The following is a 57,039-nucleotide window of genomic DNA, read 5'->3' as shown; positions in this document are numbered from 1 at the left end:
GCGTTGCGCGAAGCACGCTGCGGTTATGTTCGCTGCAACAGCAGATCCTGTTGTCTCCTCAAGTGGCGCCTCAAGACCCAGTCCGGGAACACCGCGGAACCGGCTGTGCCGCGGCCGCCCGTGTTGCCCCGCAGGGGGTGGCGACTCCACGAGGTGGGCAAGCCTGGGGGTGTGCCTAGTACCCTCGCGCACGATCGACCAGGCCGACCATCGACTCACCGGCTTCGAAGCGGCGCAGGTTGTCCAGCACCACCTGCGCAGCACTCAGCGGCTGCGTCATGCTCGCGATGTGGGGCGTCAACTGAATGCGTGGATGGCGCCAGAAGACATGTTCCGGCGGAAGCGGCTCGGGATCAGTCACGTCGAGCACGGCATCGCCGACCTGTCCGCTTGCGAGCGCGGCCAGCAGGTCGCCTTCGACGAGGTGCGGCCCGCGACCCACATGCACGAGGCCGGCGCCGGACGGCAGCATCGAAAACAGTCGCGCGTCGAGGAAACCGCGCGTCGAATCGGTGAGCGGCAACAGGCACACGAGGATGTCGGTACGCGCGAGGAACGCGGCCAGCTCGTCCTCGCCCGCATGGCATTGCACGCCGTCGACCGCGTGCCGCGACCGGCTCCATCCCGCGCAATCGAAGCCCATGCCGACGAGCTGGGCCAGTACGGCCTGCCCCAGCGAACCGAGCCCGAGAATGCCGACGCGTCGTTCGCCTGCGGGTCGTACTGGCAAGGGGCGCCACTGGCCTTCCTGCTGCAGGCGTCGGTATTGCGGCATATCGCGATGCAGGTCGAGCACGGCGTGCGTGACGTACTCGACCATGCCGCGCACGATGCCGGGCTCCACCATGCGCACCACCGGCAGTTCGACCGGCAGCGCTGCGAAATCGAACTGGTCGACGCCGGCGCCCGAGGAGAACAGCACCTCGAGATTCGGAAACCGTGTCGCGAGATCGTCCGGGGGCTCCCAGGCCGCGAGGAAGCGCACGCGCAGCGGATCACCAACGTCGGGCCAGATCCGAAAGTCGATCTCGGGCGCGCGGTGCCGGAACACCTCGGCCCACTGGCGGCCTCGCACCGGGTCGGATTTGTAGAGGAAGGTGGACGCGCCCATCGCCGACTTCAACCGACGGCCTGGGTCACGATGGCGAACAGCGCCGGTCCGCCGAGCGGCGTGGCGAGTGGCGCGCCGCGCACCATCGTGGTCGGCGCGTCCACGCGCGGCAGGCCGATGTCTTCGAGCCAGTCGACCAGCCCGCTGTCGACGTCGATGTCGATGCGCGTGAAGTGGCCGGCGTTCAGGCTCACAAGGTGAGCGATCAGTGCCTTCGCGCCCTCCGCGTCGGGTGCGACGACGGGACCAATGGCGTGCCCACGTCCGAAGCGGCGCAGCATCGCGAAGCCGCGCGGCTCGTTGTCCTGGTCGAGCACCACGCAGGCATCGGCAGTGGCCAGCAGGTCGGCGATCAGCGCATCGCGCGGCATGCCGCGCGCCGCGGCATCGAGCGCCTGCAGCGCCTGGACTTCATGCAGGCCGGCCGGCCGCAGCCGCCAGCCCGGCCGCAGCGCGACCAGCGGCGCCGGCTGCGCGACGCTCTGATGCTGCCGCAGTTCGCCGGTGCGCACGAAGCCCAGCCGCTCGTACAGGCCCCGCCCTTCGGTGGTCGCGTGCAGCAGCACGGTGTGGTCGTCCAGTCCGTTGAGCAGCGCGCTCATCAGCCGGTGCCCGATGCGGCGGCCCCGGCAGGCCGGTGTCACGATCACGAGGCCGATGGTGGCGTGGCGCTCGCCCCAGCGCCAGCGCAGGCCCGTGGCGATGATTTCGCCGTCGCGCTCGGCGACGATGCCTTCGGCATGCGCAAACACCTGCGCCCAGTCAGCCGGGCGGTGCGGCCAGCGCAACTCGGCCGACAGCGCGTGCGCGAGCGGAAGGTCGGCCGGGGTCATCGGTCTCAGCGCCACGCCATCCACGGCGGGTGCATTCAGGGTGTGCTCGGGCATCGGAAAGGTCTCTCTGCGAAGGGAATGGCGCGTCAATCTTGGACGACATCGGCGCGCTGCACCAGACCGAAATCGAGGTTCACCGCAACTTGCAAGCTTCACCTGCGAAGGCGCCGGGTTTTGCAATTCAATGCGTTGAGGCGCTTGCTTACGCACACAAATGCTGCGCCATCCTGCCTAGCATCGACCGGCATTCCTGCGACTTTCCAACGCCTCTGCCAACATGCAAGTCTTCGACCCCCGACAGATCCACGTGCCCTCGGGCCATTTCATCGGCGGACGCCTCGTTCCCGACGCCGGCCGCATGGTCGTTCAGCGGCCCTCCGACGCGCAGCCGCATGCCGAGCTCCCGCTGGGTGATGCCGACACGGTGGACGCCGCCGTGCGCGACGCATGGACCGCCTGGCGCCGCAGCGACTGGGCGCGCGGTGCGCCGCGCGAGCGCGCACGCGTGCTGCGCCGCTGGGCCGACCTGATCGAAGCCGACGCGACGCGGCTCGGGCCGCTGGAGGCCGTGTGCTCCACGCGCCCAGTGCGCGATGCCGTCGCTTGGGACGTCCCCTTCACGGCCGAGGGATTGCGCTTCTTCGCCGAGTACGCGGACAAGCTCGGCGGCGAGGTCGCAGCGACGCGCCACGACCACCTCGGCATGGTGGTGGCCGAGCCTTATGGCGTGGTCGGTGCCATCACACCGTGGAACTTCCCGCTGGTCATGATGTCGTGGAAGGTCGGTGCCGCGCTCGCCGCCGGCAATGCGGTGGTGCTCAAGCCGTCGGAACTGACACCCTTCTCGGCGCTGCGGCTGGCCGAGCTGGCCATCGAGGCCGGCGTCCCGCCGGGCCTGTTCAATATCGTGCAGGGCGATGGACGCACGACGGGCGACGCGCTCTCGCGGCATCCTCTGATCTCGAAGATGACCTTCACCGGCTCCACGCGAACGGGTGCTGCGATCATGTCCGCCTGTGCCTTGCATGGCCCCAAGCCGGTCACACTGGAGCTGGGCGGCAAGAGCCCGCAACTCGTGTTCGACGACGCGCCCGACGCCGACCGCCTCGCCGGCATGATCGCAGGCGCGATCGCGGGCAATGCGGGCCAGGTGTGCGTGGCCGGTTCGCGGCTGATCGTGCAGCGCGGCATCGCGGAGGCACTGGTCGAGCGCATCGCCGCCCGCTTCGAGGCGCTGCGCCCGGGCGCGACCTGGGACGACGCGGCCACGCTGCCGCCCATCATCTCGGCGCCGCAAGCCGGGCGCATCCTCGACATCGTCGATCGTGCGCGCGACGCGGGCGGCCGCATCCGCTGCGGCGGTGGCTTGTTCGACGCCGGCCTTGGCGGCGCCTACTTCCGCCCCACGCTGATCGAGGGCGTGGACGCGGCGAATCCCGCCGTGCGGGAAGAGATCTTCGGGCCCGTACTCACGGTCCAGACCTTCGACGACGAAGAAGAAGGATTGGCGTTGGCCTCCCACGAACACTACGGCCTTGCCGCCGGTGTGCACACCGCGGACATTGGCCGCGCGCTGCGCGCGATGCGAGGCATCTCGGCTGGCACCGTCTGGATCAACCGCTACGGACGCAGCGCGGACTTCGTCATTCCCACCGGCGGCTACCACCAGTCGGGCATCGGCAAGGACTTGGGGCGCCAGGCGGTCGAGGCCAACCTGCGCTTCAAAAGCGTGCTGATCGACTTCGCGGCGACGCACTGAGGTGCATGGCCGCACGCATCGAGGGCAGACCGCATGGCATGCCGCCGCACCCCCCGCAAACCGCAGCTTTCGTGCGGCGAGGGCCGCATTTCCCTACATCCCCAGTGCAACAGCGTGCTGCAATCACTTCGTAATGAGTTTGTCGCAATTGCCGCATAAGGCAGGCGACCCGCCCCGGTCGGCAACCGGTTTGACACAGGATCAGCAACCATGACCTTCCGTCCCAAGTACGTGACTTTCGACTGCTACGGCACCCTCACGCGCTTTCGCATGGGCGAGATGACCCGCGACATCTTTGCCGACCGCGTGCCGGTCGAACGCATGGAACAGTTCATCGCGGATTTCTCCAGCTATCGCTTTGACGAAGTGCTGGGCGACTGGCAGCCTTACGAGGTAGTGCTGAAGAACGCTGTGCGCCGGCTTTGCAGGAAGTGGAAGCTGCAGTACCTGGACAGCGACGCGCAGAAGTACTACGACGCCGTACCGACCTGGGGTCCGCATGAGGACGTGCCCGCGGGGCTGGCCAAAGTCGCGAAGGAGATTCCGCTGGTGATCCTGTCGAACGCGTCGGACGACCAGATCCAGAAGAACGTCGCGATGCTCGGTGCACCCTTCCACCGCGTCTACACCGCGCAGCAGGCCCAGGCCTACAAGCCGCGGCTGAAGGCCTTCGAATACATGCTCGACTCGCTCGGATGCAACCCCGAGGATGTGCTGCACGTGTCCTCCAGTCTGCGCTACGACCTGATGTCGGCGGACGACATCGGCATCGTCAACAAGGTGTTCGTCAATCGCGGCCATGGGCCGGGCAACCCGGCCTACCGCTATGTCGAGATCGCCGACATCGGCGGCCTGCCCGGCGTCGTCGGCCTCTGATTTCCTTCACTCGACCCGCCCGCCCGACGCCATGAAGCTCGACTCCTATTGGACCGATTCGGCACCCGCGTTCGTCCCCGAGCGGCACGATCTGCCGGCGCAGGTCGACGTCGCGATCGTGGGCGGCGGCTTCACCGGCCTGTCGGCGGCCCTGGCGCTGGCCCGGCGCGGCGCCCGTGTCGTCGTGCTCGAAGCTGGCGAGCGCGTGGCGGCCGAGGCCTCGGGCCGCAATGGCGGGCACGTCAACAACGGGCTCGCGGTCGACTATGCCGACGTTGCCGCCAAGGTCGGCGTCGAGCGGGCGCGGGCCTGGTATCGCGCCTACGACGACGCGGTGGACACGGTGGCGCGGCTGGTGCGTGACGAAGCCATCGACTGCGACTTCCTGCGCCACGGCAAGCTCAAGCTCGCCACGCGGGCGAACCAGATGGCCACGCTCGAACGCAGTGCGCAGCGCCTGGTCGACGATGGCGTGGACACCGACGTCGAGATCCTCGACGCGGCACGCGTGCGCGCCGAAGTTCAGAGCGACCGCTTCCATGGCGGCCTGCTCTACAAGCGCAGCGGCCAGATGCACATGGGCCGCTTCGCCCAGGGCCTGGCGGCAGCGGGGCAGCGCAACGGCGCGCAGGTCCACACCGGCACCGGCGTGCGCCGCATGGAGCGCCTGGGCCAGGGCCACGCGCACAGGCTGCACACCGAACGCGGCACCGTCACCGCGCAACAGGTGCTGTTGGCCACAGGTGCGACACGCCATGGCGGCTACGGCAGCTTCGGCTGGCTGCGCCGGCGCATCGTGCCGATCGGCAGCTTCATCGTGGTCACCGAGCCGCTCGGCGCGGAACGCGCGAACGCCCTGCTCGCGGCCCGGCGCACCTACGTGACGGTGGCCAACATCCACCACTACTTCCGTCTCACTGCCGACCACCGGCTGGTGTTCGGCGGGCGCGCGCGCTTCGCGGTCTCCAGCCCGCAGATGGATGCCGCGAGCGGCGAGATCCTGCGCGCCGGCCTGGCCGAGACCTTCCCGCAACTGCGCGACGTACGACTCGACTACTGCTGGGGCGGCCTGGTCGACATGACGCAGGACCGCCTGCCCCACGCCGGCGAGCGCGAGGGCCTGTATTACGCGATGGGCTACAGCGGCCACGGTACGCAGATGTCGGTCCACATGGGCGAGTGCATGGCCGCCGTGATGGGCGGCGATGCGAGTGCCAACCCCTGGCGAGGCCGCGACTGGCCCGCCATCCCCGGTCACTTCGGTCCGCCCTGGTTCCTGCCGGCGGTGGGCCTGTACTACACGCTCAAGGACAGGATGGCCTGACCGTCCCCTGGAGCCCGCGTCTTCGTTTCGTGTACCTGAACCTTTGCCACCGACCCACAAGGAGTACCCCACCATGAGCGACAGCAGCAACAAGAGGTTCGAAAGCCTCGTCGGTCCCGGCGAAAGCCTTCGCGTGATGGAGTCGCTCAAGCGCGGCGCCACGCGGCGCGACATCCTGACGATGCTGATGGCCGGCGGCATGCAGGCCACCCTTGCCGGAGGCCTCGCGGGCATGGCGGTCACCGCCCATGCGCAGACGCCACGACGCGGCGGCCGCATCCGGGTCGCGGGCGCGACCGCCGCCGCGACCGACACGCTCGATCCGGCCAAGCAGTCGAACCAGACCGACTACTCGCGCTGCAACATGATCTACAACGGCCTCACTTCGCTGGACGGCAGCCTGACGCCGCAGCCCTCGCTGGCCGATTCGTTCACCACCAAGGATGCGAAGACCTGGGTCTTCACACTGCGAAAGGGCGTGGTGTTCCATGACGGCAAGGCGCTGTCGCCGGCCGACGTCGTGTACTCCGTGATGCGCCACAAGGACCCGGCCACCGCCTCCAAGGCCAAGGTGCTGGCCGATCAGATCGACAGCGCCAAGGCCACCGGCCCCAACGAGGTGACCTTCGTGCTCAGCGCACCGAATGCCGATCTGCCGGTGATCCTGGGCACCTTCCACTTCCACATCGTCAAGGAAGGCACCACCGACTTCAACGCCGGCATCGGCACCGGCCCCTACAAGCTCAAGGAATTCAAGCCCGGCGTGCGCTCGCTGGTGGTGCGCAATGACGCCTACTGGAAGCCCGGCAAGCCCTACCTCGACGAGATCGAGTTCGTGGGCATCGGCGACGAGAGCGCGCGCGTCAATGCGCTGCTGTCCGGGGGCATGGATCTGGTGGGCTCGGTCAATCCACGCTCGGTCGAGCGCGTGAAGGGCACGCCCGGCTATGCGATCTTCGCCACGCAGTCGGGCCAGTATTCCGACCTGGTGATGCGCAAGGACATGGGTCCCGGCGCCAACCCGGACTTCGCCCTCGCGATGAAGTACCTGTTCGACCGCGAGCAGATGAAGAAGACCATCGCGCTCGACTATGCGGTGGTCGCCAACGACCAGCCGATCGATCCGACCAACCGCTTCTATTTCGCGGGCCTGCCCCAGAGGCCCTTCGACCTCGACAAGGCCAAGTTCCACCTGCAGAAATCCGGCATCACCGGCAAGGTGCCCGTGGTGGCCTCGCCGGCGGCCCTGTACTCGGTGGAGATCGCGCTCATGCTGCAGCAGACCGCGCAGCGCGCCGGCCTCGAGCTGGACATCAAGCGCATGCCGGCCGATGGCTACTGGTCGAACCATTGGCTCAACAGCCCGGTCGGCTTCGGCAACGTGAATCCGCGCCCGAGCGCCGACGTGCTGCTGACGCAGTTCTTCCAGTCGGGCGCGGCCTGGAACGAGTCACGCTGGAAGAACGAGAAGTTCGACCAGTTGCTGCTGGCCTCGCGCGCCGAAACCGACCTGGCCAAGCGCAAGCAGATGTACGCCGACATGCAGACGATGATCCACCAGGATGCCGGCATCGGCATCCCGCTGTTCCTTGCGAGCATCGACGGCCACACGTCCAAGCTCAAGGGGCTGTCGCCAGTTCCGCTCGGCGGCCTGATGGGCTACGCGTTCGCCGAGAACGTGTGGCTCGAAGCCTGAGCCGCGCGCGCCGGACCGCATTGGAAGACCTTCCATGAACCTCGTGATCCTCAAGCTCCTCGGCCAGCGGATCGCGCTGGCGCTGCTGTCGCTGCTGGCGGTGTCGGTGATCGTCTTCTCGATCACCGCAGTGCTGCCCGGCGATGCCGCGCAGGAGCAGCTCGGCCAGGACGCCACGCCCGAGGCCCTTGCCGCGCTGCGCGCGCAGATGGGCCTGGACGTGCCTGCGCCCGAGCGCTACCTCAACTGGCTGCTGGGCATGGCGAAGGGCGACCTCGGCCGCTCGGCCACGACGCAGATGCCGGTGGCTGAGCTGGTCGCCAGCCGCCTGCCCAACTCGCTGCTGCTTGCGGCGGTGACGGCGCTGTTCTCCGTGCCCATCGCGCTGGCGCTCGGCATCGCCTCGGCGGTGTGGCGCGGCTCCTGGTTCGATCGCGCGGCCTCGACCTCGGCCGTGGCGGTGGTCTCGGTGCCGGAGTTCCTGGTCGCGACGCTGGCGGTGCTGGTGTTCGCGGTCAAGCTGCGCTGGCTGCCGGCGCTTTCTTTCGTCAATGACATCGAGTCGCTGGGCCAGCTGCTGCGCGCCTTCGCGATGCCGGTCCTCGTGCTGTGCTGCGTGATCGTCGCGCAGATGATGCGCATGACGCGCGCCGCGGTGATCGACCAGCTCGAAGCGCCCTACATCGAGATGGTGCGGCTCAAGGGCGCCTCGCCAATGCGCATGGTGCTGGCGCACGCGCTGCCCAATGCGGTGGGCCCGATCGCCAATGCCGTGGCGCTGAGCCTGTCGTACCTGCTCGGCGGCGTGATCATTGTCGAGACCATCTTCAACTATCCGGGTATCGCCAAGCTGATGGTCGACGGCGTCTCGCAGCGTGACATGCCGCTGGTGCAGACCTGCGCCATGATCTTCTGCTGCGCCTACCTGATCCTGGTGACGACGGCCGACATCTGCGGCATCGTCGCCAACCCGCGGCTGCGTCACCGCTGAACAAGAGGCAGCCAAATGGAATCATCTACCTCTACCTCGGGCGTGAGCGCGACGCCCCCCGTCTCGGCCTCGCTACCCGAGCGGGAGCGCGGCCCGCTGCGCTGGCTCGCCGGCTTCGGCCCGTCCGGCCTGCTCGGCCTCGCGGTGCTGCTGTTCTGGCTGCTCGCGGCACTGCTCGGCCCCTGGCTCGTCTCGCACACATCGGGCGCCATGGGCGGCAACAACGTCTTCGCGCCCGTCAGCGCGGCGCACTGGCTGGGCACCGACTACCTTGGGCGCGACATGCTGGCGCGCGTCATCGAGGGCGCACGCTACACGGTCGGCGTCGCGCTCCTCGCCACGCTGCTGGCCAGCGGCATCGGCACCACGCTGGCACTGCTGGCCGCCGCCAGCGGCCGCTGGATCGACGCGGTGCTGAGCCGCGGCCTGGACACGCTGACCGCCATCCCGAGCAAGATGTTCGCGCTCATCATGGTGGCGGGCTTCGGCTCCTCGGTGCCCATGCTGGTGGGCACCGCCGCCATCATCTATGTGCCGGGCGCCTACCGCATCGCGCGCTCACTGGCTGTCAACATCAATGCGCTCGACTACGTGACCGTGGCGCGCGCGCGCGGCGAAGGCACGCTCTACGTCATGCTGCGCGAGATCCTGCCCAACATCGTGGGGCCGATGCTGGCCGACCTGGGCCTGCGCTTCGTCTATGTCGTGCTGCTGCTGGCGAGCCTGAGCTTCCTGGGCCTGGGCATCCAGCCGCCAGCGGCCGACTGGGGTTCGCTGGTGCGCGAGAACATCGGCGCGCTGGCCATGGGCGGCGCCTCGGTGATCGTGCCGGCAATGGCCATCGCGAGCCTCACCATCGCGGTCAACCTCGTCATCGACAACCTGCCGGGCCGCACCGCCCGCGAAAGAGGAGCACGCTGATGGGCGCACCACTCACTGTCCAGGGCCTCAGCATCTGCGCCGGCGCGAACACGCTGGTCGACAGCCTGAACTTTTCCGTGCAACCCGGCGAGGTGCTGGCGCTGATCGGCGAGTCGGGTTCCGGCAAGACCACCACCGCGCTGGCGCTGATGGGCTATGCGCGCCACGGTTGCCGCATCTCGGCGGGCCGGGTGCAGATCGGCGGCACCGACGTGCTGGCGCTGGATGCGGCGCAGCAGCGCGCTTTGCGTGGCCGCACGGTCGCCTACATCGCGCAGAGCGCAGCCGCCTCCTTCAACCCCTCGCGCACGATCATGGACCAGGTGGTCGAGCCGACAGTCATCCACGGGCTGTGCAAGCGTGCCGAGGCCGAGGCGAAAGCCGTGCAGCTGTTTCGCGAGCTGGCGCTGCCCGACCCGGAAACCATCGGCGCACGCTATCCGCACCAGGTCTCCGGGGGGCAGCTGCAGCGGTTGATGGCGGCCATGGCGCTGATCGGCGACCCCGAGCTCGTGATCTTGGACGAGCCGACCACTGCGCTCGACGTGACCACGCAGATCGAGGTGCTGCGCGCCTTCCGCCGCGTGGTGCGCGAGCGTCGCGCCACTGCGGTGTACGTGAGCCACGACCTGGCCGTGGTGGCGCAGATGGCGGACCACATCCTGGTGCTGCGCAACGGCCGCATGCGCGAGCTGAACGCGACCGGCGCCATCCTCGCCGGGCCGGCCGACGAGTACACCAAGAGCCTGCTGGCCGCCGCCCGACCGGTGGCGCACGAATCGGGCAAGGCTGCGAACGACGACCCCGAGCTGCTGCTCCATGTGCAACAGCTCTCGGCCGGCTACGGGCCTGTGGATGCGCAGGGGCGTCCGGCCAAGCCGATCCTCCAGGACATTGACCTGAAGCTCCACCGCGGCCAGGCCATCGGCGTGATCGGCGAATCGGGCTCGGGCAAGACCACGCTGGCGCGGGCCGTGGCCGGCCTGATCAAGCCCAGCCACGGCAGCGTGCTGTTCCGCGGCCGCGAACTCAAGCCGACGCTGCAACAGCGCGACCGGGACGAGCTGCGTCGCATCCAGATCGTGTTCCAGATGGCCGACACCGCCCTCAATCCCTCGCAAACCATCGAGCGCATCCTGGCGCGCCCGCTCGAGTTCTACAAGGGGCTGCACGGCGAGCCGCTCAAACGCCGCATCCGCGAACTGCTGGATCTCGTGAAACTGCCGCACTCGGTGGCCGGGCGCCTGCCGGGCGGCCTCTCGGGCGGGCAGAAGCAGCGCGTCAACCTGGCACGCGCGCTCGCGGCCGATCCCGACCTGATCCTCTGCGACGAAGTGACGTCCGCGCTCGACACCGTGGTCGGTGCGGCGGTACTCGACCTGATGGCCGAACTGCGGCGCGAGCTCGGCGTGTCCTACCTGTTCATCAGCCACGACCTGCACACGGTGCGTGCGGTGTGCGATGAGATCGTCGTGATGCAGCACGGCCGCAAGCTCGCGCAGGTGGCACGCTGCGACTACGAGCGCGGACCGCACCACCCCTACTACGAACTGTTGGCCCGTTCGGTGCCCGAGCTGCGCCAAGGCTGGCTGGACGACATGGACCGCAAGGCAGCGGCGGCGACATGAGGAAAACAGAAATGACACCCACCTTCCGAATCGCACTGATCGCCGGCGACGGCATCGGCAAGGAAGTGATGCCCGAGGGCCTTCGCGTGGTGCAGGCCGCCGCGGCGCGCTTCGGCTTCGAGCTCGACTGCCGCATCATCGACTGGGCCAGCTGCGACTACTACGCCGCGCACGGCCAGATGATGCCGGACGACTGGAAGGAGCAGCTGAAGGGCGTCGACGCGCTGTACTTCGGCGCCGTCGGCTGGCCGCAGACAGTGCCAGACCACGTGTCGCTGTGGGGATCGCTGCTGAAGTTCCGACGCGAGTTCGACCAGTACATCAACCTGCGGCCGGTGCGGCTGTTCGAAGGCGTGCCCTGCCCGCTCGCGGGTCGGCAGCCTGGCGACATCGACTATCTCGTGGTGCGCGAAAACACCGAGGGCGAGTACACCGCGCTTGGCGGGGTGATGTACGAAGGCACCGAGCGCGAGATCGTGATCCAGGAGTCGGTCTTCTCGCGTCATGGCGCCGACCGCGTCCTGAAATACGCGTTCGAGACCGCGAACGCCCGCGAGCGCAAGCACCTGACGGTGGCCACCAAGAGCAACGGCATCGCGATCAGCATGCCCTGGTGGGATGGCCGTGCCGACGCGGTCGGTCGGGACTACCCGGGCGTAAAGGTCGACAAGCAGCACATCGACATCCTGTCGGCGCGCTTCGTGCTGCAGCCCACGCGCTTCGACGTGGTGGTGGCAAGCAACCTGTTTGGCGACATCCTCTCGGACCTCGGCCCCGCGACCACCGGCACCATCGGACTCGCGCCGTCGGCCAACCTCAACCCCGAGCGCAAGTTCCCGTCGCTGTTCGAGCCCGTGCACGGCTCGGCCCCGGACATCTACGGGCAGAACATCGCCAACCCCATCGCCATGATCTGGTCGGGTGCGCTGATGCTGGACTTTCTGACCCAGGGTCAGGGCGCCGGGCGCGCTGCCCACGACGCGATCCTCGGCGCAATCGAGGCGGTGCTGCGCGAGGGCCCGCGCACGCGCGACCTCGGCGGCTCCGCGTCCACCACCGAGTTGGGCATCGCCATCGCCGAGCGCGTCGCGGAGGCCTGATGCCCTCATGGCGAGTTCAACCGAGACCGTTTCCACCATGACACTGACCCTCCAGCGCCAGGACCTGATGCCTGGCGCCCACCTCATCGGCGGCGAATGGCGCGCAGCTGGCGATGGCCGCCGCCTCGACGTGGCCGACCCCGCCACCGACGGCATCTTTGCGAGCGTGCCCGACGGCACGGCCGCCGACGCAAGCGCCGCGGTCGATGCCGCGCATGCCGCCTTTCCCGCCTGGCGCGCGGTGCCGGCCAAGCAGCGCGCGCACATCCTCAAGCGCTGGAACGACCTCATGCTCGAACACCAGGAAGACTTGGGTCGCCTCGTCTCGCGCGAGCAGGGCAAGCCGCTGGCCGAGGGGCGCGGCGAGGTGGCCTATGCGGCCAGCTACGTCGAATGGTTCGCCGAGGAGGCCACCCGCGCCAACGGCGACGTGATCCCCGCGCCGGTGAGCGGCCGCCGCATGCTCGCCTTGAAGGAGCCCGTGGGCGTGGTCGCGGCGATCACGCCGTGGAACTTTCCGGCCGCCATGATCGCCCGCAAGATCGCCCCGGCGCTCGCGGCCGGCTGCACCGTGGTGTGCAAGCCGGCCGAAGACACACCGCTCACCTCGCTCGCGCTCGTCAAGCTCGCGCAGGAGGCGGGCGTGCCGGCGGGCGTGCTCAACATCGTCACCGCCTCGCGCGAACGCACGCCCGAGGTGGTGAATGTCTGGCTGGCCGACGCGCGCGTTCGCAAGATCAGCTTCACGGGCTCCACGCCCGTGGGCAAGCACCTCGCACGCGCCTCGGCCGACACGCTGAAGAAGCTTTCGCTCGAACTCGGTGGCAATGCGCCCTTCATCGTGTTCGAAGACGCGGACATCGACGCTGCCGTCGAAGGCCTGATGGCCGCCAAGTTCCGCAACGGCGGCCAGACCTGCGTGTGCCCGAACCGCGTGTTCGTCCAGGCCCGGGTGCACGACGCATTCGTCGACAAGCTGGCCGCTCGGGTCGGCGCATTGAAGGTGGGGCCGGCCACCGAGGCCGATTCGCAGATCGGCCCGATGATCAACGCGCGCGCGGTCGAGAAGATCGAGCGCCATGTGCGCGACGCCGTGGCCAGGGGCGCGCGCATCGTGATCGGTGGCGAGCGCGTGCGCTCCGCGCGCTGCGACGGTCCCAACTATTTTGCGCCGACGGTGCTGGTGAATGCCGACGCTTCCATGGAATGCAGTTGCGAAGAGACCTTCGGACCGGTGGTGGCGGTCACGCGGTTCGACAGCGAGGTCGAGGTGATCGCCGCCGCCAACGACACGCCCTTCGGGCTCGCGGCGTACTTCTATTCGACCGACATGCGCCGCATCTGGCGCGTGGCCGAGGCGCTCGAGTCGGGCATCGTCGGCATCAACGAGGGCGCCCTGGCCGCCGAGGCGGCGCCCTTCGGCGGCGTGAAGGAGTCGGGCTATGGCCGCGAGGGATCGGTGCATGGCCTGGACGACTTCATGCACATCAAGTACCTCTGCCAGGGGCAACTCTAGCCGCGGCGCCGTCCCGCGCAACAGCAGGCAACTCCAACGAAGTTCCTGCCGGGTTTGCGCGCCGTCTGGGTGCAATCGACGCTCGAACCAACGAGTTCCATCGCCTACCCCACGCCTTTTTGTTGCTCTCGGTGCGCAGCGCGTGCGATTTTCCGCACCTGGCACGCCAAGTAAGGGTACCAAAGTACTACAAATGGTTGAAAATCCAGTCTATGAAGGATGACAACGAGACGCGCTTTGGTTGGTGAGACCGCCTCGGCGCACCTCCGGTTGAAGTCCGCGATTCTTGATGCCCTTATGGTCGCACTAGGACGGTCGCTTCTTCGGCTGGCAGCCTGCCGCGGATAAGGCCGGACGCAACGCAACACATTTATGTCCATAGACAACTTCGAATATCGCCACCTGCTTGCCAAGTGCCGGGACGCCCGCGCCGGAGGGATCAGCGCGCTCTCCACCGGTGAGCAGATCGCGGCGGCCCTGGTGTTGAACCGGCCCGAATGGCTCACCCAGATGGGCTACACCATGGCCGAGGCGGTGGACCGGATCGGGCTGATCTGGTGCTCGATGCTTTTGCAGGTGCAGCGCGATCTGGGCGACTAGCTCGTCAAGATTCGAGGGCTTGCGCGACGGGCAGTCCGTCACCCGCTTGGCGGTCGCTTGTGGATCGATGGCCAAGGGCTGCTTGAGAGGAACTCACCTTTTCACCGCGGTGATCAGCAAGGCCGGCATCGCGAACGAGACCATGCCGCCGGCATCGACGAATGGCAGCAACGCGCCTTGCGCTTCTTCCCGCAGAAGCTCGAACTGCGTTGCGTCCAACTGACCTCCAAGCGTCCACACGCAGGCGCGTTCGGTCGACACCAGCAGGTCGATCGATGCGAAGCGAACGGTGCCATGGCATTGAACGACAGTCGCGTCCGCGATATCCGCGGCTACGCACAGTGCGCGAAGTGCAGCCGCATCGCCGAGCACGAATGGTGCACGGAAGGCATCGGCAACGGTCTTGCCGAATAGCCGCTCAAGCAGCGCGGCGAGCGCCGCGTAGCCGGGCGAGCGCTCGAGCGCATCGCATACTGCGACGACAAGGCGGCCGCCCGGCCGCAGCACGCGCTGCATCTCACGCAACGCGGCAACACGATCGTCGAAGAACATCAAGCCGAACTGACTCACGACGGCATCGAATTCCGCGTCGGCGAAGGGCAGCGATTCGGCGCAGCCGCGATGCCATTCGATGTCCGGATGCTTTCGCTGAGCCACCGCCAGCATCTCGGGGTTTGCATCGAGCCCGAGCGCCGCGCCGCCCGGCCAGACGCGCCCGGCCACCGCGACGGTCAGGGCGCCGGTGCCGCAGGCGACGTCGAGCACACGTTGGCCCGCGGTGATCTTCGCGGCGTCGCAGACCACAGGGCCCCAGTGCCTGAACAGGGCCGGGACGAACTGGTCGTCATACACGTCGGCCGGAGACCGCACGGCCCCTTCGATTCGCGCACTCATGGCATGCTCCTTTCGTGAAGCGCAGCAGCCATAGCATCAAGGCAGCCATGAACGTCGACCATGACCCAAAGTCCGGATCGCATGCTGCGGCGTCCGGCTCTGATGTCATGTCCGACGTGCTGCGGTGCGTGCGGCTGACCGGCTCGATGCTGTTTCTGGTCGATGCGCATCCCCCATGGATGTCCTGGGCGCCGCAGACCGAAGTGTTTCGCCGGATCGTGCTACCGGCTTCTCAGCACCTGATCTCATACCACATCGTCACGCATGGTGGCTGCTGGGCCGGACTTCGCGATGCGCCTCCCGAGCGCTTCGAAACGGGCGACGTGCTGGTCGTGCCGCATGGCGAGGCCTACTACCTTGCCGATCCGCCCGGCACTGAAGCTCCCTATGGACCCGAGGAGGCCGTCGCGTTCTTCCGGAGCATGGCTTCCGGCGAACTGCCTTCGATCGTCAGCGAAGGTGGCAACGGAGCCGACGGCACACAGTTCATCTGTGGCTTCCTCGGTTGCGACCTGAGGCCCTGCAACCCGGTGCTCGACGCGTTGCCCGCCATGATCCATTTGCGGCCCGCAACCCAGTCGAACGATCGCATGCATCACCTGGTTGAGTTCGCTCTGTGCGTGTTGCGCGAGCCATCGTCCGGCTGCCAGGGGGTGCTGCTGCGCCTGGCCGAACTGATGTTTGTCGAGGTGATTCGGCATCACCTGGAAACAATTGACGATGCGCAGACCGGTTGGCTAGCCGGTCTGCACGATCCGCTGGTCGCGCGCACTCTGTCGCTACTGCACGGCGCACCAGCCAAGCGCTGGACGTTGAAGGAACTCGCGGCCCAGGCCGGTGCATCACGTTCGGTGTTGGTCGAACGCTTTGCGCAATTCGTCGGGCAGCCTCCGATGCAGTACCTGACCCACTGGCGCATGCAACTCGCGACCCTCATGCTGGCCGAGCCTGGCGCGAAGAAGGTCGCTGCGGTGGCCGAAGCAGTCGGGTACGAGTCGGAGGCGGCCTTCAGCCGCGCATTCAAGAAGTGCGTCGGCATGGCCCCTGCCGCATGGCGACTTCGCGAAGCGGCCTGATCCACGAGATCGAATTGCCAAGGTCGTCTGCTTGATTGGCATGAATCAAGCCAGAGCCCGTGGACTTGTCGCCGTCGTTCACCTTGGGGAAAACCCTGAATTGCATACGAATGCATAAAAGAGATGCTGCATACGTATGCACAACCAGCCCAGAAAGTTTCCATGATTCGCTATCTCAAACGCGGCCGCGACACTCAGGCCCGCGCCGACGACGACAGCAAGGTCCGCAGCACGGTCGAAAGCATCATTCGCGACATCGAATCGCGCGGTGATGCGGCCGTCCGCGAATACAGCAAGAAGTTCGACAACTGGGACCCGGCCGACTTCCGACTGTCGCAGGCGAACATCGAAAAAGCCATCAAGAGCCTGTCGGCCCGCGAGCAGGAGGACATCCGCTTCGCGCAGGCGCAGGTCCGCAACTTCGCCCAGATCCAGCGGGACTCGATGCTGGACGTCGAGGTCGAGACCCGTCCCGGCGTGTTCCTGGGACACCGGCACATTCCCATCAACGCGGTCGGTTGCTACATCCCAGGCGGCAAGTATCCGCTGCTGGCATCGGCGCACATGAGTGTGTTGACCGCCAAGGTCGCAGGCGTGAAGCGTGTGGTGGCAACAGCGCCTCCCTTTCACGGCGAGCCGCATCCTGCGATCGTCGCCGCGATGCACCTGGCGGGCGCAGACGAAATTCTGGTCCTGGGCGGCGTGCAGGCTGTCGTGGCGATGGCGGTCGGCACGTCCAGCATCGCGCCGGTGGACATGCTCGTCGGACCCGGCAACATGTTCGTGGCCGAGGCCAAGCGCCAGCTCTTCGGCCGCGTCGGCATCGACCTTTTCGCAGGGCCGACCGAAACCCTCGTCATCGCCGACGACTCGGTGGACGGCGAACTCTGCGCAGTCGACCTGCTCGGCCAGGCCGAACATGGCCTGACTTCCCCCGCCGTGCTCCTGACGACCAGCGAGGACTTGGCCAGGGCCACCATGGTGGAAGTGGAGCGGCAGCTGAAGATCCTGCCGACTGCGGAGATCGCCGCGCGCAGCTGGGCCGACTTCGGCGAAGTCATCGTCTGCGACACCCAGGAGGAAATGCTGCAGAAGGCCGACGAGCTCGCGTCGGAGCATGTGCAGGTCATGACCCGCGATCCGGACTACTTCCTGAACAACATGACCAACTACGGCGCCTTGTTCCTCGGGCCGCGCACCAACGTGGCATTCGGCGACAAGGTGATCGGCACCAACCACACGCTGCCCACCAACAAGGCGGCGCGCTACACCGGCGGCCTGTGGGTCGGCAAGTTCCTGAAGACCTGCACTTTCCAGCGGGTGGCGAGTGACGCGGCCAGTGCCGAGATCGGCGAATACTGCTCGCGCCTCTGCCACATGGAGAACTTCGCCGGACACGGCGAGCAGGCCAATATCCGGGTGCGCCGTTATGGCACGCGGCCGGAAGTGCCGTGGTACGAACCCGTGCCGGCGCTGCAGGAATGATGTCTGCGACCACGCCGCCTGCGTTCGGCGGCTTCCGGCTCGAGGGCAAGCGGGCGCTGGTCACCGGCGCGGGCCGGGGACTGGGGCTGGCGGCCGCTGCCGCACTGGCCCAGGCGGGCGCCGAGGTCACGCTGGCGGCGCGCTCTGTTGTGGAACTGGAGAATGCCTGCACGGCGATACGCGAGCGGGGCGGCAGTGCCGATCCTCTCGTCCTCGACGTGACCGACTCCGCCGCGGTGAGCCGCGAGATCCGGTCCCGGCCCCCGTTCCAGATCCTCGTCAACAACGCGGGCATGAACCGGCCCAAGCTCCTCACCGACACGCTCGATGACGACATCGATGCGGTGTTTGCCCTGAACGTGAAGGCGGCGCTCTACGTGACCCGGGAAGTCGCGCGAAGCCTGCAATCCGCGGGCCAGCCTGGCTCGATCATCACCATGTCCTCGCAGATGGGGCACGTGGGCAGCCCGCGCCGCACGCTCTACTGCGCCAGCAAGCACGCCATCGAGGGCATGAGCAAGGCACTGGCCTGGGAGCTGGGTCCGGCGGGCATCCGGGTCAACACGCTGTGCCCGACCTTCATCGAGACGGCTCTTACCGCCCCGATGTTCGAGGACCCGGTGTTTCGCCAGTTCGTGATCGACAAGATCGCGCTGGGTCGTCTGGGCAGGCTCGAAGAGGTCATGGGGCCGGTCGTGTTCCTGGCCAGCGATGCCTCCAGCCTGATGACCGGCAGCGCGTTGATGCTGGATGGCGGTTGGACCGCAGCATGAAGGCCAAGCTCACCGCCCACGACGTTGCACGCCTGGCTCACGTGTCGCAGTCGGCCGTCAGTCGCGCCTTCACGCCCGGCGCCAGCGTGGCGCCGGAAACGCGCGAACGAATCCATGCTGCCGCCCGCAAACTTGGCTACCGGCCCAATGCCATCGCCCGCAGCCTGATCACCCGGCGCAGCCGCATCATCGGGCTGGTCATGGGTTGCCTGGAGAACCAGTTCTACCCGCTGGTCATCGAACGCCTGTGCCAGGCGCTGCAGCAGGACGGTTACCACGTACTGCTCTTCATCAGCCCGACGGTCGATGCCGACGACGTGCTTGCGGACATCCTGCAGTACCAGGTCGATGGCATCGTCATGGCGTCCACCACGCTGTCGTCGGCCCTGGCGAACGACTGCACCAGTGCCGGCATACCCGTGGTGCTGTTCAACCGCGTGGCGCAGATGGGCGCCATGGGCCGCTACTCGACCAGTTCGGTGACTTCGCAGAACCACGACGGCGGCCGGCTCGTGGGCGAGATGCTGGTGCGCACCGGCCATCGCCGCATTGCCTGGCTGGCCGGGCAGGAGAACGCATCCACCAGCTTGGACCGCGAGGCCGGGCTGTGCGAGGCCCTGTCCGCGGCCGGCCTCGACCTTCACGCCAGGGCCGTCGGCCGTTACGACTTCGTCGAAGCACGGCGCGCGGTGCTGGCGCTGTTCGGCGACCCGGCCACGCGCCCCGATGCGCTGTTCGCCGCCAATGACCACATGGCCATCGCGGCGCTGGAGACCCTGCGCGGAGAACTCGGCCTGCAGGTGCCGCACGATGTGTCGGTGGTGGGCTTCGACAACGTTCCGCAGGCCGCCTGGCCGTCGTTCGACCTGACGACCGTGCAGCAGGACGTGGATCGCATGGTCGACGCCACCCGCACCCTGCTGCTCGAGCAGATCGGCGGCCAGATCCTGGCGCGCAGTGTGGCCGTGCCCTGCGTGCTGGTCGAGCGCGGCACCGTGCGCGTTCGCGAATCCCAGCGCGCCGCGGCGCCACGGGCTGGGCGCCGACTGCCCCGTCCAGAAAACAAGAGGAACAAGACAAGATGATCGATATCCACGGCATTGAGAAACTCTGCGGCGGTCGCCCGGTTGCGATCGTCGGCGCCGGCCTGGTGGGCGCCGGATGGGCTGTGGTCTACGCCCGTGCCGGCCTGAACGTGAAGATGTTCGACGCCAACCCGGAGATCACGCGCAAGGCGATTCCGCTGATCGCAGAACAGCTGGCCGGCCTGCGGCGGCACGGACTGATCGACGAGGCTCCCGCCGACGTGCTGGCGCGCATCACGCCGGCTGCCACGCTGGTCGAGGCGGTCGATGGCGTGGCCTATGTCCAGGAGTCGGTGCTGGAACGTGTCGATGTGAAGCGGCAGCTGATGGTCGACCTCGATGCCATCGCCTCGCCTGACTTGATCGTGGGCAGCTCGACCTCCGGGATCCCTGGATCGGCGTTCGCGATGGGGCTGTCGATCTCGCCGCGGGTTCTGATCGCGCATCCTGTCAACCCGCCCTACCTGGTGCCGGTGGTCGAGCTGGTCCCCTCGCCCGAGACGTCGGCGACCACTGTCGACTTCGCCGAAGCGTTGATGCGGGCCGTGGGCCAGACCGTGGTACATGTGCGCAAGGAGGTCGAAGGTTTCGTGCTGAACCGGCTGCAGGCGGTGCTGCTGCGCGAAGCCTGGGCGCTGGTGCAGGAAGGTGTCGCCAGTTGCGAGGACATCGACAAGACCGTGCGCGATGGCCTGGGTTGGCGGTGGTCCTTCATGGGACCCTTCGAGACCATCGACCTGAATGCACCGGGCGGCGTGGCCGACTACGCCGCGCGCCTGGGTCCGCTCTACCAGCGAATCGCCGATTCACGCAGCCACAAACAGCCCTGGGATGCAGCCCTGATCAGGCAGGTGGAGGCACATCGCCGCGAGCACCTGCCGCACGCAGATCTGGAGTCGCGCCGCGCCTGGCGCGATGAACGCCTGATGGAATTCGCCGCCGCCCAACGGCGGCAGTGACTCCGATCCCCTCCCCGGTCGCCCGGCCCCTGCTCCCTTCAGCCCAATCAACAGGAAACGACATCGTGAATCCGTACCCCACACTGCCCGCCCAAGCCCGCCGTCGACTGCTAGGCGCCGCCATGGCCCTGGCCGCCTGCGGCCTGCCCGCTGCCCATGCGCAGAGCGACTATCCCAGCAAGCCGATCCGCCTGATCGTGCCCTTCGCCACCGCCGGCGTGACCGATACCAGCGCCCGCATCGTGGCCGAGAAGCTCAGCCAGGAACTCGGCCAGCAGGTGGTGGTGGACAACAAACCCGGCGCCGCCGGCAACATCGGCACCCAAATGGCCGCGCGGGCCGAACCCGACGGTTACACCCTGCTGCTCGGCTATGACGGCACGCTCGTCATCAATCCCAACGTGTATGCCAAGGTGCCGTTCGATCCCGTCAAGGACTTCGCACCCATCGGCAAGATCGGCGACGCCATCCTGCTGGTGGCGACCAACGCCAAGCTGGGCCTCAACACCATGGCCGAACTGCAGAACTACGCCAAGACCGTTCCCGGCGGCATGTCCTACGGCAGCGCAGGCGCCGGCAGCACCACCCATCTGGCTGGTGAAATGCTGCACCAACGCACCGGCATCCCGATGACCCACGTGCCCTACAAGGGCGGTGGCCAGGCCCTGGCCGACGTGGTGGGCGGCACCCTGCCGGTGACCTTCGCCGCCGTGACGGGCGCCATGCCCTTCGTCAAGGGCGGTCAGGTCAAGGCCGTGGCCGTCACCTCGCGCCAGCGCGCTCCTTCGCTGCCGGACGTGCCGACCTTCATCGAAGCCGGCCTGAAAGACTTCGAGATCAACTCCTGGGTGGGCCTGCTGGCTCCCGCGCGCACGCCGGAGCCGGTGATCCGGAAGCTGAGCGCGGCGCTGCAAAAGGTGCTGAACGCGCCCGAGATGCGCGACCGTCTCGCCTCGCTGGGCATCGTGGCCATGCCGGGCACGCCCGAGGCCTATGGCCGCGAGATCGTGCGCGACCTGGAGAAGAACAAGGCGATCGTCAAGACCGCCGACATCAAGCTTGATTGACGAAATTCCCCCCACCCCATGACAACCCTGTTCGACAAAATCTGGGCGGCGCACGCAGTTGCCCGCAACGATGCCGGCGAGGACCTGGTCTACATCGACCGGCACCTGGTGCAGGAGGTGTCCAGCCCGCAGGCCTTCGCCAGCATGGCCGAGGCCGGCCACACGCTGCGCTCGTCGGCGCGCCACATCGCGGTGCAGGACCACAATGTGCCGACCACGGCCGACCGCCTGTCCCACATCCCCAATGCCGAAAGCCGGGAGCAGATCGCCACCCTGCGGCGCAACACGCAGGCCACCGGCATGCGCCTGTTCGACCTGGACCATCCGCTGCAAGGCATCGTCCACGTCATCGCGCCGGAACTGGGCTACGTGCTGCCCGGCAGTACGGTGGTCTGCGGTGACTCGCACAGCGCCACGCTCGGTGCCATGGGCGCACTGGCCTGGGGCATTGGCACCTCCGAAGTTGCCCATGTGATGAGCACCCAGAGCCTGTGGATGCGCAAGCCCCGTACCATGGGCGTCGCCATCTCGGGCGCGCTGGCCGCGGGCGTCTATTCCAAGGACTTGGCGCTGGCCCTCATCCACCACATCGGTACCAGCGGCGGCACCGGCCACGGCATCGAATACTTCGGCCCCACCGTGCAGGCGCTCTCGATGGAAGCGCGGCTCACACTGTGCAACATGACCATCGAGGCCGGCTCGCGCTTCGGCCTGATCGCGCCCGACGCCACCACCCTCGCCTACTTGCGCGATCGTGTGCAGGGCGCTGCGCGCGAGCATTTCGAGCAGGCTGCGAAGGCCTGGAGCGCTTTGCGCACCGATGCCCCGGCCGACTACGACCGTTGCGTACAGCTCGATGCCGCCACCGTCGCCCCGCGAGTGACCTGGGGCACAACGCCGGCGGACAGCGCCGCCTTTTCCGGCCGCGTGGGCGACGGTGCGGCGCCGAGGGACGAGACCGAGCGCGACCGTCTGAACGAAAGCCTGGCCTACATGGGCCTCACGTTCGGCCAGCCGCTGTCTTCGGTGGCCATCGATGTGGCCTTCATCGGTTCGTGCACCAACGGCCGCCTGGAAGACCTGCGCGCGGCTGCCGACGTGGTGCGCGGTCGCCGCTTGGCCGCGGGCGTGCGCGCCCTGGTGGTGCCGGGCTCGGGCAGCGTCAAGCGCGCGGCCGAGGCCGAAGGCCTGGCGCAGATCTTCGTCGACGCGGGATTCGAGTGGCGTGAATCGGGCTGCTCCATGTGCATCGGCATGAACGGCGACAGCCTGGCGCCAGGCGAACGCTGCGCCTCCACCTCCAACCGCAACTTCGAAAACCGGCAGGGACAGGGTGGCCGCACTCACCTGATGAGCCCTGCCGCCGTCGCGGCATCCGCCCTGCAGGGCCGGTTGACGGATCCCCGGGAGTACCTCGCATGAAAACCGTCATCGCAGAAGCCCATGGCCGCTGCGTCGTGATGCAGCGCGACGACATCGACACCGATGCAATCTTTCCGGGCCGCTTCCTGCGCCTGGTGCAACGAAGCGGCCTGGGCGTGCACCTGTTTGCCGATTGGCTGGCCGAAGGCCGGCCCGAAGTGAGTTTCATGGCGCAGCCCTCGCCGGCCCGCGTGCTGGTGGCGCCGCACAACTTCGGTTGCGGCTCGTCGCGCGAACATGCCGTCTGGGCTCTGTCGGACTACGGGGTGCAGGCTGTCGTGGCGCTTTCGTTCGGCGACATCTTCCGCAACAACTGCGTGAAGAACGGCGTGGTGGCGGCCACCTTGACGCCGGCCGATCACGAGCGTCTGGTGCGGGCACTGGCCGTGGCCGGCGGCGATGCAGTGCTGCACCTGCGGGTCGCCGAGCGCAGCCTGCACCTGCCCGACGGCAGCGTGATGTCCATCACCCTCGCCGACGGTCACGCGGAGCAACTGCTCTCGTCCGAGGACGAGGTGGACCGCACCCTGCGACACGATGCGGCGCTGCGTGCCTATGAGGAGCGCGTGCAGCACGACCAGCCCTGGCTGGCGTCAATGGGCTGAGCCACCTTTCTTTTTCTTCTTGCCTTACGGAACCACCATGGCCAACCCCATCCTTCGACAAAAACTCTCTGCGGGCGAATTCATCGTCATCCCCGGCGTGCAGGACATGATCGCCACCGTCATGACCAACAAGGTCGGCTTCGACATCATCTACGGCACGGGCTACTGGCTCACCGCCTCCAGCCTGGGGCTGCCGGATGCCGGTATCGCGACCTATACCCAGATGGTGGACCGCATGCGCACCATCACGCGCACCAGCAAGGCGGCCCTGATCGCCGACGCTGACACCGGCTACGGCGGCCTGCTCAACGTGCACCATACCGTGCGCGGCTACGAGGAAGCTGGCGTTACGGCCATCCAGATCGAAGACCAGGAATTCCCCAAGAAGTGCGGCCACACGCCGTACAAGCGCTGCGTGCCGATCGAGGACATGGTCGAGAAGATCAAGGTCGCGTCCGAGGCCCGCCAGGACAAGGAGAACTTCCTCATCATCGCGCGCACCGATGCACGCGCTAGCCTGGGCGTGGACGATGCCATGCGCCGTATGGAGGCGTATGCGAAGGCCGGGGCCGACGTCCTGTTCTTCGAAGCTCCCCAGTCCGAGGAAGAGATGCGCCGCGCCTGCGCGGCCTTCGACCTGCCCATGATGGCCAACATGGCCGATGGGGGGAAGACACCCATCCTGCCGGCCCATGTGCTCAAGGAAATCGGCTATTCGCTGGCCATCTTCCCGGCCATGACCAGCCTGGTCGCCGCCGCCGCGATGGAGAAGTCTCTGCGCCATCTCAAGGAAGCGGGCACCAGCCTGTCGCCTGACATTCCGATGGCCGATTTCAACGAGTTCTGCAAGCTGATCGGCTTCGAAGAAGTCTGGGACTTCGAGAAGCGCTGGGCGCGTTGAGGCAAGCGGCGCGACCCGGGCGGCGTGCCATGCCCCCTGCCGCAGTCCATGCGCGGCCCTGCACACAACATTGCAAACCCCACATAAGGAAGACAGCATGCCGATCACCCAACAGCTCAAGAGCCGCCATCCGCACAAGGGCGCACTGCTGCGCTGCACCGCCCTGGCGGCAGCGGCCACACTGGGCGCAGCAGCGCCTGCGCTGGCCCAGACGACATGGAAACCCACCCGCCCCGTCACCATCGTCGTCCCCTATGTACCCGGCGGGGGCACCGATGCCACGGCACGCGCCACGGCCAAGCTGCTGGCCGAACAGTGGGGCCAGCCGGTGCTGGTGGAGAACGTGCCCGGCGCAGACGGCCTGATCGGCACGCGCCGCGTGACCGAGTCCAAGCCAGACGGCTATACCCTCCTGCTGCAGACGCCGGCCATCGTCCTGACCAAGCACACGCCGGCCTTCAAGGGCATCGACCCGCTGGCTCGCCTGGTGCCGGTCACCAACATCGCGGAATCGCCGGGCGTGATCGTGGCCAATGCCAAGTTCCCCGCCAGTACGCTGCCCGAGCTGATCAGCTACTGCAAGACTGCCACCACGCCCTGCTCGATGGGTACCGGCGAGAACGTCGCCAAGCTCTTCGGCCGACAGATGCAGGCGGAGGCGCTGCCCAACCTGATCGTCGCCAACTACAAGGGCACGGCGGCCATCATCACGGACATGATCGCCAACAACGTGAACTTCGCGGTGACGGGTGTGGCCTCGGCCCTGCCGCACCAAAAGGCCGGCACCCTCAAGATCGTTGCCAGCCAGGGCATACACCGCTCCAGCGGTGCGCCCGATGTGCGCACCGTGATAGAGACCGGCCTGCCGCAGTACGAGTACACCACCTGGTTCGGCCTGTTTGCGGCCAAGGACACGCCTCCGGCGGTGACCCAGGGTGTCTACGCCGCTGTGCGCCAAGCCATGCGCAGCCCTGAGCTGCAAAAGGCCATCGCAGCCGCCGGCGCCGAGCCGCTGGTCAACACGCCCGACGAGTTCGCAGCCCAAGTACGCAAGGAAGACGAGCGCTTCACCGCGTTGACAAAGCGCTTTCCGCTGGATTGAGGAGCAGACGCGGGATTCGTCGCACGGGGTACGACCGTGCGTGAAGGCATCCGGCTTGTGCTGCAGCGCTTTCGACTACAGGATCGCGTGGTCTTCCGAAATCGTGATCAGCCCAATATCGGGTAGGAGCTTGTGCACCCGAACCGACCGACGATCACTTTCCCAGTGGGTTCTGGATGGCCCCACGCCACTGGCGGATGAAGTCGCGGTAGTTCTGGTTGTTGAGATATCCGATCAGGCCGGGCCCAACCGTGATGGCTCGAAGGCTGCCGCCCAGTGTTTGAGTCAATCGTGCGGCCGTCGTCTCGCCATTGACGTCGGTACGCACCGAGTAAAGGCCCGCCTGGTTGGCGATCACGGTCTGGCCCCGCCGCGAGAGGATGTAGTCCACCCACAATCGAGCGGCATTCGGATTCGTCGCCTTCTTGTTGATGAGTTGCAGGCGCGACATGACAAGCGTGTAGTCCGACGGAAAGACGTATCCGATGTTCGTGTCCTTGCGCGCCTGCGCAACGGTGTAGGAGCCGAGCACGTTGTAGGCGATCGCCGCCTTGCCTGAAGAGACGTCCTTGAGCATGGCGTCCGTCGTCGACGCGAAGCGCACGTCGACCTTGCCCAACCCTTGCGCGATGTCCCAGAACACGGGTGCGACGCCCACATCCTGCGTGGCCAGGAAGAAGCCGAGGCCCGACTTTTCGATGTTGTAGGTCACGACCTTGCCGTTGAGGCGCGCAGTGGATGCACTCAAGAGTCTTGCCAGGTCGGCATGAGTGCGCGGTACTTCGGATGCGGGCAGGAGGGTCCTGTTGTAGGCGATCACGATCGGCTCAAAGGTGGTTGCCCAGGCCTGCCCCTTCCACTTCGCCCACGCAGGCAGGCCCGCGCTTTCCGGCGACTCGTAGGTCTCCGCATAGCCGTTGCTGACGAGGCTGGCCTGCAGGTCCATCGCCGAACTCCAGAGCACATCGGCCGAGCCGCCCCCCAATTGGGTTTCGGCGACGAAGCGGTGGTGCAGTTCAGTGCTCGTCAGGTCCTCGTACTCGACATTGATGCGCGGGTACATCGCATTGAAATCGGCAATCAGCGGCCGTGCGACGACCGCGTCGGTGGTCGCATAGATCACCAGCCTGCCTTCGTCTTCGGCGGCCCTGACCGTGGCCGCGTACGCTGCTGGATAGCCCGGCGGCACCCGGCCCCTCGGCGCGTAGCTCATGAGCTCTTCCGACTGCTGGGCCAGGCAAAGCGAGGCCAGCAGCGCGAGCCCCAGGCCGATCAGCCGCTTCATGGCTGCGCCCCGGGCTCCGGTTGCCCGTGGATCGGTACCAGCAGCAGGGGAACGGGGCTCTTTCGCATCACCTCGTGAACCACCGAGCCGAACAGAAGGCCGATCAGGATGCCCCCTCCGTGGGAGGCCATCAGGATCAGGTCGGCCGATCCCGTGCGCGCTTCTTCCAGGATCAGTTCGGCAACGTCGTCTCCCTCGTGCACCGTGACCTCTGCGATGGGTCGCTGGGGCGCCCTGTCGGCGCGCACCGCGTAAAAGGCGGCCACCTGGGCCTCGATGTGCTGCTTGACCCGCACGGCGCGCGCGTCGTGATACTGGTCGAGCAATTCCTGGGGCACGTGCGAATCGACTTCGATCAGGGACTTCTCGCGTTGGTCCGGAATGACCGTGAGTACCTGCAGCCTGGCGCCCAGGCGGTTCGCCATGTCGATGGCGTAGGCCAGCACCCGTTCGCAGTCGTCGCTGACGTCGGCAGCGTAGAGAATGGATCTGATCTCGTGGCTCATGGCAGACCTCCGGCTATCGAACGTGACCCACGATGGGAACGACACCCAGGATGATGGTCGCCACCAGCATCACCAGGGCCGCGGACAGGGCCCACAGCAGGGTGTATCGCTGATGGTCGCCGAACTCCACCTCCGCCAGGCCGACGAGAAGGTAGGTCGAGGCTACCAGCGGACTCAGCAGATGCACCTGCTGGCCTATCAACGACGCGCGCCCGATCTCGACGGCGCCGATGCCGTAGACCGCAGCGGCCTTCGCCAGGATGGGAAGGATGCCGAAGTAGAACGCGTCGTTGGAGATGAAGAAGGTGAACGGAATGCTCAGGACCGCCGTCACGATCGCCAGGTAAGGGCCCATCCAGTCCGGCACGGCGCTGATCACGCTGGCGGCGATCGCGTCGACCATCTTGGTGCCCGAGAGGATGCCAACGAAGATGCCCGCGGCGAAGATCAGCGACACCACCGGCACGATGTTGGCGGCATGGGCAGTGAGTCGCTCCTTCTGGTCCTGGAGGCTCGGGTAGTTGATCATGAGTGCGATGGCCGACGCGACCATGAACAACACCTGCAACGGGAAGATGCCGAGGATCAGAAGCACCATCAAGCCGACCGTCAGCAGGAAATTGATCCAGAGCAACTTCGGCCTGGCGATGCTCGGGTCGCCGGCAGTCACCTCCGGCAAAGGCTCGTTCGGCGTGGCCGCCGAAAGCGTGATGCTCCCGAGCCGGTTGCGTTCGCGCCGCCCGAGGATGAACGCGACGAAAGCCCCCCACAGTCCGGTGATGACCATCGGCAGGATCATCGGCACGAAGATCAGGCCCACGTCCACGCCCAGGGCGCTCGCGGCCCGCGCCGTGGGGCCACCCCACGGCAGGATGTTCATGAGACCGCCAGCCATCATGATCACGCACGCCAGCACCAGCCGACTGATGCCCAGTCGCTTGTAGAGCGGGAGCATCGCTGCGCAGGTGATCATGTAGGTGGTCGAGCCGTCCCCGTCGAGCGAGACGAACACGGCCAGGACGAAGGTGCCGACGACGATCTTCATCGGGTCGCCGCCGACCAGCTTGAGGATTGCGCGCACCGCCGGGTCGAACAACCCGGCGTCGATCATCACGCCGAAGTAGAGGATGGCGAACATCAGCATGACGCCCGTCGGCGCCAGCTTCTTGATGCCGTCCAGCATCATGGGGCCCAAGCCCAGCCCGAATCCCCCAAGCAAGCCGAACACGATGGGCACCAGGATCAGTGCGACCATCGCGGACAAGCGCTTGGTCATGATCAGCGCCATGAAGACGATGATCATCAGATAGGCAAGTGCGGTCAGCATGGAACGCCTCGAGGACTGGTCAGGCCACGAACTTGCAGCTGGATGCCACCGTGCGCGTGTCCATGTTGCGGCCTCGGTTCAGGTGGTCGTCGATCTCGGCGGCGCAGCCCAGCATGCGCGGGTACAGGAAGATGGTGAAGGCGGCCGTCTCCAACTCGCGCTCGCCGATCTTGCCGGCCTGCAGCGGCTTCCACAACATCTTGAGCAGCAACGCGGCGATCACCGCATCAATGTTCACGCAGTAGACGTTGCGCGACACGCCGGCCTCGTAGAGCTGCTGCACCAGCGAGCGATAGAACTGGTGGAACACGTTGGTCTCGCCGCGCTCCTCAAACAGCTTTCCGATGAACACCTCGCGCGGGTCGTGGTTGACCGGCTTGTCCTTGAAGACGGGGTGATTCACACCCGGCAGCTTCGCGATGTCCAGGCTGCCGAGCGTCTTCATTTGCGCCTTGTACTGCGCGTACTGCTCCACCGCCTTGGCTGCCAGCGCCGGCAGGTCGATGCCGTGCGTCGCGGCGCTCGGGTCCTGCAGTCCGCTGCCCTTGAATTGCTCGACCAGGTAGGCGATGCCCTCGTAGCCGTTGCCTCCATGGGCGTAGCCGGTGTGCGTGAGAAAGGCGATCAGCGCCTTGTTGAGTTGCACGCGATCGGGCTGTTCCGGACCGTCCGCCGACACCGCACCCTTGGCACCCTGCGCCGAGATCGCGCCAGGGCCGTTGGTCAGCAGCAGGCCCACCAGCGTCTGGAAGGCGAAGAGATCGTCTTCGCCTGGCGTGTGGCCGAGCAGCGCAGCGAAAGCGACCTCCCCCAGGCTCAGCGACCCGAGCAACTGCTGCTGCTCGATGCCGCAGAAGCGACCCGCCTCGTGTTTGCTCGCATCGGCGGAAGCGCCGATCAGCGTGCCGAACAACTGCAGCCACCACGGGAAGCTCTCTGCCGTAGCTCGCGAGATGCGCTTGCGTGACAAAGGTCCCCAGGCCAGCGTCGCCGAGATCGCGGCCAGCGCGGCCGCTTCGGTCGGATGTCCCGGCAGGCTCTTGAGCCAGCGCAGGAACACCGAGCGGCCACCACGCGCATCGACGCCGCCGATCAAGGCCTGTGCCCGAGCGTCCATCGTGTCGGTCGTCAGGCCCGGCTCGCCGCCGGCGTCGACCTTGGTGACGTCGAAATCGTCGCTCAGGGATGCGCCGAACTCCATGCCCAGTCCGGCCGCATGGAAGCGCTCGATCATGAACTTGAGTGCCGTGCGTGCCGCTTCCTGCCGCTTCGGCCCTACGATGGCCGCCGCGGCTGCCAGCACCGCATTGGGCGCATTGCCGGTCTCGCGGCTGGCTTGAGCCGCCGCCAGTTCGGGCTGGCCGTGCAGGTTGATGTAGGCGGCAACGGCCGGTGCGATCAGCTTGCGGTCGTTCTCGCCCCCGGCGTCGTGCACCAGCGCCAGCGCCACGTTCGATTCCAGCGACAAGGTCGCGGCGTTCAGCATGGTGATGCCGTGCAGGCTGCTGACCTGCGTCTTCGGATCCATCTGCGAGGCGCCCGAAGCGTCCTTCATGGCCTGGCGCGGCACCACGCCGCCGATCTGCGTGTTCAGCAGCGCGACCTGTTCGTTGTAGGGCGCCAGCGCCTCGACCACGGGCAGGCGCAACTCGTCGGGCAAGTCGAGTCCTTCGTCCGACCCGAACCACGGCTTCAGCGCCAGGTTCCCCTCGGCCGGGAAGTCCGGCATCGTGGCGTTGGCGCGCATCACCGCCGTCAGCGCGGCCGGGATGTGGGCGATGTTGGTGACCACCGCACCCTTGGCCGAGACCACCGGGTTCTCGGGTGTGAAGAGTGCATCGACGCCGAACTTCTCCATGAACCAGCGTTCCTTGGCCATCGCGTCGTCGTTGCCGCCGGCCATGGCGCCCGCATGGCCCACGGCGCGCGTCAGCTTGCTCTTCCAGCGCCCGACCACGCATGCCACCACCGGCTTCGTGAAGGTTGCGTCGTTCTCGTAGTAGCCGCCAGGTTCGCAGTACAGGACGGCCGCCTTGCTGCGCGCGTCATTGGCGAGGGCGAAAGCGAACTCGGGTGCCGCGTAGTGGATGTAGACATCCTTGCCGCTGGAGATCACGGTGGTGGTGCCCCAGCCTGGCATGCGAAGGTACTGCGCGATGGTGGTGGAGAAGCCACCCGAGTTGGAAAAGATCGCAATGGAGCCCGGCCGCAGCGAGTCGCCTGGCTTGTCGCCGCCCAGTGCACCGCCGATGCGCACCTGGTTCCACGAGTCGGCCACGCCGAGTCCGTTGGCGCCGAAGATGTCGATTCCGTGTTGCTGGCCCATCGCACGGATCTCGCGCGCGTCATGCACCGAGATCTTCTCGGTGATGATGAAGATCTTGCGAAGGTCCGGGTTCACGCGGATCAACTCTGCCACGCCGTCGCGGGCGGCGGAGGGCGGCAGGTACACCACACCGCAGTTGAAGCGGTGGCCGGCGGCCAGCGCCTCGCGCACGTTGTTGTAGACCGGAATGTTGCCGATGCTGGTTTCGAGCACGGCGCCGCCCTTTCCTGGCGCCGTTCCGCACACCACGTTGCCACCGGAGTAGACGTGGCTCACCGGCGTCACGTCGCTCGATTCGCCTCCCAGGATGTTGAGCACGCAGACGCGATCGTCGCGCGAGGCCACCTGCGTGAGCGAGCTGATGCCGACGTGGTACTTGAATCCGCCGACGCTCTGACGTTGGAATGTGCTTTGCATGTCGTGTCTCCTCAGGTCGCGTTGGCGGTGACCGGCGATTCGGTGCCCAGGCCAAGACCCAGACGCTTTGCGATCTGTGCGCGGCCGCCGTCACGCATCCACAAGTCGATCTTCTTGGCGAACTGGATCACCTCGCTCATGTCCGAGTCGAAGCCGAACAGCCGGTACGGCAGGCCCAGCGCATCGCAGGTGTCGCGCAGCGCGCCCATGCCGCGCACGAGGTTCGGACCGCCTCGGCCCACCACCACGTAGAGCGGCGTCGGGCCGTGCGTGCTGAAGTGCTCGCGCAGTGCGTCGGCCATGGCGCGCAGCGTCTCGAAAATGTCGGTGTTGTTGCTCTTGCCGCCGATGATGAACAGCACGTTGGCTTGCCGCAGCCAGTGCTTGAAGCAGATGCGCGCCACCTCCTTCATCTTTTCGTAGGGCGGATTGCCGCCGAAATCGGAGCTGATGATGGCCGCGTCGCCCAGCATTTCGGTGACCAGCGAGTTGGCGCCGCCGCCGAAGGTCGGTGCCAGCACGGTGCCCTTGTCGTTGATCACGTAGACATCGCTCTGGCCCTGGTGGGTTCGCAACGTGTTGATCTCCTGCTCGAAACTGGAGTAGTCGGCCGCGAACAGATGCGCCGGCAGCTTCAGGCGCAGCCAGCGCGGGTCGTCGCGGTCGAAACCACACTTGAAGTCGCACGCCACCGGCGTCAGGCGGCCCTTCTTGTCCTCGCGCATGCGGATCGGATTCAGTTCCAGCGTGGTCATGCCGAAGTTGTGGAACAGCTCCCACAGCTTGGGCAACTGCTGTACGAGCGGCGAGATGATTTCCTTGGGGGCACCGATCTCGGTGAGTGCGTTCGCGACCACGAAGGCTTTCAGGCCGGTCAGCGGATCGAAGGGCACCATGGCGACCTGGCTCTTGTCGAGTTCCTCGATGTCCATGCCGCCCATGTGCGTGAGCGTCATGGTCGGCGCGCGGAACTGAGTCGAATCACTGATCGAGAAATACACCTCGTGCTTGGCTGGCACGCCGGCCTCGAAGGTCACGCCGTTGGCCTTGGCCTTGACATGGCCGACCTGGTGCTCGGCGAAGTAGAGGCGCTCCTTTTCGGCCAACGCGGTTTGTAGATCCCTGGCGCGGCCGAGCAGGCCCGCCTTGCCCTTCTTGCCGATCCCGCCCTTGAACACTGGCTTGATGAAGACCAGCCCGTGCTTGTCGAGCATGGCCTTGATTTCTTCCTCGCTGGCTGCCGGGCCGAGCACCTCGGTCGTGGGAAAACCTGCGAATTCGAGCAGGCGCGCTCCGTGAAGCATTCCGGTGATTTGCATGTCCTTGTCTCCAGGTAGTTGCTGAAGCCTCGCGCCATGGGCGCTACCGACACTTCGATGCTAGGAATCGAAGCTGTCGATCCGCCGTCACCGCACACAGGGTATATCCGGGGGATTGGTGACCGATCAGACGCTGATCTGCCGCGCGTTGTTGTGTGTCGGTCATCGGTGGGGCCAAGCATCAACGTCCGAACCCACAGGGGTTCGGATCGAGCGTGCCGGCATCGAGTTCGAAACCGCTCGCGGCAAAGCCGAGCTGTGGCCTACAGCGGCGGCGTCGACAACCGAGGCGTGGTCGTATGCACGCCGTCGGGCCTCCGGATCAGGGGGAAGGTTGCGCGTCGAGCGCGAGGTTCAGCGCCAGCACGTTCACGCGGGCCTCGCCGAGCAGGCCAAAGAGTCGCCCCTTCGCGTGGTCGTCGATCAATCTTTCGACCTGCTCGACCGGCAGGTTGCGCAGCCGCGCCACGCGCGCCGCCTGGTAGTGGGCGGCCGCCGGGCTGATGTCCGGGTCGAGCCCGCTGGCCGAGGTCGTGACCAGATCGACCGGCACCGGCACGGTGTTGCCCGGGTCTGCCGCGCGCAAGGCCTCGATGCGGCCCTGGACCGCATCCATCAGCGCCGGATTCAGCGGCCCCTGGTTGGCGCCGCCCGACGCGCCGCCGTTGTAGGGCATGAGCGCCGTGGCCGACGGTCGGCCCCAGAAGTGCTTCGGATCCGTGAAGTTCTGGCCGATCAGGGTCGAGCCGATCGTGACACCATCGCGCACGACCAGGCTGCCCGCGGCCTGGGCCGGGAAGACGGATTGCGCGACGCCGGTCACCGCAAAGGGATAGACGATGCCCGTGATCGCGCTGAGCAGCACGAAGAGCACGAGGGCGGGACGAAGAATCGTGTTCATGATGAGAGTCCTCAGACCAGGCCGACTGCAACAAGCAGCCAGTCGATGAGCTTGATGCCGACAAAGGGCACGATGAGTCCGCCAAGTCCGTAGATCGCGAGATTCCGGCGCAGCAGCGAGGCGGCGCCGACGGGCCGGTAGCGCACGCCCTTCAGCGCGAGAGGGATCAGGAACACGATGATCAGCGCATTGAAGATCACCGCCGACAGAATGGCCGACGACGGGCTGGCGAGGCGCATCACGTTGAGTGCGCCGAGTTGCGGATAGGTGGAGATGAAGATCGCCGGAATGATCGCGAAGTACTTCGCTACGTCGTTCGCGATCGAGAAGGTGGTGAGGGAGCCGCGTGTCATCAGCAGCGCCTTGCCGGTCTCGACCACCTCGAGCAGCTTGGTCGGATTCGAGTCGAGGTCGACCATGTTGCCGGCCTCCTTCGCGGCCTGCGTGCCGCTGCCCATCGCGACGGCCACATCGGCCTGCGCCAGCGCGGGGGCGTCGTTGGTGCCGTCGCCGGTCATCGCGACCAGTCGGCCGTCGGCCTGGTAACGCCGGATCAGCGCCAGCTTGTCCTCCGGCGTGGCCTCGGCGAGGAAGTCGTCCACGCCAGCCTCGGCGGCAATAGCGGCCGCCGTGAGCCTGTTGTCGCCTGTGATCATCACGGTCTTGATGCCCATGCGGCGCAGCTCCGCGAAGCGCTCCTTGATGTCGGTCTTGACGATGTCCTTGAGTTCGACGATGCCGAGCACGCGCGGCCCTTCGGCCACCGCGAGCGGCGTGCTGCCGCGACGCGCCACCGCGTCGGCGGCATGGATCACCTCGACCGGTACGGTGCCGCCGAGCGCTTCGACGTGGCGGCGCACGGCGTCGACGGCGCCCTTGCGCAACGCGATCGCGTCGGCATCGAGACTGTTGGCGTCCGGCGGCAGGTTGACCCCGCTCATGCGGGTCTGGGCCGTGAAGGGCACGAAGTGCGCACCTTCGACGCCCTTGTCATCCGTGCCGCCGCGGCGAGCCAGCTCGACGATGCTGCGGCCTTCGGGCGTTTCATCGGGCAACGAGGCGAGCAGCGCCGCACGCGCCAGTCGCTCCTGCGGTACGCCGGGCGCGGTCAGGAAGGACGCCGCCTGCCGATTGCCATGGGTGATGGTGCCGGTCTTGTCGAGCAGCAGCACATCGACGTCGCCCGCCGCCTCGACCGCGCGGCCCGACGTGGCGATCACGTTGGCCTGCATCATGCGGCTCATGCCGGCCACGCCCACGGCGGACAGCAGCCCGCCGATGGTGGTCGGAATCAGGCACACCAGCAGAGCGACCAATGCCGTCAGCGAGACCACCGTACCCGCGCCCGCCGCGCCGACGCTGAATACCGAGTACGGCAGCAGCGTCGCCGTGACGACCAGGAACACGAGCGTCAGTGCGACCAGCAGGATCGTCAGCGCGATCTCGTTCGGCGTCTTCTGGCGCTTGGCCGCCTCCACCATGCCGATCATGCGATCGAGGAAGGATTCGCCCGGATTGACCGTGATGCGCACGACCAGCCAGTCGGACAGCACCCGCGTGCCACCGGTGACGGCCGAGAAGTCACCGCCCGATTCGCGCACCACCGGAGCGGATTCGCCGGTGATCGCGCTTTCGTCGACCGAGGCCACGCCCTCGATCACCTCGCCGTCCAGCGGGATGACGTCATGCGCCTCGACCAGCACCACGTCGCCGCGGCGCAACTCCGGCGCCTGCAACGGAAGCCACCTGCCGCCGTGGAAAGGCTCGACCATTTTCCGGGCCCATGTGTCCTTGCGCAGTCCGCGCAGCGACGCGGCCTGCGCCTTGCTGCGGCCTTCGGCCAGCGCTTCGGCGAAGTTGGCGAAAAGCACGGTGAACCACAGCCAGATCGAGACCGCGAGAACGAAGGGGGCCGGCATGCCGGTGTCGCCGGGGAAGCTCATCGCGTGCACCCACAACGCGGTCGTCAGGATGCTGCCGATGTAGACAATGAACATCACCGGGTTGCGCCACTGCACGCGCGGGCTCAGCTTGGCGAAGGCGCCCCACAGTGCCGGCTTGACCAGCTCGGCATCGAACAGCGAGAGGTGCTTCTTCTGCCTGGCAAGGGCCTTGGCCTCGGCTGCGGCTGCCAATTCGGCAGGCTCACCCACGGCGATAGGAGAAGGATTCTTTTTCATGGTCTGCGGTCTCATTTCCACAGGATCAGGTGCTCGACAACCGGACCGAGGGCCAGCGCGGGCACATAGTTGAGCAAGCCCACCAGCAGCACGGTGCCGATCAGCAGGGTCACAAACAGCGGGCCGTGCGTGGGCATGGTTCCGGCGGTCACCGGAAGGCGCTTCTTGGCGGCCAATGCGCCGGCAATGGCAAGAACCGGCACGATCACGGCGAAGCGACCGAACCACATCGCGACCGCGAGCAGCATGTTGTAGAAGGGCGTGTTGGCCGAGAGCCCGGCGAAGGCGCTGCCGTTGTTGTTGGCGGCGGAGGTCAGCGCGTAGAGGATCTCGGAGAAGCCGTGCGCGCCCGGATTGGCGATACCCGCCCTGCCCGCGTCCGCGATCGCCGCGACCGCCGTGCCGGCCAGTACCAGGATGGGCGTGACCAGGATCGCGATCGAGGTCAGCTTCATCTCGTGCACCTCGATCTTCTTGCCCAGATATTCCGGCGTGCGGCCGATCATCAGCCCCGAGATGAAGACCGCGAGGATCGCGAAGATCAGCATGCTGTAGAGGCCGGTGCCGACACCGCCGAAGACGACTTCGCCGAGTTGCATCAGCACCATCGGCACCATGCCGCCGAGCGGGGTGAAGGCGTCATGCATCGCATTGACGGCACCGCAGGACGCGGCCGTCGTGACCACCGCGAACAGGCTCGAGGCCGCGATGCCGAAGCGCACTTCCTTGCCTTCCATGTTGCCGCCGGACTGCACCGCGCTGGCAGCCTGGTCCACGCCCAGCCCGCCGATCAGCGGATTGCCGACCTGCTCGGCAGGGACGACCACGGCGACCGCCGCCACGAAGATCACTGTCATCGCCGCGAGCACCGCCCAGCCCTGGCGCAGATCACCGACCACACGGCCGAAGGCGAAGCACAGCGCGGCCGGGATCAGGAAGATCGCCAGCATCTGCACGAAGTTCGTGAGCGCGGTGGGGTTCTCGTAGGGATGCGCCGAGTTGGCATTGAAGAAGCCGCCGCCGTTGGTGCCGAGCATCTTGATCGCCTCCTGCGAAGCGACGGGGCCCATGGCCAGCGTCTGAGTAGTGGCCTTGGCGTCCTCGAGCACCGGATTGCCGGATGTGTCCTTGAGGGGCTGGCCTGCTGCGTCGAGCTTCGGCTGCTGGTAGGCCGTGGCCTCGACCGTGGTCACGGTCTTGTAGGCGTCGAAGTTCTGGATGACGCCCTGCCCCGCGAAGAAGATCGAAATCACGAAGGAGATCGGCAGCAGCAGCCACACGGTGATGCGCGTCACGTCGACCCAGAAATTGCCGACGAAGCCCTTGCCATCCGTGCTGCGCGCCGCGAAGCCGCGGGCCAGCGCGAATGCGACCGCGATGCCGGTGGCGCCGGAGAGGAAGTTCTGCACCGTGAGCCCGAGCATCTGCGTGAGATAGCTCATCGTCGATTCGCCGGCATAGCCTTGCCAGTTGGTGTTGGAGACAAAGCTCACGGCGGTGTTGAAGGCCGAATCCGGCGACACCGCCGACATGCCCGAAGGGTTGAGGGGCAGCAGCGATTGCAGTCGTTGCAGGCCGTAGACGACCAGGGCACCGATCGCATTGAATGCGAGCAGCGCCAAGGCATAGCTGCGCCAGTGCATCGAGCTGTTGGGAGCAGCACCCGCGAGCTTGAAGATCGGCGCTTCGACGCGCTGCATCCAACGCGGCAAGCGTCCTTCGCACAACACCGCGATGTAGCGCCCGAGCGGCCAGGCCAGCACGCCCAGCACGACGAGGAACAGGGCCAGCAGGCCCCAGGCTGAGGCGGTCATCTCAGAACTCCTCGGCGCAGATCAGCGCGAACACAAGGTACGCGAAGAGGATCACGGTGAGCAGGCCGCCGAATCCGTAGAGGACTTCGAGGCCGATCACGAACGCTCTCCCTTGGGCGTGGCGAGTTTGAAGAGCCCGACCACCATTTCGGCCATCACGACCCACATCGCCGCAAGGGCGGCAATCCACACGATGTCCATTCTTCACTCCTGCATCGAGAAAACGATGCTGGCAGTCTCTGCGCCGCCGCGTAAAAACAGGAAATAGAGTGCGAAGGGGGGCGTATAAAAGGCGTAAACAGACACTGCCAGAGTGCAAGTGGAAGGCCCAACCCCCTCACACCCCGCGACAGCGGTGCGCCTGGAACACGGCGCCACGAGCGTCTCAGAGCCAGTCAGCGCGACGAAACCGGTAGTACAGGTAGCCGCAGGTGCCCATGATCAACAACATGGCGGCGGGATAGCCGATGCTCCGGCCCGCAGTACCCTTCGTGAACATCCGCTGCTCGATGGGCCTCGAGCTCTCGAATTGCCGCCGCAACAACTGCGCTGTGGACAGGTCCGGGGCATCTTGAGGCTGCCCATGAAAGTTGGCGTTTGCCGGCGATCGATCATGATCTGATTCGTCGTCCGCGCGGGACTGTCGATACGCTTTGTTTGCATCATCGGTCCTGCTCTGTTCCCGATTTTTACGCGCGCCTGACGAGAATCTTCATCTTCTCAGCTTCAAGGAACACAACGTGGCCTATGCCGCATATCGCGAGCACTCTGGTGAATGTCGAACGTCGAACGCAACTCCATTTCATGTGCTCGACGTCGCCGTCGCGAGCAGCGATGTGCGCAGCGTTCGCGAACTCGTCGCCCGCTGCCCAGATGCCGGTGTGGTGCGCTGCGAGCCACTTCTCAGCGGGCGTAGTTCACAGGAGAACGACGCGCCCCGAGTGCGCTTGATGATCCGCCTTCCGCTCGCCAGCTATGCACAAGTTCTGCATGCCTTGATCGAGGCGATCCCCTCCGGCGAGATCGGTCGCCTCGTCACGTGGCGAGATCACCTTGCGCGGCGCGGTCTGTGTCATGGTCGATGACCTTCTGGTGCGCGTCCCTTCTGTGCGCTCGTTCACCTGGACGCGGGGCTCGACGTCTTCTAGGGCATCTGCCAGACCCTGTTCCGCTGCTGAAGCGGCTTCAGACTCGCGTGCTTTCTCCCGCATCGCCAAGCGCTACCGCGCAAACATCCTCTTCGTTCATGCTGTGGCCGTCACCCATCAATCGTTCGATCGCAGATCGTTCGAGCGCGGCGCCCACCGCAGCTTTTGCGAGCAGGAGGACACGATCATGTGACACTCGCATGCCAGCGGACAGTTGATTGACTTTGTCAGAGTAGCCGATCAGTCGAGCGGCTGTTGCGGGGCGCCCTTCGCGCGCCGCGAACAACGCAAACACGTCCGCGAATACGCTCACGTAGTCCCATTCTCGGCTGCGAGATGCCTCGAAGAATTCGACCAAGGCAAGCCGAGCCTCCGCGACTCTCCCTTGCACAAGCAAGCCCGCGGCGAGGCCGCCCGTCATCGAAATCATGAACGGACCCGGACTCAAACGGTTGCCGGCAAGCGCCTCTCGGGCGAACCTGACCGCCTCTTCGGCATGTCCCAGCGCGAGCATCGTGTCGGTCAGGAACATCTTGCACACGGCAACCCACCGCTTGAGTCCCCGCGCGGTTGCACAGGACAGTGCCGTCTCGATCAACGAACGGGACTCCAGGTGGCGGCCCTCCCGCCCAAAGAGAGACAACTGCGCAAACACGCGCACCTGGAGCTGGTTGAAAGGCCAATCCGCGTGCTCCAGGCGTTCCATTTCAGCCAGCATCGCCCGAGACTCGGCGACGGGAGCGCCTGCACTCATCACGGCATAGCCGAGCGCTGTGTAGAGACCGCTTTCATCGCCGGCCTGCCGATGGAGTTCTGTCGCCCGGACAGCGAACTCGTACACCAACGGAGATCGGTAGTTGAACACGAACAGACATCGCCGCTGCCAGTAGCGCGCGGCGGTGGCGGGCGGGATCGCGGCCGTGACTGCGGGTTCGAACATGGCGAATCGCCGACGTGCCTCATAGCGCAGAGACAGGTGCAGGAACAGCTCGCTGGAAGCGCCGACCAGCGCCACGCCCAGGGGCGGATCGTTCTCGGCACACCAGTCCAGCGTCAGGCGCAGGTTGTCAAGCTCGGGCTTGAACTGTGCGAGGCGATACCTGCTGCTCCCCCAGGGGCCTTCGTACGACTGTTCGAACAGAAGGAGCAAGGCTCTGGCCTGCCGTTCGTTGACCAGGTTCCGCTCGCGCGCCTCGTCCAGCTTGAGTAGCGCATATTCCCTCGCGCTTTCCAGAAGGCGGTAGCGCGGAGCGTCTTGTCCGTCCGTCATGACGAATGATCGATCCGTCAACTCCTGCAGCACGTCGATGACAGCCCACTCATCGTGCGGGTCATCGCCTGCTACCGCGACGGCGAGGTCGAGCGAGAAGCCGCCCGAGAAAACACCCAGCCTGCGGAACACCGCCTGCTCCTGCGCTGAGAGCAGGCCGTGGCTCCATTCCATCGCGGAAAGCAGCGTCTGCTGGCGCACGGGCGCGGTGCGAGGTCCGCCTCCCAGAACCTTGAATCGTTCCGCCAGCCGCGCATGAAGGCCGGGTAGGCCCAGGAGTGGCAGCCTTGCCGCAGCGAGCTTGATGGCGAGTGCGTTGCCCTCCAGCCGGCAGCAAAGCGCGATGACCGAGCCAACGTTGGAGTCGTTCAGGCAGAAGGAACGATCCGCGGCTTTCGCCTGATCCGCGAACAACGCGACCGCGCCGTAGCCAAGTGCCATGTCGGCCCCGATGTCGGTTGCGGGCACCGCCAGAGCGCCCAGACGAAAGAGTCGTTCTCCTTCAACCCTGAGCGCAGCCTGGCTCGTTACCAGCATGCGCACGGCGTCGCAACCCGTCAGGATGGCTTGGGCCATGCGCGCCACTTCCTCCGCGACATGCTCTGCGTTGTCGAGGATGAGCAGCAGGCGAAGCGGCCTCAGGGCGGTCACGAATGACGCCAGTGGATTGCCAGTCCCGCCCAAGGACATGTGCAGCGCCTGGGCGACTGTGCTGCAGACGAGCCGGGGATCGAAAACGGCCGCGAGATCGACCCAGACGACGCGGCCGTGTTGACGGCCCTTTCGGCCATGCGCAAGCGAGAGCGCGAAGGCAGTCTTGCCGATCCCGCCCGCGCCAGTCACCGTGATGAGGCGATGTTGCGACATCAGCGATTCCAACGCCGCAACATCTTCGTCACGGCCCAGGAAGGTGGGCGGTGGGGCCGGCAGTGCCACAGGGTCTGAATGCCGCGGCGCAGGGGGCGCAGTGGCTTTGACCAGGATGTAGCCGCGGCGCGGAATCGTCTTGATGACGCTGCGCCCGGCTTCGGCGAAGGCCCGACGCACATCGACGATGGCCTGGATCACCGAATCATCGGTGACGACGGCACCAGGCCACACCGCGCCCAGCAATTCCTCCTTGGTGACCAGACGACCCGCGTTCAGCGCAAGGTAGCGAAGAACCCGAAAGGCCTGCGGCCGCAGCTCGACCGCCACACCCCCACAGTCAAGAAGCGCCTCGCGTCCAAGGTCGATCACGAAACCGCCGACCTCGATCCGGGGTGGCGTCACCAGCGGCATTTCGTTGGACCGGTCCATGCGCCTCCCTTCGGCGCGCCCCCCGGCGGCGGCCGTCCCACAGTCCTCCAACTGGCGACATTCGCTTGTTTTCGTGGATTTTCGGCGCTCGATCGTTACTTCGGAACGAAGTTCGAGGACAGTTTCAATTGCGTATCGATTGATGCAAATCAGGTGCCGCTCGATCGACGGAGGACCTATGAACTCTGCTATGGAAGCACCCAGCCTGCGACGCCTGGCGTGGTCGCTGGTCACGGCCTTGTCGATGGCATCCTGCGGCGGCGGCGGGTCATCCGACGGCATGTCGACGGGGTTCGCATCGGATGCGCAGCCGCAAACGGCCGCAGCACCGGTCATCAGCGCGGAGGCCAAGGACGCCGCCGCCAAAGTGGCGGCCGGGGGCGGCGAGCACGCAAAGGCCGTCGCCGCCGCGCTCGCTTCCTTTCAGGCATTCAGGGCCGACCGCATTCAGCAGGTCATTGTTTTCGGAGACAGCCTGAGCGATGTCGGCACCTACAAGGTCGGTTCCATTGCGCAAGCTGGTGGCGGCAAGTTCACGACCAACCCAGGCCCCATCTGGCCCGAGACTGTCGGCGCGCTGCTCGGTACTTCGGTCCGGCCGTTTCGCCAGGGCTTCGGCGGACAGTCGCAGATCGCCATACCTCTCGGGACCGGCTTCGCGATGGGGGGAGCTCGTGTATCGCAGCAACCAGGCATCGGTTGCAATCCGGATCCGGTCGGTGCGTGCACGGCCGCGCTGACCTTTCCCGTTGCCCAGCAGATCGGCGACTATCTCGACATCCATGGCCAGCGCTTCAACCGCACCCAGATGGTGTTCGTCTTCGCAGGTTCGAACGATCTGTTTTTCCAACTCGACAGGTACGCGCACGGACTCCAGACCGCTGCAGAGACCCAGGCTGCCGTCGTCCAGGCCGCGGTCGATCTCGTCGGACAATTGCGCCGCATCGTCGATCACGGTGCGACCCGCGTCGCGGTCCTCACGGTGCCGGATCTGGCGGACACGATCGCAGGTCGGAAGCTCCCCCTTGCGATTGCTGCGAACCTGTCGGCGTGGGTCACGGACTTCAACCTCACGCTGACCGCCGGCATCGGCGGAGGCGTCAAGGTGATCGACACCTACGCTGAGTTCAAGCAGGTGGTCGCGGACCCGCAGAGGTTCGGCGTCTCCACCTTGAACCTCCCGGCGTGCGACCTTGAGACCATTGCCGAGGGCTCGGGACAGCCGCTCGAAGATGCGTCGAGCCTGTTCTGCTCGCCCTTGACGCTGGTGGAGCTGAATGCCCCGTTCCAGTATTTCTATGCCGACACCGAGCATCCGACCACGCTCGGACACCTGATCATCGCGCGCTTCGTACTGACCGAGATGTATCGACAGGGACTGATCTGACGCCGGCTTCCGCGGCCCACCCTGTGAGGAGTGCCCCATGAACTCACCGCTTTCGTCGCCCACCAGGCGCTATCTGTTGCAACGTTCGGCGGGCGTCGTGGCGGCCAACGGCCTGCTTTGCGCCCTCGGGGCATTGGCCAACCGCCATGCGGTGGCTGCCGTCGGCAAGCAGACCGTATCGGCGGTATCGCCGTATGGTCCGATCGCTCCTGTGCGCGATGGCAGCACGGGCCTGCCGCTGCTCGCGCTGCCCGAAGGATTCGAGTACAGGTCGTATGGCTGGAGCGGCGACGCGATGACCGACGGCCGCCCTACGCCCGACAGCCACGACGGCATGGGCGTCCTCCGGGTGACGCGAGGCGATTCCGATTCATCGGGCCTGCGCGAACTCGACAGGCCCGATGTGTCGGTGTCTTTGGTCGTGCGCAACCACGAACGCGGCTTGGTCGCGACCGCGGCGGACGTGGTCCAGGCGCCTTCGATGTACGCCACGTCCCCGGTCGACGGCATCATCACCATCTTCTACGGCACCCTGCCGATCCGCATCGGCGCGGGTCCGACTTTCGTCGGGGACCCGACGCTTCCCGACCCGCCGCGGTTCGTCGGCTATGCGGGCGGCGGCACGACCAACCTGCTGTTTCTCGGCAACCGGGGGGTCCTGTCGACCTCGTCGCTGGGCGGCACGCTGGGGAACTGCGCCGGAGGCGCCACGACCTGGGGCAGCTGGCTCACGTGCGAAGAGACGATCGTCGACTTCTCCTTGATCAACGGCAAGAAGCACGGCTATGTGTTCGAGACGGCAGCCATCCCCGCGAGGTCCATCGCAACGCCGATCGTTGGCATGGGCCGCTTCGTCCACGAGGCGGTGGCCCTCGATCCAGCCACCGGCGATGTCTACGAGACCGAGGACAACCGCAACCTCTCGGTGCTCTACCGGTTCAGGCCGCGCACCAAGGCCCGCCGTCTCGGGGCCCTGCAGCAGGGCGGCACCCTTCAGGCGGCGCGCATCGTCACCATCGTGCGGCAGGCGCGGCCAGGCTCGCTGGCCCAGGCCAACAACGAGGCACTCCTCAATCCCGACATCGGCGATGAGTACGTGGTCGAGTGGGTCGACATCGCGGACCCCGATGCAAGCCCTGTGTTCGTTGCCGGCCAGCCGGGCCTCGAGACCTTGGGCCTGAGTGCCGGGCCGACCTATCAGGCGCTGTCGAACGGCTGCGCGCGGATGAGCCGCTGCGAAGGGATCGCGTACTCGGACGACCGGATGTTCATCGTGGACACCACAGCAGGCGTTGACGACCGCAACCGCCAGGGCCGCGGCGAGGGTGCGGTGTGGGAACTCCACCTTCGCACCATGCACCTTCGCGCGGTGTTCGTCAGCGGCAGCCAGACAGCGGGAAACAATCCCGACAACGCCACCGTCAGTCCGCGCGGCGGTCTCGTCTTGTGCGAGGACGGCGGGCTTGGCGACGGCGGCTCGCGGCTGCTGGGTCTCAACGAGGACGGCGAGGCCTACGTGTTCTGCCGCAACGAGGTGAATCTCAGCGCGAATGACGTTGCCGCTGCCGGCAAGACCGTAGCGCCGGTCGACTATCGGAGCATCGAGTTTGCCGGGGCGTGCTTCGACCGGCAGGGCTCCGTGTTGTTCGTTGGGATCCTCCGGCCAGGCATCACTTTTGCGATCACGGGGCCATGGACGCGCGGCAATCTCTGACGCAGGAGCGCGAAGCTCGTGCTGCGGCAACAACATCGAGCCCCTGAGGCACGCGGATGCAAACGACGGTACGCACCTGAGGTTGAAGGTACTTGTCGTCGAACGAGACCTTCTCGCCGCCGCGGAATGCGGCAATCCTGACGCTTTTCGGTTTCCCGCGGCCGAGGTCGAGTTCGGCAAACACTTCTCAGGCTGGCCAGCCCCTGCGGGCAGCAATGTCTTCCGCCGCGAGCGATCAGGTCGCCAGGGCATGTTGCCAGAATGCCGTCATTCTGCGTAGAAGGCCATGGAGCAGCATAACGATCCGCAGGGCGCGCGCGAAGCATCGGCGCCAATGGCAAACAGACGGCACGGCGGCGTCAGGTTGATCGACTGTGTGTGGGGCGCGATCCTGCTGATCCCAGCCCTGACGATCTTTTCATCGACGCATGTCTGGGATCTTGAGGCCGTCTGCCTCCTGGCCGCAACCGCAGTGTTCTATGGCTTGCTTCGGGCGATTCTGGGGCTTCGAGTATTCCTGGTGCTCACCTACGTCCCGGCGCTCTTCGGCGTTCTAGCCGTCGGAGCCGACCTTCTACGCGATGTCAACCTTCTCGAGGCGGCCTTGATCCGGCCGGACCCACACGAAGCGTGGCCAGTCATTCAGCCTCATGCCCCATGGATAGCCCTGATCGCGGTTCTGCTCGCGGTACCGATCTGGGTGTCGTTTCGCACTCCGTCAACCCGGACGGCGCACGGGAGGTGGCCTTCGGCCACGCTTGTGACAATCACTGTCGCCGCAGTCACATGCGGCGCCGTCTTTCATGACACCGTGCTGCGCGCGTGGCCGCTGAATGTGATTTCCGTGGCCGCGGCGTCTGCGATCGGTCATGACGAATTCATCTCGACGGCGTCGCCCTATGCGCCCACCAACCCTCGTTCGGCATCCGCGAGCTGGGGCGCCTCGCGGATGCCCGGACTTCACTCGCAGAACGAGACATACATCCTCATCATCGGGGAATCAGTGCGTGCTGACCGGCTCGGCGCATGTGGCGGCCAAGAGCTGATCGGCATCAGCCATCAAGACGCGATCATCTATTGCGATATGACGTCCGGATCCAGCAGCACGCACACGTCAGTCCCTCTGCTTATCTCGCGTGAAATGCCTGGCGGTGCATTTCGAGTCAGCAGGGACGCAACCTTCATGAAGGCTTTCGAGGAAGCTGGATTCCACACCTATTGGCTTGCCGTCCAGGAAAGGGGCATTGCATGGCCTGACGCCAACACCGACCTGTTCGTAACGATCAAGAGGACCGATCGAGAAAGCCTTCTGCCATCGCTCAGATCGGTGCTGGCGCAGAACGCGCCCAAGAAGTTGATCGTGGTGCATGCGTACGGCGCACACTTTTCGTACTGTGATCGCTATGAGCCCGCAACGGCTGCTTTGCAGGCCGACTGCTCGAAGCTGTCTGAACTGCCAGGGGATTCCACCCTGCCGGATTTCATCCGCGCCTACGACAACGCGGTAGCCGAATCCCTCCGATTCGTCGATGCTGTGATCTCGGAGGCAGCACAGGCGGGCGGCTCGTCCTTCGTGATGTATACGGCGGACCATGGTGAGAACCTGCTTGACGACGGACGAAAGCTTTTTCAACACGCGCTGAAAGATCCGACGCGATGGGACACGACAGTCCCGGCCGTCATGTGGGCGAGCGATGAATGGCGCTCCAGCAACCCCGCGCGTTGGGAACGGCTCCGTGCCAACCGTGCGGCCAAGGCGATGCATGCCGACCTTGTGCCCACCCTGCTCGGTTCAGCGGCCATCAGGTACCTCGACGAGCGGCGAGTGGCGATCGATCTCGGAGCGATGTCACCAGCTGCCGATAGAACCCGGTGGGTGATGCGACGTCTCGGCGAGAAGATCAACGGCGACCAACTGCGCCAAGCGCAGCTCAAGCGGCAATAGGCACTGGCGCCGGAAAATGACGAGTCCTAGGTCGAAGCCGGGGCGAATGGCGAAGATTCGCCAGTTCGAACGTTCAGCGACCCATACCCGACTGGATTGCGTTGAGGCACACGCCGGCGTCCTGAGAGGCGGCACCTCCCAGTGGGTCGCCCGCGACTTCCGCTGTGCCGTGCCGGGCCGCTTGCACCGGTTGGCGGCCGCGCTTGGCAGCTGCCTGCGGCGTGATCGCGCCCCGCTGCCCCAAGACTGCTGCCGGCGCGTTTGGCGAACAAGTCGTCGCGGCCTTGACCGGATCTCCTACGCCAGCTTGCTGTGGGCGGTCGCACGTACCAGGCGATCCAATGGGCGCACCACCGCGAGTGCGATGCGTCAGAGCGGGCCTACAGGCCGACAAGCACCCTTCCTGCACAACAACTGAGAACTTTTTACCTATGCTTCCTGCACACATGTAACAGTTTATAACATGAAACAGAGCTTCAATGAGTGGGAAAGTCAATGGTCGTCGGCGCGTCGCCGCGAGCGCCTTGCCACGGAAAGGCAACAGCTCGAACAAGAAAAATACGTTGCGGGTTGGAGGCGCAACTTGGCCATTCTCGGCGTCTGCGTGCTGGTACTTATCGTGGTGCTAGTTCGCCGCTTTGCTTGATCGAGACGATTCCGGATGTGCGGGTTGTGCCGTCGTCTGTCACCCGTCTCGCCTGCACCCTGGTTCAAGACGCACCGCGAGCACCCTGGTTCGCGTTGATTGCCGGCCATCGAGCCGGATTTTTTTGTCGAGTTGCCGACAAACTCCGCTCAAGTTGTTGCTGACCAGCCAGAAGCCGGGTGAGTTCGCGGACCTGCAGGAAGGGAGCCCTAGCGGCAAGCGGGGCAAGCGCCTGTCGCTCATCGCGCTCGAAGCGTTGCGCCGGAGGCTCTGCCGTCGTGCCATGCACGCGAACGTCAGCCACCTCCCGCATCCAGCGCGCCAAGTGAGCCTGCAGGTGTTCCATCGAAGCGAACCGATGCCCGGCGATGGCGTTGCACTTGACATAGCCGACGCCGCGTTCGTCCTTCCCCTTGGTCTGCGCGCGGTACGGCGCACAAGCCCGCGGCGTCACCTTCCAGTACCGGCAGAAGGCGTGGAAGCGGTCGTTGAAGCGAACCTCGCGGGTCTGCACGTCGTGCTCGTTCACGAGGGCCCGCGCGTTGTCCACGAGTACCTCCTGCGTCGTGCCGCCGAAGTGCCGGAAGGCGCCTTCCAGGCCCTGCAGCCACGCCGACTGGCGCTCGTGCGGGAACATGGCGATGAAGGTGCGCCGGGAGTAGATCCTGCGCGGCGATTGCAGCAACGAGCGCATCGCCAGCATGTTCGGGGTTCACCGCCATACGCTGTACCGGCGGCTTGGAGCGCGGGGGGTTTGACTACACGCGCTTGCTCGAGGAGTCGCGCTGCCTGCTCGCGACGCAGTTGCTGTCAGACACCGAGATGCCGCGCGGCGAAATCTCCGCGATGCTCGGCTACAGCACCCAAGGCAACTTCACGCGAGCCTTTTGCCGGTGGTTTGAGGTCACGCCGAGTGCGTGGCGGCAGGCGCACGCCGAGCCGGGCCGCGGTCGCCGAGCGCGCGCCATTCGATAAATGAGGGCGCGCCATTCGATAAATGAGAGCCGGCCTGGACTCGATCGGCCGAGAGACGAGGTCGCTCACGACGCGGTGCGGCCTGGAGCTACCGTGCGGGTGCAACGGGGCAGGCTCGACGGTACGCAGTCGGTCCGTTGATCCGGGTGATGGGCTGGCCCACGCAGTCCACACCGAGCTTGCCAACGGAAGTAGGCGCACTGTGTTCATCCGGACTGTGCGCGCCGGGTGCCATGGACGCCGCAGCCCCTCTGATGGACCAATTCAGCTTTCCGCTCCGTGTTCGATACCGCGAACGCAGGCGAAGGCCTGCTAATCCAATCGAGCCGCCTGCCTCAACGCGATTCACTAGCCAGTTTCGACCGACGCGACGGATCGGTTCGGCGGTAGATTGCCCACTTCACGGTCAGGATGTCTGCGGCGATCTTCGCTGCGTTCACTCCTGCATAGGATTCCGCAGGATCGAACTGGAAGGCCTCGTGGTATCGAACGACCTCCGCATAGTCTTTGTCGAAGGTCATCGGGCCCATTAGCTCCGCGGGATCGACGCCAGCCGGAATTGCGAGAAACTTCTTCGGATTTGAAGCGCTTTGATAAAGGTCGACGCTCATCAGATTCATACAAGCTGCTCCTCGAGGTAAGAATGGCGAGGTGAACGGCAATGTTCGATCTCGCCGCCGAAGCCCGTGGTCGGTCGCCCTTGGACTTTGCGAATGATCTGTCGCGCGAACAGACCGTGCAATCAGCGTGCGCCTACATGCAGCGCGATACGGCCGCTCAGCCTATCAACTTGTCCAGCGTGATTGGCAGCGCACGGATTCGTTTCCCGCAAGCGTTGTAGGCGGCGTTGGCAACGGCCGCTCCCACTCCCGTGATGCCGATTTCCCCTATTCCGTGCGCACCCATGGGCGAGCGCGGATCGGGAATGTCGGTCCACATCACATCAATCTCGGGCACGTCCATGTGTACCGGCACGTGATACTCGGAGAGGCTCGGATTCATGATGCGGCCATTGCGCTCGTCGAACTGCGTTTCTTCCATCAGCGCCAAACCCAGACCCATGACAATCCCGCCGCGAAACTGGCTGGACGCGGTCTTGGCGTTGAGAATGCGACCGCAGTCGAACGAGCCCAAGAAGCGCTTCACGCGCGTCTCACCGGTCACCTCGCTCACCGCCACCTCGCAGAACATCGCGCCGTGGGAATGCATCGACCAATGCTGCGTTTCCAGCGGAGGCGGCGCCTTGCTTCGACAACCAATTCCTCTCGCCCTGCCCTCGCAAGGGTGGCCTTGTAGCTCTCGAATCGCTCGAGTTCATCGGATTTGCCGAGGCCACCGTTGCGGCCAGCGACTTCGTCGGGTTTCAAGCTATGCAGGGGCGAGTCCTTGCCGACGAGTTTCAGCAACTCGACGATGAGTTCGCGTTGCGCTGCCATGACCGCGCTGCCGATCGAGGCCGTCTGCTGCGAGCCGCCGGCCAGCACCAGCCCCGGGAAGCGAGAGTCACCATGACAGAAGCGCACCTGCTCGATGGGCAGGCCCAGCCGCGCGGCCGTGACCTGCGTCTGCGCCGTGGCGGTGCCCATCCCCATCTCATGGGCAGCAACCTCGACCATGACCTGAGCGTCTTTCGTGAGTGTGATGCGAGCCGCGCCGCCTGGCATGCGGTAGTAGGGATACGTCGCCGTGGCGCAGCCCATGCCGATCAGCCACTCGCCTTCGCGGCGCGTGCCTGGCGTCGCATTCCTGCGGTGCCACCCGAAACGCTCTGCGCCAGCTCGGTATGCCTCGACGATGTGGCGCGGCGAGAAGGGCAAGCCGGTGGTCGGGTCCTTCTCTGGCTCGTTGCGGATGCGGAGCTTGATCGGATCCATTTCCATCAGATTGGCCAGTTCATCGATGGCGCTCTCCAGCGCGAAGGTTCCGACGGCCTCGCCGGGTGCGCGCATGAACGTGTTGGCCAGCATGTCGATGGTTGCCACTTCGACGTCGAGTTCGATGCTACCGGCCGCGTAGGCGGAGCGTGCGGGCAAGACGAACGGCTCCGGCAGATTGTTGTGCGCCGTCATCGCGACGACGCCGGTCTGGATCAGCGCGTCGAAGCGCCCATCGGGCTGTGCACCGATCGCGACACGCTGCTCGGTGTTGGTTCGCCCTCCGACCGCCCGATAAACGCCCTCCCGCGTGAGCATGATGCGGACCGGCCGACCCGCAAGCTTCGAGGCTGCAGCCGCAAGGACCTGATGTCGCCAGAGCGTCTTGCCGCCGAATCCGCCGCCCACATAGGGCGAAGTCACGTGTACCTGCTTCTCGTCGAGACCGAAGACATGTGCCATGGACCAAGCCATGTGGGCGACCCCTTGCGAGGCGTCATGGATGACCAGTTCGTCGCCTTTCCAAGCAACCGTTGCGGCGTGCAGCTCGATGGCGTTGTGGTTGTGTCGTGGCGTGAAGTAGGTGACATCGACCTGGTACGGCGCCGCTCGCAGCGCCGCTTCGGCGTCGCCGATCTCCAGTTTGAGTGGCTCCCCCTGGAACGTGCCAGGCTTGGTCCCCTTTGCCTTGGCAGCGGAGAACGCGGTCGTCGCCGGCTCGGTTTCATAGGTGGCGCGGATCAACGACTTCGCATGGTCGGCCTGAGCCGCAGTCTCCGCCAGGACGACAGCGATCGGCTGCCCGTTCCAGTGGATGCGGTCGTCCTGCATGACCGGCAGTTCGTCGCCGCCCGCTGCCTTCTCCTTCGACATGAAAAGCGGCATGGGCTTCATGTGAGGCGCGTTCTCGTGGGTCATCACGAGCACGACGCCGGGCACCGCTCTCGCAGCGCTCGCAAGGGCCGCCGCCACCGAGACCAATGCAAAGGCATAGCTCGCCCGATCGCGCACTTCTCGGTAGGTTGAACGCGCCCCAAACGAGAGCGCCGGCAGCTCGACGGCCGTGATCAGTTCCCCGGGCTCGAGCTGGGTCTCGATTTCAGGATGGTCCTCTGGCAGACGATGCAGGTCTGTGATCGGCAGCGTGCGGCTGCCTTTCGAACTCTGCAGATGCACCAGCGCGTCGAGCGCTGCGAACGCCACGCACATGTCAGAGGGATGAGTGGCCACGCAGCTTGGCGATGCGCCCAGGATCGCGTGGCTTCGGTTGAACCCTTCGGCAGCGTCGCAGCCCTGGCCCGGGCTGCGCTTGTTGCAGCGCGAGCCCTCGTCGTCGTAGAAGCAGCTGCACCGAGTGCGCTGCAGGATATTGCCGCCGACCGTGCCATGTTACGGATCTGCGCTGACGCGCCGGCCAAGACCGCCCTCGCGGGCATTGGATAGCGTGTCCGAACCGCACGGTGCGAGGCGAGTGCGGTATTGCGGACGGCCGCACCGATCAGCAAGCTGCCGTCTGCCCGTTCCTCGATGTCGCTAGACAAACCGGTCACGTCGATCAGGACCGTGGGCCGCTCGATGGTCTCGCGCATGAGATCGACGAGGTTCGTGCCTCCGCCGAGATACTTGGCACCGGGTTCGCTGCCGAGCCGCAGTGCATGGCTCGCGTCGTCCGCGCGGGCGTAGGCAAAGGGGGTCATGTCGACGTCTCCGCATACGTGTCTGCGATGGCCGCAACGATGCCGTTGTAGGCTCCGCAGCGGCACAGGTTGCCGCTCATGCGTTCACGCAGCTCATCGGGGCTGAGCGCAACGGTGTCGGTAGCCAGGTCGGCAGTCACATGACTGGGAACGCCTCGCCGTAGTTCGTGAGCCATCCCCACGGCCGAGCAGATCTGGCCAGGGGTGCAGTAGCCGCACTGAAACCCATCGTGCTCGATGAAGGCCTTCTGCAGCGCGTGAAGCTCGCCATTCGGGGCAAGCCCTTCAACGGTGGTGACAGAGCGCCCATCGCGTTGGACCGCCAGTGTCAGACATGAGAGCACTCGCTCCCATCGACAAGGACACTGCACGCGCCGCAAGCGCCCTGGTTGCAGCCCTTCTTGGCGCCGAAGAGATGAAGGTGGTCGCGCAAGAGATCGAGCAACGAAACCCGCAGGTCATCGGGAACCTGCGCGGTCGAGCCATTGATACTGATGGTCATCGTTTCCTCGTGGGGTGGGTGGGAGTGGATCGTCGTCACATCGATCCACGTCGAGGTGACTCAGTTCGTTTGTTAGCACGAAGGAATGCGCGGCGGCGTCATCCTTTTTCCTCAACGCAAGAGCTTGAGAAGCCGAGGCGCCAGGAGCTTCGACCGAGCGACGGCGACCACTCCGCTCAGGGGCCCTCTCTCTGTTCGCCGGGAGACGCCCTGTAAAAATCGTGGCTCTACATTTCCCGGAGGTTCGACATGGACGAAGACCTTGATGCCCTATCTCACGAGGAACTCGTTGTGGAAGTGCGCAAACTGCGCGCCGCGATCCGGAAGCACAGGGATTCCAGCAGCCAAGAGCTTTGCTGGCATCACCCGGATCTTTGGTCGTTGCTGCCAGAACGAGTGGAACCAGCGATTGCGGTCCCCGCGTGGCCGCAGTTCATGCGCGGATGCGTCAGGTATCGGCAGTCGCTTGACGAGCAGGTGGCTGAAGCCCCTCGCACATGCCAGGAGTTTGAAGACTGAAGTTGGCCACCAGGTGATCGGACGTTTTAACCCATGCGTCCGCTGAAAACTGGGCGCGCGCCCGAGTGGGTTCATACGGGCGCATGCCCTCGCCCGGCTGGGACGCGCGCTACGTCACGCCCCGCGCGCGTTGCGTGTGGGCCAGTTGCGCATCGTCGGAATGCGCGAGAGAGCGGATCGCGGCGGCAAGGGAGGATGGGCATCTCGCCCACGTCGAGAAGCTGATCAAGCGGGAAGCGCTCAAGGCGCACGACCTCAAACGCCTGTCGGCGCCGATGCACTGCCGCCCGTGGAAGGGGACCGCGGCCGGACAGTCTGTGGACGGTTCACTCAGGACGACCCATCGCCGCTCAGGACCACCCAGAGAGTGCGCGCCAGTATTTCCATGTCCAATCGCAATGACCACTCCTCCACATAACGAGTGTCGAGGGCAACACGATCGGCGTAGGGAAGCCGATTGCGACCACTCACCTGCCACAGGCCTGTGATGCCGGGCCGCATGTGGCAGTAGTACGGCCAACTGCGACCGTACATGCTGCGCTGGCGGACCATGCAAGGACGGGGACCGACCAGGCTCATGTCACCCTTCAGCACGTTGAAGAACTGCGGCAGTTCATCGAGGCTCCATCTTCGGATCACGCGGCCAACACGCGTGATGCGCGGGTCGTTGTCCAATTTTTGGAACTTGTCCCACCGAACTCGCGCCGCCGGATCGCTCTCCAAATGGCGTTCGAGGACGCGGTCCGCCTCTTTCACCATCGAGCGAAACTTGTAGCAACGAAAGGGGCGGCCACCCTGACCCAGGCGGGTTTGCCAATAGTGCACCGGCCCCCCCGTTCCCACGAGAACAGCGGCCGCAACAAGCAGGTAGAGCGGCCCAAGGAAGATGAAGAAGCTCAATGCTCCAACGACATCCATCGAGCGCTTCAGCACGCGTTGTGACGCACTCAGACAGAGGGGCTCCGCAAGGGCTTCCGCCTGAAAGCCGACGAGACATGCCCTGCTTGGCCCATCACCTCGCGTCTCGGCTTGAGGGGGATGCATGATGAACTATTGAAGAGATTGGAAAGAGGCAAAAGGAATCTGGCCTCAGCGGCCAGGCCCCCCACCAGGGCCACCACCGCCACCAGGGCCACCACCACCGGGGCCACCACCAGGGCCACCGCCACCGGGGCCACCACCACCGGGGCCACCACCACCAGGGCCACCGCCACCGGGGCCACCGCCACCGGGGCCACCGCCACCAGGGCCACCGCCACCAGGGCCACCACCACCGGGGCCACCGCCACCAGGGCCACCACCACCAGGGCCACCGCCACCGGGGCCACCACCACCAGGGCCACCGCCACCGGGGCCACCGCCACCGGGGCCACCGCCACCGGGGCCACCGCCACCGGGGCCACCGCCGCCGGGGCCACCACCGCCGCTACCGGGGCCACCACCGCCGCTACCGGGGCCACCGCCGCCGCCGGGGCCACCGCCACCGCCGGGGCCACCGCCACCGCCGGGGCCACCGCCACCGCCACCGCCGGGGCCACCGCCACCGCCGGGGCCACCGCCACCGCCACCGCCGGGGCCACCGCCACCGCCGGGGCCACCGCCGCCGCCGGGGCCACCACCACCGCCGCCGGGGCCACCGCCGCCGCCGGGGCCACCACCGCCGCCACCACCAGCACCGCCTCCCGCGCCGCCACCAGCACCGCCACCAGCGCCGCCACCAGCACCGCCACCAGCACCGCCACCAGCGCCGCCACCAGCACCGCCACCAGCACCGCCACCAGCGCCGCCACCAGCACCGCCACCAGCGCCGCCACCAGCACCGCCACCAGCGCCGCCGCCAGCGCCACCACCAGCGCCGCCGCCAGCGCCACCAACAGCGCCACCACCGCTAGCAGCGCCAGCGGCGCCAGCAGCACCGCCTGCACCGCCACCAGACCCATTCCCGCCACCGGGGCTGCTGCCGCCCGGATCGGCAGCACTGTTGGCGACTGCGAACCCGCCGACCGGGATCGAGCCTTTGGATACGGCACTCCCAGTCACGGGTTGACCGATCGACGAGCCGGAAACCGCGGCGTTAGACGAGCTGGCCGCTTGCGTCCCCGCCACGGGAGCGGTGACACAGATCGCTTCGCCAAAGGGGTTGTATCGGTCGCAGCGTGTCGTGCTGCCCGCCGTGCGAACCGGGCCGGCCTGAACCGGCGCGGTCGGGCGCACCACCGCGGCGGGGCTGTCGGTGCGCGGCGGTTCCGTTCGGATGGAGCGCTGGACAGCGACGACGGGCTCCACTGCCTTTGGGCGGCTGACTGCGACGGTGCGCGACGCGGCACCGGCTCTCGCCGTGCTGTTGTCGCGTCGCAGCGTCCCGCCGCGAGCCCGCTGCGGCTCTGCCAGCGCTTGCCGGGTCGGCGCCTGGGGAGGCTGTGCGTCCGGAACCTGCGACGCCTCCGCCTGGGATGCATTGAAAGGCTGTTCCGCCGGAGGAGCTTCCGACGCCGCGACCTGCGGCTCGGCGGACGCGGACGCGATGGCCGGCGTTTCAGGCTGCGGCTCTGCCGGCGGGGGCACCGGCTCGACGCGCTGTTCGATGATCGGTGCGACCGCCACGGGCGCAGCCGATGGTCGCGACTCCGGCACTGGCACCGGCACAGGCACCGGCACTGGTGTGGGCGGCGACGCAGCCTGCAACTCGGAGCGTTGCCAATGAATCGCTGCCGCCTCGCGAGGCGGTGCCGCGCTGCGTTCCACAGTGCGGTTCCAGTACCAGAACACGAACGCGACAATCGACAGGAAGACGGCCACCAGCAACAGCACGACGGGCCCGTCGAGCCCACCGGGAAGAGCGGGCCGCCTGGCGAGTTCCCGCTTTTCGGTGCTGCGCGAGACGACGAACAAGTCGTTCGCCACCGCCGCCGGCATGCGTGCGGTCGCCATCATCGGCACGGGCAATGGCGGCACTCTGGGCATCCTTGGGGCTCTGGCAGCCCTTCCCTCGGGCAAGGACCCGGCGGAGACATTCGCTGCCGTGCGAATTCCGGAGAACCTGCCCGCGCAGCCGCGACAGTACCTCGCACGGTCCCTGTTCGCCGTGTGGCAGGACTCGCAGAACTTGGTCATGGCGATGGCAGCGAGAGAGGACGCGGACTCAGGGAATCGGTATCGATGCAGTGATCACCACAAGCAGATTGATCACCACCGCAAAGGCCACGAAGTCCATCGCGGACGCGCGGTCCGGCATGGTCAGCGAGTGCCAGGGCAACATGTTGCCGCGCTCGACTTTCGCGTTGTCCTTGGTGAGCGCATAGAACGCCGGCAGCTTGTGCGAGCAGCATTTGCAGTAGCGTGCCGAGCCCATGTTGATGGTGTTGCACGCATCGCAGATCTCGGCGGAAGGCGTGCCCACTTGCAGCCTCGCCAGATCGACGAGACTTCCGAAAGCGACCGTGCGCTGCGTGCCGCCGGCTTCGCCGAGGTGAATGGCGGCGGTCATGGACGCTCTCCCTGATCAGGCAGCGTCGCGCGACTGAACGGGGCCGGCGTGTCGACGCAAGAAATCCGCGCCCTACCCGGGCCACGCTTGTTGAGGTGTCTGGCATGCACCGCCGCCATCCAAGCGTTTCGGGCGCGCATGGAGCGCGGGGGCAGCGACATTCGCGGCGCCGCGTAACGCCGTCCGATCCCACATGGGCTAGCGCGTTGACTGACTGCGTTCGTGCTCCGCAGCGCGGTTCTTGCCATCGAAAACCTCCCAACAAAAGACAGATGTGAAACTTTCACATCGGTAGTACTCTTGTCTTATAGTGACTGCGAATGGGGTGTAAGACAGCATCTGATGACGCTGTCCCTTTGGTAACCGGTGGTTACATCCCGCCGTCGTTAAGGAAAGATTCGCAGTGAACAAAGCCTTGCGAGTACTTCTTGAGATTCGGTTGCGCCGTTCAGAAATCGTTCATGATTCGACAACGGACGATCGGCTCAGCTTGTGGATTCCGGACATTCCCTCCAACCGCGCGAGGCTGGCTCAAGCCGCAGAGTTCGCTAACAAACTTCATGGCCCCGAGACGCACTGGATCGAAGAACGCCAAGCATGATGGGGCCCGGAACCCGCTCGGCCATCGATTGTTGCAAGGGAGGGAAGGCCAGTTGGCCTGGGTCATCGAGGCCTGCGCCCGCGTGCTGCGGCCGCTGGTCCGGCTCGCACTTGCCTTCGGCGTCAAGCATGCGCACCTGGAGGAATTGCTTCGTGACATCCTGGTCGACGAAGCAC

At 66.3% G+C, this 57,039-nt stretch carries 50 protein-coding genes and 2 pseudogenes; 28 read left to right on the top strand and 24 right to left on the bottom strand.

Features of this window, described 5'->3' with window-relative positions:
- Window positions 1–175 precede the first annotated feature (175 nt).
- Window positions 176–1,111: a 2-hydroxyacid dehydrogenase gene (locus QTH97_RS27645; RefSeq protein ID WP_286571726.1), complete on the bottom strand. Its 936-nt coding sequence runs from the start codon at window positions 1,109–1,111 to the stop codon at window positions 176–178.
- An 8-nt stretch (window positions 1,112–1,119) separates the two neighbouring features.
- On the bottom strand, window positions 1,120–1,998 hold the full coding sequence (locus QTH97_RS27640; RefSeq protein WP_286571725.1) for a GNAT family N-acetyltransferase: 879 nt from the start codon (window positions 1,996–1,998) through the stop codon (window positions 1,120–1,122).
- A 223-nt stretch (window positions 1,999–2,221) separates the two neighbouring features.
- Between QTH97_RS27640 and QTH97_RS27635 the strand changes: the two genes are divergently transcribed.
- From QTH97_RS27635 to QTH97_RS27590, 10 genes are all read left to right on the top strand, one after another.
- Window positions 2,222–3,703: an aldehyde dehydrogenase family protein gene (locus QTH97_RS27635; RefSeq protein ID WP_286571724.1), complete on the top strand. Its 1,482-nt coding sequence runs from the start codon at window positions 2,222–2,224 to the stop codon at window positions 3,701–3,703.
- A gap of 210 nt (window positions 3,704–3,913) precedes the next feature.
- Window positions 3,914–4,579, top strand: a complete 666-nt coding sequence (locus QTH97_RS27630; protein WP_286571723.1) for a haloacid dehalogenase type II — start codon at window positions 3,914–3,916, stop codon at window positions 4,577–4,579.
- Window positions 4,580–4,610: 31 nt separating this feature from the next.
- On the top strand, window positions 4,611–5,903 hold the full coding sequence (locus tag QTH97_RS27625; RefSeq protein WP_286571722.1) for an NAD(P)/FAD-dependent oxidoreductase: 1,293 nt from the start codon (window positions 4,611–4,613) through the stop codon (window positions 5,901–5,903).
- 73 nt (window positions 5,904–5,976) lie between these two features.
- Window positions 5,977–7,599: an ABC transporter substrate-binding protein gene (locus QTH97_RS27620; RefSeq protein ID WP_286571721.1), complete on the top strand. Its 1,623-nt coding sequence runs from the start codon at window positions 5,977–5,979 to the stop codon at window positions 7,597–7,599.
- Window positions 7,600–7,633: 34 nt separating this feature from the next.
- Window positions 7,634–8,590, top strand: a complete 957-nt coding sequence (locus QTH97_RS27615) for an ABC transporter permease (RefSeq protein ID WP_286571720.1) — start codon at window positions 7,634–7,636, stop codon at window positions 8,588–8,590.
- Between the two features lie 15 nt (window positions 8,591–8,605).
- Entirely contained in the window at window positions 8,606–9,511 is a 906-nt protein-coding gene (locus tag QTH97_RS27610) for an ABC transporter permease (protein WP_286571719.1), read from the top strand.
- Window positions 9,511–11,139, top strand: a complete 1,629-nt coding sequence (locus QTH97_RS27605) for an ABC transporter ATP-binding protein (protein WP_286571718.1) — start codon at window positions 9,511–9,513, stop codon at window positions 11,137–11,139. The genes QTH97_RS27610 and QTH97_RS27605 overlap by 1 nt, the downstream gene beginning before the upstream one ends.
- An 11-nt stretch (window positions 11,140–11,150) precedes the next feature.
- Entirely contained in the window at window positions 11,151–12,239 is a 1,089-nt protein-coding gene (locus tag QTH97_RS27600; RefSeq protein WP_286571717.1) for a tartrate dehydrogenase, read from the top strand.
- A gap of 37 nt (window positions 12,240–12,276) precedes the next feature.
- Window positions 12,277–13,755: an NAD-dependent succinate-semialdehyde dehydrogenase gene (locus QTH97_RS27595; protein ID WP_286571716.1), complete on the top strand. Its 1,479-nt coding sequence runs from the start codon at window positions 12,277–12,279 to the stop codon at window positions 13,753–13,755.
- A gap of 372 nt (window positions 13,756–14,127) precedes the next feature.
- Window positions 14,128–14,355 (top strand): hypothetical protein, encoded by a 228-nt coding sequence (locus QTH97_RS27590; RefSeq protein WP_286571715.1) that lies wholly within the window; start codon window positions 14,128–14,130, stop codon window positions 14,353–14,355.
- 93 nt (window positions 14,356–14,448) lie between these two features.
- Here the strand turns inward: QTH97_RS27590 and QTH97_RS27585 are convergent, their stop codons facing one another.
- Window positions 14,449–15,249, bottom strand: coding sequence for a methyltransferase domain-containing protein (locus QTH97_RS27585; RefSeq protein ID WP_286571714.1), 801 nt, complete (start codon window positions 15,247–15,249; stop codon window positions 14,449–14,451).
- Window positions 15,250–15,356: 107 nt separating this feature from the next.
- On the opposite strand from QTH97_RS27585, the gene QTH97_RS27580 reads away from it, so the two are divergent.
- The 10 genes from QTH97_RS27580 (at window position 15,357) to QTH97_RS27535 (ending at window position 25,724) form a co-directional block, all read left to right on the top strand.
- Window positions 15,357–16,325, top strand: a complete 969-nt coding sequence (locus QTH97_RS27580; protein ID WP_286571713.1) for an AraC family transcriptional regulator — start codon at window positions 15,357–15,359, stop codon at window positions 16,323–16,325.
- Window positions 16,326–16,487: 162 nt separating this feature from the next.
- A complete protein-coding gene (hisD, locus tag QTH97_RS27575) occupies window positions 16,488–17,810 on the top strand; it encodes a histidinol dehydrogenase (protein WP_286571712.1) in 1,323 nt (440 codons plus the stop codon).
- The gene (locus QTH97_RS27570) at window positions 17,807–18,583 is read left to right on the top strand and encodes an SDR family NAD(P)-dependent oxidoreductase (protein WP_286571711.1); all 777 of its coding nucleotides are present in this window, start codon (window positions 17,807–17,809) and stop codon (window positions 18,581–18,583) included. The genes hisD and QTH97_RS27570 overlap by 4 nt, the downstream gene beginning before the upstream one ends.
- A complete protein-coding gene (locus QTH97_RS27565) occupies window positions 18,580–19,668 on the top strand; it encodes a LacI family DNA-binding transcriptional regulator (protein ID WP_286571710.1) in 1,089 nt (362 codons plus the stop codon). Before QTH97_RS27570 ends, QTH97_RS27565 begins: the two co-directional genes overlap by 4 nt.
- On the top strand, window positions 19,665–20,627 hold the full coding sequence (locus QTH97_RS27560; RefSeq protein ID WP_286571709.1) for a 3-hydroxyacyl-CoA dehydrogenase: 963 nt from the start codon (window positions 19,665–19,667) through the stop codon (window positions 20,625–20,627). Before QTH97_RS27565 ends, QTH97_RS27560 begins: the two co-directional genes overlap by 4 nt.
- 122 nt (window positions 20,628–20,749) lie before the next feature.
- The gene (locus tag QTH97_RS27555) at window positions 20,750–21,694 is read left to right on the top strand and encodes a Bug family tripartite tricarboxylate transporter substrate binding protein (protein ID WP_286571773.1); all 945 of its coding nucleotides are present in this window, start codon (window positions 20,750–20,752) and stop codon (window positions 21,692–21,694) included.
- Window positions 21,695–21,712: 18 nt separating this feature from the next.
- Entirely contained in the window at window positions 21,713–23,116 is a 1,404-nt protein-coding gene (gene leuC, locus QTH97_RS27550) for a 3-isopropylmalate dehydratase large subunit (protein ID WP_286571707.1), read from the top strand.
- Window positions 23,113–23,721 carry a 3-isopropylmalate dehydratase small subunit gene (leuD, locus tag QTH97_RS27545; protein ID WP_286571706.1) on the top strand — a complete coding sequence of 203 codons (609 nt, stop codon included), beginning with the start codon at window positions 23,113–23,115 and terminating at the stop codon, window positions 23,719–23,721. Before leuC ends, leuD begins: the two co-directional genes overlap by 4 nt.
- A 37-nt stretch (window positions 23,722–23,758) precedes the next feature.
- Window positions 23,759–24,622 carry an isocitrate lyase/PEP mutase family protein gene (locus tag QTH97_RS27540; protein WP_286571705.1) on the top strand — a complete coding sequence of 288 codons (864 nt, stop codon included), beginning with the start codon at window positions 23,759–23,761 and terminating at the stop codon, window positions 24,620–24,622.
- Window positions 24,623–24,719: 97 nt separating this feature from the next.
- On the top strand, window positions 24,720–25,724 hold the full coding sequence (locus QTH97_RS27535) for a tripartite tricarboxylate transporter substrate binding protein (RefSeq protein ID WP_286571704.1): 1,005 nt from the start codon (window positions 24,720–24,722) through the stop codon (window positions 25,722–25,724).
- 154 nt (window positions 25,725–25,878) lie between these two features.
- On the opposite strand, the gene QTH97_RS27530 is transcribed toward QTH97_RS27535, so the two are convergent.
- From QTH97_RS27530 to QTH97_RS27485, 10 genes are all read right to left on the bottom strand, one after another.
- Window positions 25,879–27,009, bottom strand: a complete 1,131-nt coding sequence (locus QTH97_RS27530) for an ABC transporter substrate-binding protein (protein ID WP_286571703.1) — start codon at window positions 27,007–27,009, stop codon at window positions 25,879–25,881.
- Entirely contained in the window at window positions 27,006–27,515 is a 510-nt protein-coding gene (locus tag QTH97_RS27525) for a universal stress protein (RefSeq protein WP_286571702.1), read from the bottom strand. The genes QTH97_RS27530 and QTH97_RS27525 overlap by 4 nt, the downstream gene beginning before the upstream one ends.
- Window positions 27,516–27,528: 13 nt before the next feature.
- On the bottom strand, window positions 27,529–28,842 hold the full coding sequence (locus tag QTH97_RS27520; RefSeq protein ID WP_286571701.1) for a CitMHS family transporter: 1,314 nt from the start codon (window positions 28,840–28,842) through the stop codon (window positions 27,529–27,531).
- Window positions 28,843–28,861: 19 nt separating this feature from the next.
- Window positions 28,862–31,585, bottom strand: a complete 2,724-nt coding sequence (locus QTH97_RS27515) for a CoA-binding protein (RefSeq protein ID WP_286571700.1) — start codon at window positions 31,583–31,585, stop codon at window positions 28,862–28,864.
- A gap of 11 nt (window positions 31,586–31,596) precedes the next feature.
- Window positions 31,597–32,904: an ATP citrate lyase citrate-binding domain-containing protein gene (locus tag QTH97_RS27510; protein WP_286571699.1), complete on the bottom strand. Its 1,308-nt coding sequence runs from the start codon at window positions 32,902–32,904 to the stop codon at window positions 31,597–31,599.
- A 322-nt stretch (window positions 32,905–33,226) separates the two neighbouring features.
- Window positions 33,227–33,805: a potassium-transporting ATPase subunit KdpC gene (kdpC, locus tag QTH97_RS27505; protein ID WP_286571698.1), complete on the bottom strand. Its 579-nt coding sequence runs from the start codon at window positions 33,803–33,805 to the stop codon at window positions 33,227–33,229.
- Window positions 33,806–33,816: 11 nt separating this feature from the next.
- Entirely contained in the window at window positions 33,817–35,985 is a 2,169-nt protein-coding gene (kdpB, locus tag QTH97_RS27500) for a potassium-transporting ATPase subunit KdpB (RefSeq protein ID WP_286571697.1), read from the bottom strand.
- A gap of 11 nt (window positions 35,986–35,996) precedes the next feature.
- A complete protein-coding gene (gene kdpA, locus QTH97_RS27495) occupies window positions 35,997–37,799 on the bottom strand; it encodes a potassium-transporting ATPase subunit KdpA (protein ID WP_286571696.1) in 1,803 nt (600 codons plus the stop codon).
- A gap of 1 nt (window position 37,800) precedes the next feature.
- Entirely contained in the window at window positions 37,801–37,899 is a 99-nt protein-coding gene (gene kdpF, locus QTH97_RS27490; RefSeq protein WP_286571695.1) for a K(+)-transporting ATPase subunit F, read from the bottom strand.
- 285 nt (window positions 37,900–38,184) lie between these two features.
- Complete coding sequence (locus QTH97_RS27485; RefSeq protein ID WP_286571694.1) at window positions 38,185–38,298, bottom strand: Loki-CTERM sorting domain-containing protein; 114 nt, start codon at window positions 38,296–38,298, stop codon at window positions 38,185–38,187.
- Between the two features lie 154 nt (window positions 38,299–38,452).
- On the opposite strand from QTH97_RS27485, the gene QTH97_RS27480 reads away from it, so the two are divergent.
- Window positions 38,453–38,884: a hypothetical protein gene (locus QTH97_RS27480; protein WP_286571693.1), complete on the top strand. Its 432-nt coding sequence runs from the start codon at window positions 38,453–38,455 to the stop codon at window positions 38,882–38,884.
- Between the two features lie 100 nt (window positions 38,885–38,984).
- On the opposite strand, the gene QTH97_RS27475 is transcribed toward QTH97_RS27480, so the two are convergent.
- The gene (locus QTH97_RS27475) at window positions 38,985–41,750 is read right to left on the bottom strand and encodes an ATP-binding protein (protein ID WP_286571692.1); all 2,766 of its coding nucleotides are present in this window, start codon (window positions 41,748–41,750) and stop codon (window positions 38,985–38,987) included.
- Between QTH97_RS27475 and QTH97_RS27470 the strand changes: the two genes are divergently transcribed.
- The 4 genes from QTH97_RS27470 to QTH97_RS27455 all read left to right on the top strand — a co-directional run bounded on the left by QTH97_RS27470 (window position 41,707) and on the right by QTH97_RS27455 (window position 47,208).
- Window positions 41,707–42,903 (top strand): SGNH/GDSL hydrolase family protein, encoded by a 1,197-nt coding sequence (locus QTH97_RS27470; RefSeq protein WP_286571691.1) that lies wholly within the window; start codon window positions 41,707–41,709, stop codon window positions 42,901–42,903. The genes QTH97_RS27475 and QTH97_RS27470 overlap by 44 nt on opposite strands.
- Before the next feature lie 37 nt (window positions 42,904–42,940).
- On the top strand, window positions 42,941–44,617 hold the full coding sequence (locus QTH97_RS27465) for an alkaline phosphatase PhoX (protein WP_286571690.1): 1,677 nt from the start codon (window positions 42,941–42,943) through the stop codon (window positions 44,615–44,617).
- 286 nt (window positions 44,618–44,903) lie between these two features.
- Window positions 44,904–46,562 carry a sulfatase-like hydrolase/transferase gene (locus QTH97_RS27460; protein ID WP_286571689.1) on the top strand — a complete coding sequence of 553 codons (1,659 nt, stop codon included), beginning with the start codon at window positions 44,904–44,906 and terminating at the stop codon, window positions 46,560–46,562.
- A 463-nt stretch (window positions 46,563–47,025) separates the two neighbouring features.
- Complete coding sequence (locus QTH97_RS27455) at window positions 47,026–47,208, top strand: hypothetical protein (RefSeq protein ID WP_286571688.1); 183 nt, start codon at window positions 47,026–47,028, stop codon at window positions 47,206–47,208.
- Between the two features lie 175 nt (window positions 47,209–47,383).
- Here the strand turns inward: QTH97_RS27455 and istA are convergent.
- Window positions 47,384–47,869, bottom strand: a pseudogene (istA, locus tag QTH97_RS27450) (IS21 family transposase); the annotation flags it as partial.
- Window positions 47,870–47,946: 77 nt separating this feature from the next.
- On the opposite strand from istA, the gene QTH97_RS37060 reads away from it, so the two are divergent.
- Window positions 47,947–48,183: a helix-turn-helix domain-containing protein gene (locus QTH97_RS37060; protein WP_353655661.1), complete on the top strand. Its 237-nt coding sequence runs from the start codon at window positions 47,947–47,949 to the stop codon at window positions 48,181–48,183.
- 335 nt (window positions 48,184–48,518) lie between these two features.
- On the opposite strand, the gene QTH97_RS27445 is transcribed toward QTH97_RS37060, so the two are convergent.
- The 6 genes and pseudogenes from QTH97_RS27445 to QTH97_RS37055 all read right to left on the bottom strand — a co-directional run bounded on the left by QTH97_RS27445 (window position 48,519) and on the right by QTH97_RS37055 (window position 52,256).
- Window positions 48,519–48,803, bottom strand: a complete 285-nt coding sequence (locus QTH97_RS27445; RefSeq protein ID WP_286571687.1) for a hypothetical protein — start codon at window positions 48,801–48,803, stop codon at window positions 48,519–48,521.
- 157 nt (window positions 48,804–48,960) lie between these two features.
- Complete coding sequence (locus QTH97_RS27440) at window positions 48,961–49,392, bottom strand: molybdopterin cofactor-binding domain-containing protein (protein WP_286571686.1); 432 nt, start codon at window positions 49,390–49,392, stop codon at window positions 48,961–48,963.
- On the bottom strand, window positions 49,353–50,975 hold the full coding sequence (locus QTH97_RS27435; protein WP_286571772.1) for a xanthine dehydrogenase family protein molybdopterin-binding subunit: 1,623 nt from the start codon (window positions 50,973–50,975) through the stop codon (window positions 49,353–49,355). Before QTH97_RS27435 ends, QTH97_RS27440 begins: the two co-directional genes overlap by 40 nt.
- A gap of 186 nt (window positions 50,976–51,161) precedes the next feature.
- A pseudogene (locus tag QTH97_RS27430) lies at window positions 51,162–51,754 on the bottom strand (FAD binding domain-containing protein); the annotation flags it as partial.
- Window positions 51,751–52,098 carry a 2Fe-2S iron-sulfur cluster-binding protein gene (locus QTH97_RS27425; RefSeq protein WP_353655660.1) on the bottom strand — a complete coding sequence of 116 codons (348 nt, stop codon included), beginning with the start codon at window positions 52,096–52,098 and terminating at the stop codon, window positions 51,751–51,753. The gene QTH97_RS27425 and the pseudogene QTH97_RS27430, both read right to left, overlap by 4 nt.
- On the bottom strand, window positions 52,083–52,256 hold the full coding sequence (locus tag QTH97_RS37055; RefSeq protein WP_353655659.1) for a 2Fe-2S iron-sulfur cluster-binding protein: 174 nt from the start codon (window positions 52,254–52,256) through the stop codon (window positions 52,083–52,085). Before QTH97_RS37055 ends, QTH97_RS27425 begins: the two co-directional genes overlap by 16 nt.
- Window positions 52,257–52,505: 249 nt before the next feature.
- On the opposite strand from QTH97_RS37055, the gene QTH97_RS27420 reads away from it, so the two are divergent.
- Window positions 52,506–52,775, top strand: coding sequence for a hypothetical protein (locus QTH97_RS27420; RefSeq protein WP_286571685.1), 270 nt, complete (start codon window positions 52,506–52,508; stop codon window positions 52,773–52,775).
- Between the two features lie 330 nt (window positions 52,776–53,105).
- On the opposite strand, the gene QTH97_RS27415 is transcribed toward QTH97_RS27420, so the two are convergent.
- From QTH97_RS27415 to QTH97_RS27405, 3 genes are all read right to left on the bottom strand, one after another.
- The gene (locus QTH97_RS27415) at window positions 53,106–53,708 is read right to left on the bottom strand and encodes a sugar transferase (RefSeq protein WP_506555390.1); all 603 of its coding nucleotides are present in this window, start codon (window positions 53,706–53,708) and stop codon (window positions 53,106–53,108) included.
- Window positions 53,709–53,722: 14 nt separating this feature from the next.
- Window positions 53,723–54,715: a hypothetical protein gene (locus tag QTH97_RS27410; protein ID WP_286571684.1), complete on the bottom strand. Its 993-nt coding sequence runs from the start codon at window positions 54,713–54,715 to the stop codon at window positions 53,723–53,725.
- A 1,202-nt stretch (window positions 54,716–55,917) separates the two neighbouring features.
- The gene (locus QTH97_RS27405; RefSeq protein WP_286571683.1) at window positions 55,918–56,262 is read right to left on the bottom strand and encodes a hypothetical protein; all 345 of its coding nucleotides are present in this window, start codon (window positions 56,260–56,262) and stop codon (window positions 55,918–55,920) included.
- Between the two features lie 403 nt (window positions 56,263–56,665).
- On the opposite strand from QTH97_RS27405, the gene QTH97_RS27400 reads away from it, so the two are divergent.
- Complete coding sequence (locus tag QTH97_RS27400) at window positions 56,666–56,863, top strand: hypothetical protein (RefSeq protein ID WP_286571682.1); 198 nt, start codon at window positions 56,666–56,668, stop codon at window positions 56,861–56,863.
- Window positions 56,864–57,039: the final 176 nt, after the last annotated feature.

It is taken from the genome of Variovorax gracilis, from assembly GCF_030317115.1.
GTDB classification, from domain to species: domain Bacteria; phylum Pseudomonadota; class Gammaproteobacteria; order Burkholderiales; family Burkholderiaceae_C; genus Variovorax; species Variovorax gracilis.
Note: the sequence above shows the minus strand (reverse complement) of the source record. Positions and strands in the feature narration are given on the sequence as shown.

Excerpts from the sequence above, each read along its gene's own strand:
- QTH97_RS27465 (WP_286571690.1), top strand. The coding sequence starts at position 42,941 with ATGAACTCACCGCTTTCGTCGCCCACCAGGCGCTATCTGTTGCAACGT.
- QTH97_RS27540 (WP_286571705.1), top strand. The coding sequence starts at position 23,759 with ATGGCCAACCCCATCCTTCGACAAAAACTCTCTGCGGGCGAATTCATC.
- QTH97_RS27605 (WP_286571718.1), top strand. The coding sequence starts at position 9,511 with ATGGGCGCACCACTCACTGTCCAGGGCCTCAGCATCTGCGCCGGCGCG.
- QTH97_RS27610 (WP_286571719.1), top strand. The coding sequence starts at position 8,606 with ATGGAATCATCTACCTCTACCTCGGGCGTGAGCGCGACGCCCCCCGTC.
- QTH97_RS27420 (WP_286571685.1), top strand. The coding sequence starts at position 52,506 with ATGGACGAAGACCTTGATGCCCTATCTCACGAGGAACTCGTTGTGGAA.
- QTH97_RS27525 (WP_286571702.1), bottom strand. The coding sequence starts at position 27,515 with ATGAGCCACGAGATCAGATCCATTCTCTACGCTGCCGACGTCAGCGAC.
- QTH97_RS27410 (WP_286571684.1), bottom strand. The coding sequence starts at position 54,715 with ATGGGTCTGGTGGCGGTGCAGGCGGTGCTGCTGGCGCCGCTGGCGCTG.
- QTH97_RS27530 (WP_286571703.1), bottom strand. The coding sequence starts at position 27,009 with ATGAAGCGGCTGATCGGCCTGGGGCTCGCGCTGCTGGCCTCGCTTTGC.
- QTH97_RS27515 (WP_286571700.1), bottom strand. The coding sequence starts at position 31,585 with ATGCAAAGCACATTCCAACGTCAGAGCGTCGGCGGATTCAAGTACCAC.
- QTH97_RS27565 (WP_286571710.1), top strand. The coding sequence starts at position 18,580 with ATGAAGGCCAAGCTCACCGCCCACGACGTTGCACGCCTGGCTCACGTG.
- QTH97_RS27625 (WP_286571722.1), top strand. The coding sequence starts at position 4,611 with ATGAAGCTCGACTCCTATTGGACCGATTCGGCACCCGCGTTCGTCCCC.
- QTH97_RS27555 (WP_286571773.1), top strand. The coding sequence starts at position 20,750 with ATGGCCCTGGCCGCCTGCGGCCTGCCCGCTGCCCATGCGCAGAGCGAC.
- QTH97_RS27615 (WP_286571720.1), top strand. The coding sequence starts at position 7,634 with ATGAACCTCGTGATCCTCAAGCTCCTCGGCCAGCGGATCGCGCTGGCG.
- QTH97_RS27470 (WP_286571691.1), top strand. The coding sequence starts at position 41,707 with ATGGAAGCACCCAGCCTGCGACGCCTGGCGTGGTCGCTGGTCACGGCC.
- leuC (WP_286571707.1), top strand. The coding sequence starts at position 21,713 with ATGACAACCCTGTTCGACAAAATCTGGGCGGCGCACGCAGTTGCCCGC.
- QTH97_RS27620 (WP_286571721.1), top strand. The coding sequence starts at position 5,977 with ATGAGCGACAGCAGCAACAAGAGGTTCGAAAGCCTCGTCGGTCCCGGC.
- kdpA (WP_286571696.1), bottom strand. The coding sequence starts at position 37,799 with ATGACCGCCTCAGCCTGGGGCCTGCTGGCCCTGTTCCTCGTCGTGCTG.
- QTH97_RS27485 (WP_286571694.1), bottom strand. The coding sequence starts at position 38,298 with ATGTTCACGAAGGGTACTGCGGGCCGGAGCATCGGCTATCCCGCCGCC.
- QTH97_RS27630 (WP_286571723.1), top strand. The coding sequence starts at position 3,914 with ATGACCTTCCGTCCCAAGTACGTGACTTTCGACTGCTACGGCACCCTC.
- QTH97_RS27460 (WP_286571689.1), top strand. The coding sequence starts at position 44,904 with ATGGAGCAGCATAACGATCCGCAGGGCGCGCGCGAAGCATCGGCGCCA.
- QTH97_RS27570 (WP_286571711.1), top strand. The coding sequence starts at position 17,807 with ATGATGTCTGCGACCACGCCGCCTGCGTTCGGCGGCTTCCGGCTCGAG.
- QTH97_RS27520 (WP_286571701.1), bottom strand. The coding sequence starts at position 28,842 with ATGCTGACCGCACTTGCCTATCTGATGATCATCGTCTTCATGGCGCTG.
- QTH97_RS27440 (WP_286571686.1), bottom strand. The coding sequence starts at position 49,392 with ATGCATTCCCACGGCGCGATGTTCTGCGAGGTGGCGGTGAGCGAGGTG.
- QTH97_RS27445 (WP_286571687.1), bottom strand. The coding sequence starts at position 48,803 with ATGAATCTGATGAGCGTCGACCTTTATCAAAGCGCTTCAAATCCGAAG.
- QTH97_RS27640 (WP_286571725.1), bottom strand. The coding sequence starts at position 1,998 with ATGCCCGAGCACACCCTGAATGCACCCGCCGTGGATGGCGTGGCGCTG.
- QTH97_RS27535 (WP_286571704.1), top strand. The coding sequence starts at position 24,720 with ATGCCGATCACCCAACAGCTCAAGAGCCGCCATCCGCACAAGGGCGCA.
- QTH97_RS27635 (WP_286571724.1), top strand. The coding sequence starts at position 2,222 with ATGCAAGTCTTCGACCCCCGACAGATCCACGTGCCCTCGGGCCATTTC.
- QTH97_RS27560 (WP_286571709.1), top strand. The coding sequence starts at position 19,665 with ATGATCGATATCCACGGCATTGAGAAACTCTGCGGCGGTCGCCCGGTT.
- QTH97_RS37055 (WP_353655659.1), bottom strand. The coding sequence starts at position 52,256 with ATGACCATCAGTATCAATGGCTCGACCGCGCAGGTTCCCGATGACCTG.
- QTH97_RS27580 (WP_286571713.1), top strand. The coding sequence starts at position 15,357 with ATGTCCGACGTGCTGCGGTGCGTGCGGCTGACCGGCTCGATGCTGTTT.
- QTH97_RS27595 (WP_286571716.1), top strand. The coding sequence starts at position 12,277 with ATGACACTGACCCTCCAGCGCCAGGACCTGATGCCTGGCGCCCACCTC.
- QTH97_RS27455 (WP_286571688.1), top strand. The coding sequence starts at position 47,026 with ATGAAACAGAGCTTCAATGAGTGGGAAAGTCAATGGTCGTCGGCGCGT.
- QTH97_RS27600 (WP_286571717.1), top strand. The coding sequence starts at position 11,151 with ATGACACCCACCTTCCGAATCGCACTGATCGCCGGCGACGGCATCGGC.
- QTH97_RS27645 (WP_286571726.1), bottom strand. The coding sequence starts at position 1,111 with ATGGGCGCGTCCACCTTCCTCTACAAATCCGACCCGGTGCGAGGCCGC.
- hisD (WP_286571712.1), top strand. The coding sequence starts at position 16,488 with ATGATTCGCTATCTCAAACGCGGCCGCGACACTCAGGCCCGCGCCGAC.
- QTH97_RS27590 (WP_286571715.1), top strand. The coding sequence starts at position 14,128 with ATGTCCATAGACAACTTCGAATATCGCCACCTGCTTGCCAAGTGCCGG.
- QTH97_RS27510 (WP_286571699.1), bottom strand. The coding sequence starts at position 32,904 with ATGCAAATCACCGGAATGCTTCACGGAGCGCGCCTGCTCGAATTCGCA.
- QTH97_RS27435 (WP_286571772.1), bottom strand. The coding sequence starts at position 50,975 with ATGACCCACGAGAACGCGCCTCACATGAAGCCCATGCCGCTTTTCATG.
- kdpB (WP_286571697.1), bottom strand. The coding sequence starts at position 35,985 with ATGAAAAAGAATCCTTCTCCTATCGCCGTGGGTGAGCCTGCCGAATTG.
- kdpC (WP_286571698.1), bottom strand. The coding sequence starts at position 33,805 with ATGAACACGATTCTTCGTCCCGCCCTCGTGCTCTTCGTGCTGCTCAGC.
- QTH97_RS27405 (WP_286571683.1), bottom strand. The coding sequence starts at position 56,262 with ATGACCGCCGCCATTCACCTCGGCGAAGCCGGCGGCACGCAGCGCACG.
- QTH97_RS27585 (WP_286571714.1), bottom strand. The coding sequence starts at position 15,249 with ATGAGTGCGCGAATCGAAGGGGCCGTGCGGTCTCCGGCCGACGTGTAT.
- leuD (WP_286571706.1), top strand. The coding sequence starts at position 23,113 with ATGAAAACCGTCATCGCAGAAGCCCATGGCCGCTGCGTCGTGATGCAG.